At 46.2% G+C, this 57,671-nt stretch carries 49 protein-coding genes (2 of these 49 cut by a window edge); 33 read left to right on the top strand and 16 right to left on the bottom strand.

What is annotated here, in order from left to right:
* The 3 genes from EMM73_RS05830 to EMM73_RS05820 all read left to right on the top strand — a co-directional run.
* On the top strand, nt 1–393 hold the 3' portion of the coding sequence (locus EMM73_RS05830; protein WP_127685513.1) for a hypothetical protein. Its footprint begins 36 nt before the window's first position; 393 of the gene's 429 nt are visible here — the last part of the coding sequence; its start codon lies beyond the left edge, outside the window; it ends in the stop codon at nt 391–393.
* Between the two features lie 105 nt (nt 394–498).
* Complete coding sequence (locus EMM73_RS05825) at nt 499–1,104, top strand: rhomboid family intramembrane serine protease (protein ID WP_127685512.1); 606 nt, start codon at nt 499–501, stop codon at nt 1,102–1,104.
* A 153-nt stretch (nt 1,105–1,257) separates the two neighbouring features.
* A complete protein-coding gene (locus EMM73_RS05820; protein ID WP_127685511.1) occupies nt 1,258–2,442 on the top strand; it encodes an alpha/beta hydrolase in 1,185 nt (394 codons plus the stop codon).
* Between the two features lie 74 nt (nt 2,443–2,516).
* On the opposite strand, the gene EMM73_RS05815 is transcribed toward EMM73_RS05820, so the two are convergent.
* From EMM73_RS05815 to sbcB, 4 genes are all read right to left on the bottom strand, one after another.
* Complete coding sequence (locus EMM73_RS05815; RefSeq protein WP_127685510.1) at nt 2,517–2,834, bottom strand: CcdB family protein; 318 nt, start codon at nt 2,832–2,834, stop codon at nt 2,517–2,519.
* Nucleotides 2,834–3,079: a type II toxin-antitoxin system CcdA family antitoxin gene (locus EMM73_RS05810; protein WP_127685509.1), complete on the bottom strand. Its 246-nt coding sequence runs from the start codon at nt 3,077–3,079 to the stop codon at nt 2,834–2,836. The genes EMM73_RS05815 and EMM73_RS05810 overlap by 1 nt, the downstream gene beginning before the upstream one ends.
* 112 nt (nt 3,080–3,191) lie before the next feature.
* Nucleotides 3,192–4,208 (bottom strand): hypothetical protein, encoded by a 1,017-nt coding sequence (locus tag EMM73_RS05805; RefSeq protein WP_127685508.1) that lies wholly within the window; start codon nt 4,206–4,208, stop codon nt 3,192–3,194.
* 262 nt (nt 4,209–4,470) lie between these two features.
* Complete coding sequence (gene sbcB / locus EMM73_RS05800; RefSeq protein ID WP_261373336.1) at nt 4,471–5,931, bottom strand: exodeoxyribonuclease I; 1,461 nt, start codon at nt 5,929–5,931, stop codon at nt 4,471–4,473.
* 203 nt (nt 5,932–6,134) lie between these two features.
* On the opposite strand from sbcB, the gene EMM73_RS05795 reads away from it, so the two are divergent.
* From EMM73_RS05795 to EMM73_RS05785, 3 genes are read left to right on the top strand one after another with little or no spacing between them, the layout of a single operon-like run.
* The gene (locus tag EMM73_RS05795; protein WP_127685506.1) at nt 6,135–6,758 is read left to right on the top strand and encodes a response regulator transcription factor; all 624 of its coding nucleotides are present in this window, start codon (nt 6,135–6,137) and stop codon (nt 6,756–6,758) included.
* Nucleotides 6,755–9,985 carry a response regulator gene (locus EMM73_RS05790; RefSeq protein ID WP_127685505.1) on the top strand — a complete coding sequence of 1,077 codons (3,231 nt, stop codon included), beginning with the start codon at nt 6,755–6,757 and terminating at the stop codon, nt 9,983–9,985. The genes EMM73_RS05795 and EMM73_RS05790 overlap by 4 nt, the downstream gene beginning before the upstream one ends.
* The gene (locus tag EMM73_RS05785; protein WP_127685504.1) at nt 9,986–11,179 is read left to right on the top strand and encodes an EAL domain-containing response regulator; all 1,194 of its coding nucleotides are present in this window, start codon (nt 9,986–9,988) and stop codon (nt 11,177–11,179) included.
* Nucleotides 11,180–11,968: 789 nt separating this feature from the next.
* Here the strand turns inward: EMM73_RS05785 and EMM73_RS05780 are convergent.
* From EMM73_RS05780 to EMM73_RS05755, 6 genes are all read right to left on the bottom strand, one after another.
* Nucleotides 11,969–12,316, bottom strand: coding sequence for a hypothetical protein (locus tag EMM73_RS05780; RefSeq protein ID WP_127685503.1), 348 nt, complete (start codon nt 12,314–12,316; stop codon nt 11,969–11,971).
* Nucleotides 12,317–12,745: 429 nt separating this feature from the next.
* On the bottom strand, nt 12,746–13,255 hold the full coding sequence (locus EMM73_RS05775; protein ID WP_127685502.1) for a CS1 type fimbrial major subunit: 510 nt from the start codon (nt 13,253–13,255) through the stop codon (nt 12,746–12,748).
* Between the two features lie 145 nt (nt 13,256–13,400).
* On the bottom strand, nt 13,401–14,642 hold the full coding sequence (locus EMM73_RS05770) for a hypothetical protein (RefSeq protein ID WP_127685501.1): 1,242 nt from the start codon (nt 14,640–14,642) through the stop codon (nt 13,401–13,403).
* A gap of 10 nt (nt 14,643–14,652) precedes the next feature.
* Complete coding sequence (locus EMM73_RS05765) at nt 14,653–17,133, bottom strand: TcfC E-set like domain-containing protein (RefSeq protein ID WP_127685500.1); 2,481 nt, start codon at nt 17,131–17,133, stop codon at nt 14,653–14,655.
* Nucleotides 17,134–17,242: 109 nt separating this feature from the next.
* Entirely contained in the window at nt 17,243–17,734 is a 492-nt protein-coding gene (locus tag EMM73_RS05760) for a CS1 type fimbrial major subunit (protein ID WP_127685499.1), read from the bottom strand.
* A gap of 1 nt (nt 17,735) precedes the next feature.
* Complete coding sequence (locus EMM73_RS05755) at nt 17,736–18,491, bottom strand: hypothetical protein (RefSeq protein ID WP_222422603.1); 756 nt, start codon at nt 18,489–18,491, stop codon at nt 17,736–17,738.
* A gap of 233 nt (nt 18,492–18,724) precedes the next feature.
* On the opposite strand from EMM73_RS05755, the gene EMM73_RS05750 reads away from it, so the two are divergent.
* The 3 genes from EMM73_RS05750 to EMM73_RS05740 are packed head-to-tail and all read left to right on the top strand — an operon-like array spanning nt 18,725 to nt 21,224.
* Nucleotides 18,725–19,321, top strand: coding sequence for a nucleoside deaminase (locus EMM73_RS05750; protein WP_127685498.1), 597 nt, complete (start codon nt 18,725–18,727; stop codon nt 19,319–19,321).
* Nucleotides 19,322–19,348: 27 nt separating this feature from the next.
* Complete coding sequence (locus EMM73_RS05745) at nt 19,349–20,719, top strand: MATE family efflux transporter (RefSeq protein WP_127685497.1); 1,371 nt, start codon at nt 19,349–19,351, stop codon at nt 20,717–20,719.
* Nucleotides 20,720–20,729: 10 nt separating this feature from the next.
* Complete coding sequence (locus tag EMM73_RS05740; RefSeq protein ID WP_127685496.1) at nt 20,730–21,224, top strand: DUF1543 domain-containing protein; 495 nt, start codon at nt 20,730–20,732, stop codon at nt 21,222–21,224.
* A 5-nt stretch (nt 21,225–21,229) separates the two neighbouring features.
* Here the strand turns inward: EMM73_RS05740 and EMM73_RS05735 are convergent, their stop codons facing one another.
* On the bottom strand, nt 21,230–22,861 hold the full coding sequence (locus tag EMM73_RS05735; protein ID WP_127685495.1) for a response regulator: 1,632 nt from the start codon (nt 22,859–22,861) through the stop codon (nt 21,230–21,232).
* Nucleotides 22,862–23,202: 341 nt separating this feature from the next.
* Here EMM73_RS05735 and EMM73_RS05730 point away from each other — a divergent pair, with 341 nt between their 5' ends.
* From EMM73_RS05730 to EMM73_RS05655, 16 genes are all read left to right on the top strand, one after another.
* Nucleotides 23,203–24,165, top strand: coding sequence for an endonuclease (locus EMM73_RS05730; protein ID WP_127685494.1), 963 nt, complete (start codon nt 23,203–23,205; stop codon nt 24,163–24,165).
* 95 nt (nt 24,166–24,260) lie between these two features.
* Nucleotides 24,261–25,295 (top strand): isoaspartyl peptidase/L-asparaginase family protein, encoded by a 1,035-nt coding sequence (locus EMM73_RS05725; RefSeq protein WP_127685493.1) that lies wholly within the window; start codon nt 24,261–24,263, stop codon nt 25,293–25,295.
* Nucleotides 25,296–25,350: 55 nt separating this feature from the next.
* Nucleotides 25,351–25,770: a CBS domain-containing protein gene (locus EMM73_RS05720; protein ID WP_127685492.1), complete on the top strand. Its 420-nt coding sequence runs from the start codon at nt 25,351–25,353 to the stop codon at nt 25,768–25,770.
* 258 nt (nt 25,771–26,028) lie between these two features.
* Nucleotides 26,029–29,961: an ATP-dependent RNA helicase HrpA gene (gene hrpA / locus EMM73_RS05715; protein WP_222422605.1), complete on the top strand. Its 3,933-nt coding sequence runs from the start codon at nt 26,029–26,031 to the stop codon at nt 29,959–29,961.
* Between the two features lie 104 nt (nt 29,962–30,065).
* Nucleotides 30,066–30,452, top strand: coding sequence for a response regulator (locus EMM73_RS05710; RefSeq protein ID WP_261373335.1), 387 nt, complete (start codon nt 30,066–30,068; stop codon nt 30,450–30,452).
* 132 nt (nt 30,453–30,584) lie between these two features.
* The gene (locus tag EMM73_RS05705) at nt 30,585–30,884 is read left to right on the top strand and encodes a PilZ domain-containing protein (RefSeq protein WP_127685490.1); all 300 of its coding nucleotides are present in this window, start codon (nt 30,585–30,587) and stop codon (nt 30,882–30,884) included.
* A gap of 574 nt (nt 30,885–31,458) precedes the next feature.
* Complete coding sequence (locus tag EMM73_RS05700; RefSeq protein ID WP_127685489.1) at nt 31,459–33,372, top strand: methyl-accepting chemotaxis protein; 1,914 nt, start codon at nt 31,459–31,461, stop codon at nt 33,370–33,372.
* Nucleotides 33,373–33,380: 8 nt separating this feature from the next.
* Entirely contained in the window at nt 33,381–34,943 is a 1,563-nt protein-coding gene (locus EMM73_RS05695) for a chemotaxis protein CheW (RefSeq protein WP_127685488.1), read from the top strand.
* Between the two features lie 21 nt (nt 34,944–34,964).
* Nucleotides 34,965–36,113 (top strand): chemotaxis-specific protein-glutamate methyltransferase CheB, encoded by a 1,149-nt coding sequence (gene cheB / locus EMM73_RS05690; protein WP_127685487.1) that lies wholly within the window; start codon nt 34,965–34,967, stop codon nt 36,111–36,113.
* A gap of 8 nt (nt 36,114–36,121) precedes the next feature.
* Nucleotides 36,122–36,745: a HEAT repeat domain-containing protein gene (locus tag EMM73_RS05685; protein WP_127685486.1), complete on the top strand. Its 624-nt coding sequence runs from the start codon at nt 36,122–36,124 to the stop codon at nt 36,743–36,745.
* The gene (locus EMM73_RS05680; protein ID WP_127685485.1) at nt 36,746–37,588 is read left to right on the top strand and encodes a CheR family methyltransferase; all 843 of its coding nucleotides are present in this window, start codon (nt 36,746–36,748) and stop codon (nt 37,586–37,588) included.
* The gene (locus EMM73_RS05675; protein ID WP_127685484.1) at nt 37,585–37,965 is read left to right on the top strand and encodes a response regulator; all 381 of its coding nucleotides are present in this window, start codon (nt 37,585–37,587) and stop codon (nt 37,963–37,965) included. Before EMM73_RS05680 ends, EMM73_RS05675 begins: the two co-directional genes overlap by 4 nt.
* A 2-nt stretch (nt 37,966–37,967) precedes the next feature.
* Nucleotides 37,968–40,316, top strand: a complete 2,349-nt coding sequence (locus EMM73_RS05670) for a chemotaxis protein CheA (protein ID WP_127685483.1) — start codon at nt 37,968–37,970, stop codon at nt 40,314–40,316.
* The gene (locus EMM73_RS05665) at nt 40,316–40,573 is read left to right on the top strand and encodes a hypothetical protein (protein WP_127685482.1); all 258 of its coding nucleotides are present in this window, start codon (nt 40,316–40,318) and stop codon (nt 40,571–40,573) included. The genes EMM73_RS05670 and EMM73_RS05665 overlap by 1 nt, the downstream gene beginning before the upstream one ends.
* 1 nt (nt 40,574) lies before the next feature.
* Complete coding sequence (locus EMM73_RS05660; RefSeq protein ID WP_127685481.1) at nt 40,575–40,943, top strand: response regulator; 369 nt, start codon at nt 40,575–40,577, stop codon at nt 40,941–40,943.
* Nucleotides 40,944–40,951: 8 nt separating this feature from the next.
* Nucleotides 40,952–42,175, top strand: coding sequence for a methyl-accepting chemotaxis protein (locus EMM73_RS05655; RefSeq protein ID WP_127685480.1), 1,224 nt, complete (start codon nt 40,952–40,954; stop codon nt 42,173–42,175).
* A 129-nt stretch (nt 42,176–42,304) separates the two neighbouring features.
* On the opposite strand, the gene EMM73_RS05650 is transcribed toward EMM73_RS05655, so the two are convergent.
* A complete protein-coding gene (locus EMM73_RS05650; protein ID WP_127685479.1) occupies nt 42,305–42,892 on the bottom strand; it encodes a lysozyme inhibitor LprI family protein in 588 nt (195 codons plus the stop codon).
* A gap of 256 nt (nt 42,893–43,148) precedes the next feature.
* On the opposite strand from EMM73_RS05650, the gene EMM73_RS05645 reads away from it, so the two are divergent.
* Nucleotides 43,149–43,658 carry a hypothetical protein gene (locus EMM73_RS05645; protein WP_127685478.1) on the top strand — a complete coding sequence of 170 codons (510 nt, stop codon included), beginning with the start codon at nt 43,149–43,151 and terminating at the stop codon, nt 43,656–43,658.
* A gap of 111 nt (nt 43,659–43,769) precedes the next feature.
* Here the strand turns inward: EMM73_RS05645 and EMM73_RS05640 are convergent, their stop codons facing one another.
* The gene (locus EMM73_RS05640; RefSeq protein ID WP_127685477.1) at nt 43,770–44,345 is read right to left on the bottom strand and encodes a YceI family protein; all 576 of its coding nucleotides are present in this window, start codon (nt 44,343–44,345) and stop codon (nt 43,770–43,772) included.
* Between the two features lie 55 nt (nt 44,346–44,400).
* Nucleotides 44,401–45,591 (bottom strand): class I SAM-dependent rRNA methyltransferase, encoded by a 1,191-nt coding sequence (locus EMM73_RS05635; RefSeq protein ID WP_127685476.1) that lies wholly within the window; start codon nt 45,589–45,591, stop codon nt 44,401–44,403.
* A gap of 90 nt (nt 45,592–45,681) precedes the next feature.
* On the opposite strand from EMM73_RS05635, the gene EMM73_RS05630 reads away from it, so the two are divergent.
* Complete coding sequence (locus EMM73_RS05630) at nt 45,682–46,689, top strand: NAD(P)H-quinone oxidoreductase (RefSeq protein ID WP_127685475.1); 1,008 nt, start codon at nt 45,682–45,684, stop codon at nt 46,687–46,689.
* Between the two features lie 36 nt (nt 46,690–46,725).
* Here EMM73_RS05630 and EMM73_RS05625 read toward each other — a convergent pair whose 3' ends face one another.
* Together EMM73_RS05625 and metG are read right to left on the bottom strand one after the other, a co-directional pair.
* Entirely contained in the window at nt 46,726–48,123 is a 1,398-nt protein-coding gene (locus tag EMM73_RS05625) for an MFS transporter (protein ID WP_127685474.1), read from the bottom strand.
* A gap of 166 nt (nt 48,124–48,289) precedes the next feature.
* Entirely contained in the window at nt 48,290–50,356 is a 2,067-nt protein-coding gene (gene metG, locus EMM73_RS05620; RefSeq protein ID WP_127685473.1) for a methionine--tRNA ligase, read from the bottom strand.
* A 198-nt stretch (nt 50,357–50,554) separates the two neighbouring features.
* Here metG and apbC point away from each other — a divergent pair, with 198 nt between their 5' ends.
* The 6 genes from apbC to EMM73_RS05590 all read left to right on the top strand — a co-directional run.
* Nucleotides 50,555–51,592 carry an iron-sulfur cluster carrier protein ApbC gene (gene apbC / locus EMM73_RS05615; RefSeq protein ID WP_409994299.1) on the top strand — a complete coding sequence of 346 codons (1,038 nt, stop codon included), beginning with the start codon at nt 50,555–50,557 and terminating at the stop codon, nt 51,590–51,592.
* A gap of 2 nt (nt 51,593–51,594) precedes the next feature.
* Nucleotides 51,595–52,185, top strand: coding sequence for a dCTP deaminase (gene dcd, locus EMM73_RS05610; RefSeq protein ID WP_008897353.1), 591 nt, complete (start codon nt 51,595–51,597; stop codon nt 52,183–52,185).
* Between the two features lie 472 nt (nt 52,186–52,657).
* The gene (locus EMM73_RS05605) at nt 52,658–53,554 is read left to right on the top strand and encodes a DMT family transporter (RefSeq protein WP_127685471.1); all 897 of its coding nucleotides are present in this window, start codon (nt 52,658–52,660) and stop codon (nt 53,552–53,554) included.
* 170 nt (nt 53,555–53,724) lie between these two features.
* Nucleotides 53,725–56,010, top strand: a complete 2,286-nt coding sequence (locus tag EMM73_RS05600; RefSeq protein ID WP_186435137.1) for a DUF3300 domain-containing protein — start codon at nt 53,725–53,727, stop codon at nt 56,008–56,010.
* 148 nt (nt 56,011–56,158) lie between these two features.
* Nucleotides 56,159–57,085, top strand: a complete 927-nt coding sequence (bla, locus tag EMM73_RS05595) for a class A beta-lactamase, subclass A2 (protein ID WP_127685469.1) — start codon at nt 56,159–56,161, stop codon at nt 57,083–57,085.
* 73 nt (nt 57,086–57,158) lie between these two features.
* Nucleotides 57,159–57,671, top strand: the 5' portion of a protein-coding gene (locus EMM73_RS05590) for a glutathione S-transferase family protein (RefSeq protein ID WP_127685468.1). 63 nt of this gene lie beyond the right edge of the window; 513 of the gene's 576 nt are visible here — the first part of the coding sequence; it begins with the start codon at nt 57,159–57,161; the stop codon falls past the right edge of the window.

Here is a 57,671-nt window from a genome sequence, read left to right as displayed (position 1 = left end):
CTTTTCTGTAACAGCGCTTTAGCGAAAACAAGTCAGCTGTTTTTCCTGCAACAATTAGAGCCAGGCCACATTGTCTATGCATCCCTCATGTCCAATGGCGAATCTGCAATTGCTAATATTGCAGGAATGGGGGCATCGAATGTTAAAAAAGATATTGAGATTGACCAGGTCTTATTTAACAAATTATGGAACATTGTCTCTTCGAAGGAATTCTCTGGCTATTTATTTGAGAAAGGTAGTGTTGACGATTTAGCTAACCCAAATTTCTATACAATCAGTCTGCGCTCAGATAACTCTGGCAAAACTTATTTTAGAATACCAATAAATGATACTTCTGAGTCTGCAAGAATCCTGGTATCTACAATACAAGGACTAATTGGGTCAGGCAGCTAATAATTCAAGTAAGCGAGACAAGAGCATGTGGGCTACCGTCACTTCGTTCCGTATTGTAGTCCAGATGTTATTGCCCCTTCTTGGGGCGTTAATTCAGGACGAAGTATGAATTCTAATTACAAACCTTTTTTTACTATTGTTATATGCATTTTAACTGTGTGCGTTTCTTTTTTTGTGGCTTACCAAATATCAGGCTCAATACTTGGTAAATCCCGAATTATTTATCTTGCTGAGTATGGTGGTCTAACAGTAGAAAGTATCAAAGAATTTGAAATATGGAGATTTATCACTTCGCAGTTTGTTCATGTTTATCAGCAACATATGATGTATAACGTTTTATCTATGATGTTCTTAGGCGTTCTTCTGGAACGTAAGATTGGATTCAGATATACGCTATCCATTTGGCTGTTTGCCGGTGCTATCGGAACTCTATTTACAACACAATTTGGATCGCCTCCCTGGAATACCGGCACAGGTGCTTCGCAAGCAGCGCTGGGCTTTGCGGGTTTTGCGCTAGTATTTTATGTGGTTAAGTGTAGGCAGGAATATATACTGCTAGGTGCCATCCTTTTTGCTATTTTGCCTGCAGTGTATTTAGATATTAAAACCGCGGGGCACCCTAAACCCGGGCATTCATTAAGTTTCATTATTGGTTGCGTTATAGCCGTTTGGTATTTGTATAAACCGGAACAAAAAGACGCAGATCCTTAGTATGAGCTAAGTTTACAAGTTGCTTAATTTGGTTCCGGCTATCAACAGCTTGGTCTCCAGTGGGCCAACTAGGCTAAGCTGCGGCGTTCAGTGAGCAAAGTATTGAGTTCTGCTTTACAATTTTACCCATTCATTGACATAAGGAAGTGCTAGATGCGGAGTGTTGTGTTTGTTCTGTTCGCGGTCCTTGCTGCTTTTAATGCTAAAGCGAGTGAGATAAGTATTGGTAAAAAAGTAATTTTGTACTCGGATATTATTGGTGAAGACAGACCGATTTGGATCTATACGCCTGAGTATGAAGACAATGAGCGACTTCATGCGATTTATCTGTTGGATGGTGCAGAGCATTTTCATGCGGTCACAGGGGTGGTGAAATCGCTCACTGATTACAATTTGATGCCAAAAACTATGGTGGTAGGTATTGAAACTACCAATAGACCCAGAGATTATTTGCCAAAAGTTGTGGGGCAACCGCAAAATGAGCTTCAGGCCTTTATATCTACTAAGTGGCCAAACGCAGGTCAAACCGATAACTTTTTGAAGTTTATTCGCACTGAGCTTATTCCTTACGTCGATAAAGGTTATCCAACCTATCCACACCGTACACTGATAGGGCATTCAAATGCCGGCACTTTGGCGCTGTATAGTCTGTTTAATCAGCCAGATCTTTTTACTAACTACTTGGCCTTGAGTCCGCAAGGTTGGTGGAGTCAGGCTGAAACCCTGTCGAATGTAGAAAAACTAGCGGATGCAAAGCGGCCTTATCAGCATTTGTTTATCAGTGTTGGCGGTGAGGGCGGGCGTTTTTACTCCGGAACGCTGGAATTACTAGCGGCGATGGAGCAGAACAAACCATCTAAATTAGTCTGGACATTTCAGCAGTATCCAAATCGTGGCCATATGAGTAGTATCTTACCGGCCTTGTCAGAAGGACTAGAGTATTTATTCAGTCATTTGAATTTCGCCATTACGCCAGAAATAGCAAAGTACGCGGATGTTTCAGCCTTAACCGCGCACTATGCAGAGCTTTCCAAAAAAGTCGGATTTATCATGGCTGCGCCGGTGAACAGTTATGTTGAGTTCGCAGAAGCTCAAGCCGAGCAGCAACGCCATACTGCTGCAGTTACTACGTCTCAAACCTTGATTCAGGCATACCCTAATCTGCCTTACGCCCATATGGTGCTGGGCCAGCGACTGTTTGGGGCAGGGCAACCTAAAGAGGCCGTAGCGAGTTTTGATAAAGCAATTGCGCTTGGCAAAGCCCAAAAACTGGACGAGCAGGTGCTGGATGCTTTGATGGATATGCGTAAAAAGGCCGCCGAGAAAGCAAATCAGTAACATTAAATGGCATAAAAAACTTTGGGAGCGACTTCAGGAGCAGATAAAGAGTAACAAGGCTCGAAAACTGTCGTTTATATCCCTGTGATCAGGAAATCAACCGCGGCAATAATCTCATCTCTGAAAGCTTGTAAGTGGGTCACAGGGTTTATCAACAGTTTTGTTGGGAGGCTGGTCATCTGGTGAGTCAGAATTACAAAATCTCCTGTGTCTAAGTGAATTCTTGGGCATAGGTGCTGAGGAGCCTTTTTATCCAGGAGAGCCAATGGTGTCAGCGGCACAACAAGACGGGTATTCAGGGACTCAAGTAAATCACTTTGCACATCAACAAAATAAGGGTAGGTTTTGGCAGTGCTTGCATCATTGTTTTGGTAGAGCGTGAATTGCGACATTAAAATGCCCGAAATGAGTCAGAGAACAGGCCATGCTTTTCAGTTAGATCATTGCAGGCTGCAATAGCATCAGCATTTTGCGCAAGCCACTGTGCTTTCAATCGTTGACTCACTTCCAGTTCCAAAGCTTTTTCCATAGTCGCGGACAGATTGATATTCAGTCGTTTCGCTTCAGCCAACAATTCGCTGTTCAAGCTAAGGTTGGTTGCTTTTTTTGGGGCTTGTGAGCTGAACGTTGCTTTCATAAAATTACCTATGCGTATGTCGAATGCGCATTCAGTATAGGCTTAACCAAACTGCTGAACAAGTAATCAATATGTCTGAGTTTGGTTACTTTTCTTGAGTCACATAAAAACCTTAGTCCCCACCATCCTTTTTCTTCTCCGTCCCAGGCAAAGTGGTTTTTTGCTTCACTTCTTCTGTCAGCTCATTTAGTAAATCATCAGCCGGGGCGCGAGTTTCGTCTACTTTTTTATTGGCTTTATCTTTGGCCCACTGTTTGGCCTCTTTTTCCAAAGTGGCTTTGTCTTTTATCGCAGAGACAGGCTTCTTCTGGTTAGCGTCCGCTCTGGCTTTGGCTTCTTCGACGTATTTTTTTGCTGCTTTGAGTTCTTCTGCTGATTTGCCGGTAAACTGCTTTAGTACGTCATCTTCGGTGGGTACTGCTTCCTGAGTCATTTCTGTGAAGCGTTGTTTAGGTGCACTTAGCAACTCAGCTTTACCAGCTTCGACCTGTTGTTTGATTTCTTCTACCGGATCCATGGCTTTTTGCTTCAGGTTTTCTTCCAGCGCATTTTGCACTGAACCTCCTGCTAAACCTGTTTCAACAAAACCAGTTTGTTCTTCTGACAAACCCAACCCCTGGCCTATTTTACCTGCCGCTGCGGCCACAGCTTTTTGTTTTAATTTTTCAGGGCTGGTGTAGTCGAGCAGCTCTTTGGGCCAGCTTGGTATGATTTTTCCCGCAGCGCCTTCAACCACCTGATTGAATATTTCGGTTTTACCGCCCGACACCAGCAAAATAGCCATTTGGTTATGCTCTGAGTTCCAGACAAAGCCGGCTTTTTCGGCCAAGTGAGGCAAAGGCGAGTGTTCTGATACCACAAAAAACAGTGGGCCTTGTTGTTGAATGGCTGTTGCAGTGTTTAATAAAGTAACGGCGGTGCGGTAGTTATCTTCACCCATTAAAGCCACCATAGGGTCGCGGATCAGCGGGTTCTCAAACAGCTTTACATCCAATGGGTTAAAACCAACCAGGGGACGTAATAGTTCACCCAGAAGTTGGGCCTGCGAGGTCATTAATAAGGCTGGCGCTATACAACCTGTTAATAACAAACTACATAACATCACTTTGATTTTTGACCACAACTTCATCACAAACTCCGCACCCAAAAACAATATTGGTTAATTAATGCGCGCAGGCTAGCAGAAGTCTGATCTGAAACATAGATGGCTGACTGGCAACTGAATAAAAATTAATAAAAACCGTCGTGTTTGAAGTGAACCTAATAATGAAGGATAGACGGGCGGGTTGTAGGTGCCTTGGCTTGTCCGGGCCCGTCAATGGGCACCGCGGTATCATTAGACGGGCGGGTGCAAGACCCGCCCCTACAATTTTTTATCAACTAGCCTGAGTTTATAAACTTTGAGCATATTGAAATAACGCCTTGAGGATATTCATTTTTTTCACGTCATCACCAGCCTCGTGTGCCAGATTCTCCAACGCCAAACCAAATTCTTCAAAGGTTAAATTAGGTTTATCCAGGCCGTGAGTTAGTTTGTCGCTGCGATAGCGTTGCCAGCGTTGTTGCTCCTGATCGGTCAGGCTTTGTGGGTAGTTGCGGGCGCGGTATAAAAACAGCAGTTGGTTTAATCTGTCTTCGCTAAAAAGCACAGGGTTAGAGGCCAGTTGATCGGCGCTCATTAAATGCAGCTGTTCCATCCGCTGTTTATCTTCGTTGGAGACAAAACCGTTATAAAGCTGATAATCCGGATTAGTCTCCACACTGAAGTCTGTCGGCAACTGATACAGCTCCATCACCTTAGGCTGAATAGCAGAGCGGTTTTGGCGCAGCCAGTCCAGATGCTTAAGGCAGGCTGTTCTGTCTATGCCCAAATCGGCAGCGCGTTGCTCTGATAAAGTTTTAGCCGGAGATAACACTGGGCACTTGTTGAGATGGATCAGCTTTAAACCAAGCCGTTGCTGGTCTTCGTCTAAGTCAGCGGTTTTGGTATACAAAAGTTGCTGCAATGATGCTAAATCCAGCTCCAGCAAAGGTTTAGGATCGGCTTGCAGGTTGTAGCAAATCACGGCGTTTTTATTGGTTGGATGCGGCGCCAGAGGCACTATCCAGCTCACACAACCCTGAATAGCGGGGAAGCGACCCGACACATGCACCAGCGGCGTTAAATTGACCAAATCAAACAACTTACTGACTTCAGTTTTTTTGCGTAAATCCAGCAGGTACTGAAACAACTTCGGCTGTTTTTCTTTTACCAGTTTGGCAATGGCGATAGTGGCATATACATCAGACAAAGCGTCGTGTGCGCGTTGGTGCGACAAACCATTAGCTTTGGTTAAATCTTCTAATTTAAAGCTTGGGCTGCCATCGGCTTTTTCTGGCCAGACAATGCCTTCAGGGCGCAAGGCATAACAAGCGCGCACTATGTCGATTAAATCCCATCTGCTGTTGCCCTGTTGCCACTCACGGCCGTAAGGCTCATAAAAGTTACGGTACAAGCTGTAACGCGTGACTTCATCATCAAAACGTAAGCTGTTATACCCAAGCACGCAGGTATTAGGCTGGCTGAACTTTTCCAGAATACGGCGGCAAAATTCAGTTTCAGGTAAACCTTTTTGATTACATAACTGTGGCGTCAGGCCGGTGATCAATGCTGCCACCGGATGAGGCAAATAATCGTTCGCCAATTGGCAATACCACATGTCGGGTTCGCCAATAGGGTTTAAATCTAAATCGGTGCGAATACCACCAAACTGGGCCGGGCGATCTTTTTTTGGATCCGCGCCCCAAGTCTCATAGTCATAAAAATAAAAGCTGGCCTGTGGTGGTGCCAGTGGTGTCGATGGTTGGCTCAAATCAGTGGCATCCATAAATGCGAAAACAAAGAGTGGGCAGTGTAGCACTGGTAGCGAAAGGCGTCGATTGGGATGCTAAGACGTGACAAAAAATCAGATTAGTCCTATGGGCTTAATCAGCCTAACTGCTTAGGCTATTTGGTCGGTAATTGTCTATGCTGTGAAAAAAGTTGTATCCCTGAATTTATTGACTGGAGTAAAGCATGTTACCTATTTCTGTCGCTGTGGTAGACGATCATCCATTTTTACGTTTGGCGGTGAAGGCTGTGCTGGAGCGACATAACTTTGAGGTGTTGGCTGAAGCCGATAATGGCATAGACGCCATTCAGTTACTGAAAAACACACCATGTCAATTGATGGTCCTGGATTTGGATATTCCACAAATGAGTGGTTTGGAAGTGATACGCAGGGTTTGTCAGCGTTACCCTGAGACTCGCATTCTGGTGCTGACAGCGCAGGAGCCATCTGTCTATGCGGTGCGCTGCATTGAAGCCGGAGCTTATGGCATAGTTTCCAAGGCTCAGCCGCTGGACGAATTGGCAGAAGCGGCGCGTTTAGTGCTCAAAGGCAAAAAAGTATTCCCACAACCTGAGCTCTATGGCGAACAGCTGGCAAGCTCTGAGGCTGCTTTATTGGCCAGTTTAAGTAACAGAGAGCTGCAAATCGTTGAGCTTCTGTGTAAAGGCCATGCCAACAAAGATATTGCTGAAACTATGGCCATTAGCCATAAAACCGTCAGTACTCACAAAACCAATATTCTGGCCAAGCTGAACTTAGGCTCTGCTATGGAGCTGTTTGATTTTGCCAAGAGGCATAATTTGTCATGAAATTAATGGTGTGGACTTTTTTGCTGCTGATTCCAATGCTGTCTGCTGCGCAGCAATTGCAGCTGTTTTCCCGCAGCACTGCAACCATACAGGTCGAACAAACAGAGGCCGAGCAACAATGGCTGATGAAGAAAAAGCAATTGGTGTTTGGTGCACTCTATGATGAACATCCGCCTTTTGTACTTAAAACTAATGGCAAAGACTTTGAAGGAATAACGGCCGATTATCTGGGGTTAATCAGCTCTGCGTTGGCCTTGCCGGTGGACATTCGCAGTTTTGCTACTAAAGCTGATTTGATAGCCGCAGCGCGCGAAGGCACCATCGATTTTTACAGCTATGCCCGTATGAATGAGCTGGATGTCGCTGATATTGTCGCGACAGAGTCTTATGCTGATGATATTCCTGTGCTTGTGACCACCACTTATCAAAGGTCTGTGGAAAAAGAAAATACGCAACATGGCTCTCATCATAAACCCAAGTTAGCCTTTTCCAAGCACTATGTAAGCCTCGAACGACTTCAGCAAAGCTTTCCTGACGCAGATTTGGTGCCCTACGATAATTTAACTCAAGCGCTGGAAGCTGTGGCCTTAGGCCATGCCCAGTTGTATTTAGGCAATGTCATCAGCGCCCATTATTTAATTCATACAGGCCATTTTTCAGAGCTGAATATCAGTAACTTTACGCCTTTAAGCTCCGGACATTTTAATTTTTATACTTCACAACTACAGCCTGAGCTGCTGGCTTTATTGAATAAAGTCATAGCTGCTGTGCCTCATACAGAGCAGCAACAGATTTTGCAGCGCTGGAGTGCAGGCCGGGCGCTTTATATGTTGGCAGAGCGTATTGAATTGTCTCAAGCCGAGCAGAGTTTTATTGAACGTAACGAGCCAGTTCGTATTGTGCATCCACTGGGCGATACACCTTTTCTAATGGGATCCAAGGATTTAAGCCAAGGCGTTGGTATTTTAAAGTCATTAACTGAAGCCATTAGTGCCAAAACCGGGCTGGAGTTTGAGTGGGTGCCTGTACGGTCGCTAACCGAAATGCTGCAATTGCTAAAAGAGGGCAAGGCCGATTTGTCGGCTATTTTGTCGCCTAATGAAGAACGCGCGGAGTTTTTGAATTTTAGCCGGCCTTATCTGGTTACCTCCTATGCGGTAGTTACCCGTTCCGATTCCGCGACGCCACAACTGCGGATTGAGCAAATGGCAGGCAAAACCTTAGCCATTCAGGACAATCATGCGATCGTGTCTTATTTGAAAGCGACTTATCCTAAGCTGAAGTTTAAATTCGTTGAAAACCTGCAGAAAAGCGTGGAGGCAGTATTAGAAGGTCAGGCCGATGCTTTGGTGGAAAATCTGGTGATAACCAGGTTTTATGCAGAGCAGACCTATAAAAACCAGCTGCAAATCAGCTCTAGTTTTATGCCATCCGGTGCTCGTTTTACGTTAGCCGTGCCCAAACAGCAAAGCGAGCTTTACAGTATTCTGGACAAAACTCTGTTGAGTATTCCACCGGATCAATTGGCGTTGTTGTCGGACTGGTCTGTGAATACGGCTGCCCCCAACTTTTGGCAGACATATCGCCAGCAGCTTATACAGGCTGTAGCTGCTTTTGCAGTTATTGTGCTGGCATTCGTATTCTGGAATTTTTACTTACGCCGTCAGGTGCGCGAACGCCAGCTATTGCTGGAACAAGTGGAGCAAGCTAAAGAGCAGGCCCTTGAGGCGAGCAAAGCCAAAAGCTTTTTCCTCTCGACTATGAGCCATGAAATTCGCACTCCGCTGCACGCCATTATCGGTACGCTGGAGCTGGCGAAACGTCAGGCCGATGAAAAGCTTTGGGATTTCACCGCCATAGATATTGCCTACGATTCAGCCCAGGGTTTAAAAGAGCTGATTGGCGATATTCTGGATCTCGCGAAAATTGAAGCAGGCCAGTTGGAGCTCAAACCGCAGTGGCTGCTGTTACAGGATGAAACCAAAAGGCTTTATCAGGTGTTTGTTGGGATGGCCAAAAGTAAAGGTTTGTATCTGAATTACAAAATGGATCTGGCGTTAGAGCCATATCAGATAGAACTAGACCCTTTATTGTATAAGCAGCTGCTATCCAACCTGCTAAACAATGCCATCAAATTTACGCCGCGGGGTGGGGTGGACTTAAGTTTAACCTTGCTTAAGCTGCAGGAAGACCATCTGCTGGTGAAACTTTGTGTCAAAGATACAGGGGTTGGTTTGACTCATCAACAAAGCGCAAAAGTACTGAAACCCTTCGCACAATTGGCGAACTCAGAACAGGTTTCAGGTGAACGCGGTACAGGTTTAGGTTTAAGTATTTGCCAGACTATAGTGCAATTGATGCTGGGCAGCTTTTCTATTCAGAGTGAAGAAGATCAGGGCACCGAAATTCAAATAAAACTGCTGTTGCCTTATAGGGCTGCTGCGCTGAGTGAAGCTGACAAAAAACGATCAGCAGAAAACGCAGACGAAAACCAGCACTATCAGCCTTTAAAGCTACTGGTAGTGGACGATCATCAGGTGAATCGTCTGTTATTGCAGCGCCAATTGAGTTATTTAGGGCATCAGGTTTGGCAGGCGGCTGATGGTAGTGAGGCACTGCAGTTGTTAGCACAGCAGCAACTGGATTTAGTTCTGACCGACTGCAATATGCCACTGATGGATGGCTATCAGCTGGCCCAAGCTATCCGTGCTGACCAGGACTTACAGCATTTAGTGGTACTGGGGCTAACAGCCAGAGCACAGTCCGATGAAATTGCCCGCTGCATAGCAGCTGGTATGAATGACTGCTTATTTAAACCTATCAGTATCAATGAATTACAGCAAAGTATTCAGAAGTACGCCAAAGGCAAAGCCGCTTTCAATATCGACGCTTTATTTGTGTTGGCAGGGCCTGATCCAGCCTTTGCCCGCCAGATGCTGTCTACTTTGTGTCAAAGCAATAGTGAAGACATAGAACAGCTGAAACTACTGCTGCAACAATCGAATTGGCATGCGCTTAAACGACAGGCGCATAAAATCAAAGGTGCTGCTGTGCTGGTGCAAGCTGAGCAGTTAATCGACAGCTGTGAAACGCTGGAAAAAGCCACAGAGCAGCAGATCACCAGTGCCAGTTTACGTGTGCTGGCCGCCTTAAAAGTGTTTAATCGTGAAGCACAACTATGGTGCGATAACAGCCAGAAGGAGCTGGCCTCAGAGAAGGAAAACTAAGTGCAAAACCCCAATGTATTAGTGGTAGAAGATTGTGCGGCACAGCAACTGTATGCCGGGCAACTATTAAAACAGTTGAAGATCCAGCATATCAGTTACGCATCCGATGGTGAGCTGGCTCTTGAGCTGTTAAAGCAGCAACGCGCTGATCTGATGCTGATCGACCTGGACATGCCGCAGATGAATGGTGTGGAGTTATTACGATCCCTGGCAAAACAGCAATTATGTCAGGCCGTGATTATCACCAGCGCTAAAGATGCTTTGTTACTCCATAGTGTTGCCACTATGGCCGAAGCAGACGGTTTGCAGGTACTTGGCACTCTAGCGAAGCCGCTGAATAAAGAGCTGTTGAGTCTGTGTCTGAGCCGCCGTAAAGCCGAAGCTTGGTCTGTTGATTCTGAGATGAAAACTCCGCTGTTTGATCAAAAAATGTTGTGTAAAGCCATTAGTGAGCAGCAATTTTCGCTTTGTTATCAGCCGATAGCAGATATGAACTCAGGAGAGATCATCGCAGTAGAAGCCTTAGCACGTTGGAATCAACCAGAACTTGGCATGGTAAGGCCTGATCGTTTTATCAGAGCTGCCGAGCAGTGGGGTCTGATTAACGAATTAACTCTGCTGTTATTGGATCAAGCGTTAAAACAACTACAAAAGTGGTACGAGTTGAAGCTTGTAGTGCAGCTGTCTTTTAACCTATCGCCTTTGTCTTTGTCAGATACTGCTTTTATGCAGCAACTGCAGCACAAAGTGCAACAGTCTGGCATCAAACCACAATTAATCTGCTTTGAAGTGACTGAAACTCAGGATTTTAGTCAGCTTTCAGCCGCTATTGAAAGCCTGGCAAATTTACGTTTGGCAGGTTTTAGCATTGCCATAGACGACTACGGTACAGGCTTTGCCAACGCGCAGCAGTTATCCCGTATACCTGCCACCCGGTTAAAGTTGGATCGAAGTTTAATCGACGGCGTATCAGAGCGATCACAACAGCGGCTGGTATTGGAAAACACCATTCAATTGGCGCATAAGCTGGGTTTAACATTGATAGCCGAAGGCGTAGAGAGGCTGGCTGACGCTATGCTGATTAAACGATGTGGCATCGATTTGGTGCAGGGCTATTTGTACTATAAGCCTTTAACGGCAGAAGACTGTACTGCGGTACTTAGTAATAGCTTGGATCAACAGGCAGCGAGTTAAAACCGATAAACAGTCCTATGCATGGTCTTGTGATCGGCGGAAGAAGCGTAGGGGCAGGGTTTATCCCTGCCCGTTTTTTTATCTGAACGACAAGCAGCCAACAATGCAGCAGTTTCAAGTATGACGGGACACCTATTGCCGAAAGCAATAGTGAACAGCTTTTTAAACGAAACTTTAATAGAGCCAGACTGCACAGTTGTGCTTTGTCATAGTTCACAGCAACAGGTGGCGAGTTAAAACAGATAAACAGTCCTATGCATGGTTTTGTGATCGGCGGAGGAAGCGTAGGGGCAGGGTTTATCCCTGCCCGTTTTTTTATCTGAACGACAAGCAGCCAACAAGGCAGCAGTTTCAAGTACGACGGGACACCTATTGCCGAAAGCAATAGTGAACAGCTTTTTAAACGAAATTTTATAGAGCCAGACTGCACAGTTGTGCTTTGTCATAGTTCGCAGCAACAGGTGGCGAGTTAAAACCGATAAACAGTCCTATGCATGGTCTTGTGATCGGCGGAGGATGCGTAGGGGCAGGGTTTATCCCTGCCCGTTTTTTTATCTGAACGACAAGCAGCCAACAAGGCAGTAGTTTCAAGTACGACGGGAACAAAACATAGGGAGTGTTTTTGAACAGCTTTAGCTGGCCCTTTTTGGGTGAGCGCCATGGATGGCAGCGAATAAAAAAACATAGGGAATGTTTTTTAACATTGGAGCGCAGCGACGATGGCCCTTTTTGGGTGAGCGCCATGGATGGCAGCGAATACAAAAACATCGGGAATGTTTTTCACTCACATCATCCCTGACGTTCGCCTTTGGCAGCTGGCGCTGTGAAAAATGGCTGTCCTGCCATTTTTTGAACAGCTTTAGCTGGCCCTTTTGGGTGAGCGCCATGGATGGCAGCGAATACAAAAACATCGGGAATGTTTTTTAACATTGGAGCGCAGCGACGATGGCCCTTTTTGGGTGAGCGCCATGGATGGCAGCGAATACAAAAACATCGGGAATGTTTTTCACTCACATCATCCCTGACGTTCGCCTTTGGCAGCTGGCGCTGTGAAAAATGGCTGTCCTGCCATTTTTTGAACAGCTTTAGCTGGCCCTTTTGGGTGAGCGCCATGGATGGCAGCGAATACAAAAACATCGGGAGTGTTTTTTAACATTGGAGCGCAGCGACGATGGCCCTTTTTGGGTGAGCGCCATGGATGGCAGCGAATACAAAAACATCGGGAATGTTTTTCACTCACATCATCCCTGACGTTCGCCTTTGGCAGCTGGCGCTGTGAAAAATGGCTGTCCTGCCATTTTTTGAACAGCTTTAGCTGGCCCTTTTGGGTGAGCGCCATGGATGGCAGCGAATACAAAAACATCGGGAGTGTTTTTTAACATTGGAGCGCAGCGACGATGGCCCTTTTTGGGTGAGCGCCATGGATGGCAGCGAATACAAAAACATCGGGAATGTTTTTGAACAGCTTTAGCTGGCCCTTTTGGGTGAGCGCCATGGATGGCAGCGAATAAAAAAGGCAGGTAAAACATCTACCTGCCAAAGGCACCGGTTGGGGTTGACGAGGAATTATTCAGCTGGCGCTGGTTCTGCATTTGGCAGTGGAGTTTCAAAAGATAAGCTGACCACACCAGAATAGTTATCCGGGGTGTAGCTTGCGCCCGTTGCTGGCGCTATGGTCATATTCACCACCTGACCAGCAGCAGCCTGGGTCGCTCCCAGTACGTCGGCTGCAGTTGAATTTAAAGTGACGCCGTTAACAGCTACGGCCAGATCTATGGTATTGGCCAGCAGACTTCCGGTTAGAGTAGAACTAGTCACTGCCGCCTGAATAGCGCCTGTGGTACTGCCCATATGCAGCTGCTTTTGAATAGGTGTCAGTACGTTATTAAAAGTATTCCATTCCATACGTTGAGGTGCAGTAAATACGTCGTCCCCTGGTAATGCATTGACGAAAAAGCTAGTGGACGGCACTTCAGCAATAACAGTGATTTGTTTCTGTTCGGTTTGGGCGGCAAAGCCGGATGCTGACAGACTTAACAACATGGCTGAGGCAAGAACTGTGTTCAGATTTTTCATAGCTAAAAGCTCCTTAAATCAAAAAGTATGCAGCCCTTGTGGTACTGCGACATTGATGAGCAACTCATCATGATGTTTATGGTAGGCTGGTCCGATACAGCAGACTATCGGACTAATCTGATCTGATTTTATTATCTAACCTATGCTACAAACGAGGTTCGATCATCAATGCCACTGAACCGGAATATTCACCACCCGGATTACTGCCAAGGGCTGATGCTACATCTTTGGCATTGACTTCAAAGTGCACTATGCCTGTGCCGTTAGTGATCTTTTGGTCTGGTGTAAATTTAACCCTGCTTGGACTTGCGTATAGTCGTATTCGCTCAGCAGCTATGCCATAAGGTGCTTTCATGCCTTGTGGCATGGTGATCGTTGTCATCACCGTAATTCGGTGGCCATTACGGGCGTTTCTTAATCCGCAATAAGGCGCCATATCGACATTACATTGCAGATAAATACTCAGTGGCCCGGTGCTCCAGATTTGAAAAGGAATATCTGCTTTCACTGATTCTGTCATTTTCCCTGTGGCCAGATAGTCCTGCCAGCCTTTCGCTGGTTCCAACATAATTCTGCTGCTATTGGCCGGAAAGCGCAGCATGGTCTGATGTTCCACATTCAGGTTAATGTTGACGATAAGCTGAGGGTCGGCATAGTCGCCTTCGCCCATATCAAAATCGGCGCCGGTTCCAACACTGAATACCAGTCTGCCTTTGTATTGCCCGTTTTCCAGTTTCATCGGTGAATCGGTCAGCAGCTCATACACAAAGGCGATTTGGGTTTGTTCAAGACTAAAGCTTTGGGTGCTGGGTAAAGGGTCGGAGTTAGAAAACAATCTGTAGCAATTACCACCTATATTGTCGTAAGGGGAGTTGATGTCCCATAAAAAACTAGTGGTATTGCCACGAGATGTAGATCCGGCCAGAACCCTCGAACAATTGCCGTTGTTGATACCAGGCATAATGCCGATACCACCACTGCCAATCATCGAATACAGCGAGTTTATCCCGCCACGACTGACATAAGTTCCGCCTATGCGTTTGATTTTAAAGGTCACTTCAGTCTGGCGACCGCTTTCATGCTGTAACATGACCTTGCGGGCAGAGGGAAATTTGAGATATAAGTTATTTCTGGGATGCGTATTGTTCTTGATGAATCTGTGGTTGATAAAACTGTCGACAGTGATGGCTTTGTAGCGTGTGTAGTTCCAGATGTAAGTGCAGAATGGATCGTTACAAGGCGTTACATCGGTCAGGCGTTGTTGGCTTGAGGCTGAGCTGTCCGCTTTAAATTCGGCACTTACTGTGACTTCGGCAGCCAGCAATGGCTGGTGTTGTACTGAAAAATACAGGCAAAGCATCAGGCCAAAACTACGAACATAATTCATCAGGTGCTCCTTAATTTGGCGCAAAGGTTGTTGGTGTTTGTTGCTGTGGTTCAGCTTGACTGACGCGAGTGTCGCAGCGAAGATCGCCAACAAATAACAGATCTTGCTGCTTTTGTTCTAAGCTGGTATCCAGCTCAAAGTGGCAGATACTTTCCCCTTGCTGCAGTACATCCAAAGTCGGGCTGGACTGACGCATGGCTAGCGTGAAAAAGCCACTGGCTTCTGTCACAGTGCGACTGGAGTGATTCAGTACATGCTGCCCGGATAGTGGTTTTCCTTGCTGATCCACTAAACGACCCGCCACTGTTACTGTTTTAAAAGCAGAGAGTTTCATATAGTCCACACCGCCTTTATTCAGGTGATAACGTTTTACTGATTGCGACAAGCTGGCGTACTCCGAGCCTTGTTGTTCAATATCAAAACTGACAGTACCGGGGCTATAGGCTTTGACGGGGACCAGGTTCATTCCCGGCGCTAACATCACACTTTGGCCAGCTGAATCATGGGCGCGGAGTTTTAGCTGTTCCACGTCAGACTCCAGTTCGACGATAAGGCTTGCGCCTTCGTAACTACTATTGCTGCTGGCGGTCATACCTTCAGTTGAAGCAGCAATAGTGCTGCTCAGGTTGAGCCCAGAGCTGAATGTGCCGTCGTAAGAAGACCGTGTCATATAGACATCCCCATAAAGATACTGATTCTTCAGGCTGCTGTTCGCAGTCAGGCCGATGCCATAATTGTCTACGCTTGCGCTGGCGCCTATATGTTGGATACTGCTGTTTTCAACTTGAGTGCTCCAACCTGCTTCCGCTGTGTTTTCTTTGCTGCCATCCCGTGATGTTCTGTTGCCCAGTGCTGCGTAGTACTGTGAGGTGTTTTTGCCAAAGTTAATATTTAAACTCAGCTCCACTCCGGTATTTCGATAGGCGACCGTGCCTGACAATGCAGGGCGGTTAAAGGCAGTAAAACGCCAGCTGCTGTTGGTATCAAAATTTTGCTGATGGTATTGCCAGTTCAGGTCAACCCCAGTTCCCAAACCTTGTTGATGTGACAGGCGCACAGAGCCACTTTGGCTGGCACTAATGCGCTGATGCCAGCTTAGCGCTGAACTACGCTGTGTCCTTGCTAGTGATAGTGCAGTTGCTTTGGTTTTATTAAATTGCTGGCTAAGCATCAGGCTGCCGCTATCAAAACTGTAAATAAACTGACCGTCCAGGCCATAGCCTGAGTTTTGACTGTTATATAGATTGGCCAATAGTTTGCTGCGCTCGCCAAGGTTTAGATCCAAAGAAGTGCCTAGCGAAATAGCCTGATCACTGTACTGACCGGATAAACCCACTACAGTGTTAGGGTTGAGCAGGTAATTGAGTGCAGCCCCTACCGTAGCGCTGCCTTCAAAGGCCGACTCAGTGTTATTAAATAGCTGAGTCTGGCGACCAGCAAACAGGCTGTAACGTAGTGGTTCAGACGGGTCTTGCCACACAGTGGGTTTGTAGATCATTGCTTCGGATTCAGAGAGCAACTGACCATCCTGTACTACTCGTAATTGCACCGCATAAATACCTGTTGGTAACACTTTGGTGTCGATCGTTTGTAAACCAGCCTGAACTTGCTGGCTATTGATCAGCTGATTATTACGATGAATCTCAACGATAGCAGGACGGTCTGCAGTGACATAGACAGCAGTGGTGCTCGGGTAGTTGTGGTCGGCCACTAAGGTATCGGATGAACTCAGCATCAAACCCAGCATATTATCGCCACCAGCGCCGCGGCCCGGAGTCAGGTTCAGGCCCTGAGCTGTGCTGGCGAAATAACCAGCCCGCAAGGCTTTGCCTTCAAGTTCATACTGACTGTAGAGCTGGCTTAAACCATAGTAGGTGGACTCGTTGCCTAAACCGCTGCGGGAAACTTGTGTACCAGTGTAGTGGGTCCAGTTTCCTGTGCTGCCCATCAGTTCCATACTGTAATAACGTGAGCTGGAGGCACCTTCAACATTCATTAGATTCAATTGGTTGTGCATAATCAGGCCTGAGCTGCCAGCGTTTGGTAAGGCTTGATATTTTGTGGTTGCTGAGCCTTGTTCTGCATCTTTGGTGACGATAGACAATCGAGCGTCCTGCAGGCTGTATTCCAGAGCTAATAAGCCGCTTTTGCAGTTCAGGCATTGACCCAAAGCTGTTTTTTCTGTCAGTGCCGCAAGCCAAAACTCACGATCACTGTCGGTGTATGGGCTGTCGTACGCGTCACTGAAAGCGAGTAACTGGATCTGTTCGTCGAGAGTCAGCACCAGTAGCCCATCCCCCAAATAGTTGCCGTTCAGCTCTACGCGGATCGCAAGAGGCACATTAAACAAATGTGCGGCAAAATCCTCCGGCAGTTGCTCCGCCTGCTGTTTCAGGGTGCCGATTGTCTGTTGATGCTGAGCCAGAGCTGGAATGCTCAGGGCAGTGCAACTGATGAAAATGGCTAAAGATGTAACTGAACACGCAGACAATAGCAAAACCTCCCGCTTTAATTTGGGTTGGTGCCATGCTAAAGACGAAGGCGGGTAGAGACTATCGGACTAGTCTGAGTTTGTTGTTAGCCTGAGATCCTTGAAGTGGTTAAGGGACAGAAGTCTCCAGTAGCAGGGTGACTATCCCGGTGTAAGTACCTGGGAAATAAGGTCGACCATCGGCTCTGGGTTTTGTACTTATGCTTAGCTGAACCAGGTTTTGTTCTAAGGCTTCTGTTGCTGACAATACTGGACTGTTGCGTAAACCAAGCTCAACCTGATTTAACTTAACTTTGAGGCCAATGCTTTCAGCGCCGTTGCTAAGCTGAGGAGTGTTTAATAGTCTGGCGCTGACTGCTCCTACGGAGCTTTGGATCAACAGTTGCTTATGCAGTGGGTGGAACTGGCGCCTCGAGATATCCCACTCCATACGCTGAGGCTGACCCAACCAAGGGTCAGAATCTGGGGTTGTAACGATAAAGTTAGTGCGCGGCAGTTGCATCACCAGTACAAAGTCTTTTTTAAGCGTAATAGCCGCGTTTAGCGAACCACTGATCAGACTCAGCAACACTAGTACGTAGCCGCACATCCATTTGCGCATCTCAAAACTCCTGCATCTTTTTCATATTGCCTTCCTGCAACTCAAAGCGATAATGGCGGCCTGCGTCTTTGAGCAATGTTTTGGTTTTACCCGGCAGAATATGCTCCAGTATGGGCTTGTCACAGTTGGTATTACCGGTGTCACACTGAGTTAGCTTATCCAGCTTAATGGTGGTATTACCGTTATTGCGGATCACGACTTTGTCGTTGTAGGCTGTGATCTGGGTGTCATACAGCTCTTGCGCCGGATGCACAAAGACGATTGTGCCGTAACCTGCCAGCAGGTTAAAACCAGCCTGCAATGAGCTGTTGTAGTCGGCACTTTCTTCGGCGCTTAAGTTAAAGTTGTCGTTGACGTCCGGCAACACAGGAATATAACGCACCCGAAAGTAACGTTCTTTATCGCGTAGGCCAACAAACAATAAGCGAGCTGACTGAATGCCTGAAGCCGGAATAATCAAACGGGCAGGGCTAACAATTAAAGTATCGGCATTTTGGCTATCACCTAATATCTCGCCGGCTTCCACTTCTTTGGCGATACCTTTGTCGTCATAAACAATCTCATGCACTGTCACGCGAACAAAAGCTGTGGCGTCCCCAGCGTTATAAATACGTTTAAGTTCAGTGCTTTGTTTACCACTGATATAGTCGTGCAAAGTGCCGACGTTAATATTAGGAGCTGCGGCATAACTGGCTGAAGCCATCAGGCCACTAAGGACTGTGAGTGTTTTGAGCAGAGTGCATAGTCTGTGGCGCATTTCAGATCGCTCCTTAGGGTGAGTGTGCCTGGCGGAATACTAAAAATATTTACCAGCAGTAAGGCGCGTTAATCTAAAGCCTGACTGATGTGTTGTGGATCAGACTTGTCTGATTTTGCTCTGTCGAGGTTATTTCATAAAAATTTAGCAGCTAGTGATTTTTTACTTGTAGCCCAGCTGATATAAAGGTAAAAGGTCGGCCCAATTTTTTGTTACAAGCGACAGGAAAAATCATGAAAGAGCGTATTGGTTTTGTTCACCAGCCAGGCAGTGCTGTGACAGTAGAATTACCAGATTGGGTGGCATCTTTTGTCGACTGGCAAAAAACCTATCACAATGATGATGAAAAAATGGCTCTGGCCATTGAGTTATCAAAACAAAACGTTGAACGTGGCACTGGTGGTCCTTTTGGTACTGCTATTTTTGATCGCGCTTCAGGTCAGCTGTTAGGGGTAGGGGTAAACCGAGTGGTGCCTTTAACTAATTCCACCTTACATGGTGAAACTGTAGCTATTATGATGGCCGAAAAAGCGATCGGTACTTTTACTCTGGCAACAGACAGTGGTCGGGAGCTTTTTACCTCCTGTGAGCCATGCGCCATGTGTATGGGCGCAGTGCTCTGGAGCGGCGTTAACCGTATGGTCTGTGCTGGTGCTGCTGAAGATGCCAGAGCTATAGGTTTTGACGAAGGCCCGGTGTTTGAGCAGTCTTATCAGTATTTAGAGAATGCTGGCATAGACGTGGTGCGTCAGTTTAAGCGTAGTGACGCCAAAGCGGTGCTTGATGACTACAAAAACTCTGGTGGCCGGATCTACAACGGTCGGGATTAAACTTAGTGCTCAGGGATGAAACTTTAAGTGAAGGATTTAACGCGAGGCTCGGTCTACAGGCAAATCCTTAGTCAGGCTTTGCCTATGACCCTGGGGATGTTGGTGCAAACCCTGTATATTTTGGTTGACCTGTATTTCGTTGCGGGCCTAGGTACCCATGCTTTGGCTGCAGTTGTTAGCAGTGCCAACCTGATGTTTTTGGTGATAGCGCTCACCCAGGTACTCAGCGTCGGTTTAGTCGCGTTGATGGCCCCGGCTGTTGGCGCACAAAATCCGACTGAGGCTAATCGGATTTTCCATCAGGGCCTATGGCTGGGTTTGGCTGGCACCTGCGGGCTCTTCATGTTTGGGCCTTTTCTGGTTCAACCTTATGTGCGGGCGACTTCAACCTCAATAGAAGTGATTTTATTAAGCCAGCAGTATCTCAACTGGTTTCTGCCTGGTTTGGCATTGCAGTTTGTTTCTGTGGCGCTGGTTGCCGGCTTACGTGCCACTGGTAATGTAAAATCCACTATGAAAATTCAATTGCTGACAGTATTTTTAAATATTTTGCTGGCCCCTGTTCTTATCAATGGCTGGCTGACTGGATATGCCATGGGTGTGGCTGGAGCAGGTTTAGCTAGTACTTTGTCTGTAAGCGCAGGTTTGGTTTTATTGCTTTTTTATCTGCACAAACAAGAGCTATATTTGCATCTTCGCCAGATTAAAAAGCCAGATTTTAAAGTATTGCGCCGACTACTGGCCATTGGCTGTCCTGCTGGCGCTGAGTTTTTGCTGATGTTTGTGTTCAGTGCTTTGGTGTATGTCCTGATTAAAGATTTTGGCTCAGCGGCCCAAGCCGGTTTCGGTGCAGGGATGCGATTGGTCCAGGCTATTTCTTTACCAGCTGTGGCTATTGCCTTTTCATTACCAGCAGTTTTTGGTCAAAACCTTGGTGCAGGTCGGTCGGATCGCATTAGCGCAAGCTTTAATGCCGCTTTAAAAATGCAACTTGTGGCTATGGGGTTACTGTTTTTAGTTTGTCAGCTTGATCCTCTATGGTTGATAAGTTTTTTCAGCTCAGACCTTGATGTCAGGGCTGCAGGTAGCGATTTTATTCAGATTACTTCGTGGAGTTTATTTGCTTCGGCAGTAGTCTTGACTTGCTCTGGTTTGTTTCAAGGCTTAGGGAACACTTTGCCCGGTTTGCTAAGCTCGGTTACAAGATTTTTGGTTTTTGCGTTAGCGGCGATCTGCTTAAGTCAAAGTCCTGCTTTTTCGCTGCATAATTTATGGCTGATTTCAGCTGCTTCTGTGGTGGTGCAAGCGGTTTTTAGCTTTCTGCTTGCCAGACACCAACTGATGAACACAGGCCGCAGTGTTGAAACCCCACTGCGTAAAAAAAGTTTATCCTCATAAGGATTGTTGAATGTTATTTGTAGTGATGTTAGGTGGTAAACACCCAAAAGCAAAAATTGAAGTGCATGATGTTGTTTTTGTTACAGGCAGCTGCATTGAAGATTGTTACCCAGAGTTACGTCAGCAATGGTTTGGTACTTCGGAGGGGATGCATATTGACTCCTGGATGCAGGTGGATGGTATAGAGGGCTATCAGGTACGATTTTCTGAACAAGCGCCTGCGGCTGATGAATTGCGATTATTTTTCATCAACTTAGGTGGCTACACCCCAGGTACTTTTGGTGAAGATCACCATTACTTACTGGTCACCGCCAAAGACAAAGCACAAGCCAAACAAAAAGGTAAAATGCATCTACCGAAAAGTTGGGATAAACCTCACACCGATGCGGTAGTGGATGTTGACGACTGTATTGCGATTGATCAGATAGATGGTCGTTATGTGCGTTTGGTCCAGGGCCACTACAAAGAGACAGTGCATCGGTCTGACTATATTGTTTTGGCTTAAAAGCTTTACAGCTGAACCTGAGACAAACCTGGTTGAGTTTTCTTTAAGGTTGCCACATATTTTTCGAAACGTTCTTGCTCACTTTTACCTAATTGATTTTGTCTCAGTACCCTGGCTGCGTTACGGGCGTAATTAATAGCTTCGCCTGTGACACCAGCACTCTTGCTCATAGCTTGTAGTAAGTTCAGTGCTATCACCGGGTTGGTTGGCATAAAGTCGAAAGTTTCACAAAATAATGATACAGCCCGACCATACTGGCCCATGCGGTAGGCATCAGAGGCTTCGGTATTAATTTGTTTGATCTGCTGTTTTAGGTTTTCGTGTTTGTCCTGTTCAAGTTGCAACATGATGCGCTGAGTTTCGGTCAAGAAATCATCGTCATACAGCATGATTTTTAAACGATCGATACAAAGCTGGCTGGAATACAAATCTCCCAGTTCAAAAAACGCTTTGGCTGCGTCCATACAACTGTCGATACTCAGATCATCCAGAGAAAAACCCTGAATTTGCTGCATTAATTCGCGGCCTTCTTTGATGGCGCCGCGGCAACTGCTCATGCGGCTACGTAAAATCACAGTTTCGCGTTTGAGGATGTCTACGTTAAAACGCTTGTGCAAGGCATCCAACAACTTAGCTGCATTTTGTAAAATAACAGCTTTTTCCAGCGCAGATACACTTTTGGCCTGGTCAACCAGAGCACGGGCATGATTCAGATAATTATCAGCCGTATCGTCTATGGAATGGCGAGCGCCCTGAATGATTTTTCCGGCAATTCGAGCTGCTAAATCGGTATGGCCCAAAATAACACATAAGTTACTTAAGGTTTTTTGTCGACTGACGTTTTTTGGGGATAATGTGGCTGCTTTCGTCAGTGTATCAAAGGCTAATTGATAACGGCCATGGCGCACATACAAACGAGACAACCAGTCCAGGGCTTCAACTTTGGTGTCGCCAAACTGAGTCAAGTCTGCCAGCTCCAGCTCGGTATCTTCCCAGAGCTCCAAATAAAAGCAGCATAAGGCATGGCCTAAACGCGCCCAGCTGTAGGCTTTTTGTTGCAATACTTTTTGATAAAATACTTCTGCTTTATCGTACTCACCTAGCTTTAACAGTAATTCACCTTTGAGCCGCATGGCCTGCAAGGCGTAGTCTGGTTTAGTGCGCATGACAAGGTCACATTCGCGCGTAGCCTCTGAATAGTCGTGTTCAAACAGACGGAAAAATACTTTTCGAAGTTCTATGCGATGTTTAACGGCTCTGATGATCCGCTCTTCTAATGCTGAAGAAGTAAAGGGCTTTAATAAGTAGTCATCAGGTTGTAATTCAATGACTCCATGTACAATTTGGCTTTGGCTCTCAGCGCTAATCACAATAAAACAGCAGAGTGGGGCTAGTAGTTGTTGTTTTTTTAAGGCTTCAAAAAGCTGATAACCGTCTTTGCAGTCTCCCAAATTAAAGTCACATAAAATAAAGTCGAAAGGCATGTCTATGCATTTTTGCATAGCTTCGCCGGCATCTTTGGCCATATGAATAGCCTCAAACCCCATTTGTTGTAACATTCCTTTTACAGTGGCTCTGACGGGCGCACAGTCATCAATGACCAAGACTTTTTTTAGACGAAAAAATGACTGGTCCATAAAATTCTAACTCTTACTCTGCGTTTCGCTGACAACTCACAGCTGATACTTTTTTGCTAGCATACTAAATAGCTCTGCTTAGACTGTAAAGGATGTTTATAGCTGTGCACCTAGCCGTACTTCTATTGCAGTTTTCTGTTGAATGTTAAATATAGCAGAAATATCTTATGTTTCTTTATCTGTGTTTTGTACCCGCTAAAGAAATCAGTGTACTGCGCAAGAAAACGAGAAAAAAGCTTCTGGCCTGAGTCGCCGCTATCCTAAGTTTAATTGTTGATTCGCTTAGTTCACACTTATGGCATAATCAAATCGTTTCATGCGTAGTTTAAGGTTGTACCTCCTTGTTTAAATTCATATTTTCTGCTGTCTTTTTGTACTTTTTTGCCGTTTGGGGCTTAGCTGCCGCTCCAGTGGGCTTTGATTCTGCAAAGAAACTGGCAAGTCGTATTTATGCATCTGAAAAGCAAGAGTTTTACTGCGGTTGTCCAATTCGATGGCAGGCCGGTAAAGGCATCCCTGATCTTAGTGCCTGTGGTTATCAGGTACGAAAAAATGGGCCTCGCGCCAGCCGAATTGAATGGGAGCACATTATGCCAGCCCAGCAATTTGGTTCTGCTTTGTCCTGCTGGAAAAATGGCGGGCGTGAGCTTTGTGGGAAAACAGATAATTTGTTTAAACAAATGGAAGCTGATTTATTTAACCTCAAACCTGCGATAGGAGAAGTGAATGGTGACAGAGCACACTACCGATTTGCACTGTTACCACCTCAAGCACCACAATATGGTTCATGTGAGGTAAAAGTGGATTTTAAAAGTCGGCAAGTTGAACCAAGAGCACAGATCCGTGGCGACATAGCTCGTATTCATTTTTACATGGCCGACAAATACAACATTCCTTTGGCCAAAGCCCAGCAACAGCTGTTTATGGCCTGGCACCAGCAGGACCCTGTTGATGAAGCTGAACTTAAATTGCAGCAGCGTATTGCCCAGCATATGGGGCATGGCAACGACTTTGTAACAGGTCGGAAAGTCTGGCAACTGGGTTTTAAAGCCTCTGGTTTCGGCGTGAAGAAACCTGAGGTGACTCAAATTGCCGCTGTCACATCAATTCAGCCAGAGCTCGCTCCCGGTCAGGTGCTGGGCAATAAACGCAGCAAGTTGTATCATTTAAGTCATTGCGGTGGTTTTCGCCAGGTGTCAGAACGTAATCAGCAATGGTTTGAGACAGAACAGCAAGCCTTGGATGCAGGATTCAAAAGAGCTGGTAATTGTAGTGCGGAGACGTCCATAGGCGCTGGAGACTGAACCCCTATTCTGGCAAAACTAACCTGAGTAACTTGCATCTGTGAGGGAGTTCGCGGTACAACCTTGAGTACAAAGTTTATTGGCCGGGGATTTTTATGCGTCGCACTATTAGTTTTTTAGCCTGTTGCTGTTTTTCTGCTTTGGTTTCGGCTAACCAGGCTACAACTCCAATCGCTATAGTGCTCCATGGTGGTGCAGGCACCATCAACAAAAGCCAGCTTACAGAGGCACAAGAGCAAGCCTATCACGCGACTTTAAAGCATGCGGTTGAGTCGGGTTATGCTGTGCTGGAAAAAGGTGGCAGTAGTGTTGATGCCGTGACAGCAGCAGTGCTGGTGATGGAAGATTCGCCACTGTTCAATGCAGGCAAAGGCGCTGTTTACACCTACGATGAAGGCCATGAACTGGACGCCTCCATTATGCGGGGTGACAATCTGATGGCTGGCGCGGTTTCTGGCGTCACTACAGTGAAGAATCCAGTATTGTTGGCCCGAGCTGTGATGGAAAAGTCAGAGCATGTGATGCTTTCAGGTGCAGGTGCTGAGCAATTTGCCAAAGAGCAAGGACTGGACCTGGTAGAGAACTCTTATTTTGATACGGTATTTCGCTTTGAGGCCTTAAAAAAGGCTAAACAGACTATGCAAAAAGTACCACAGCAGGCGAAAAATTATCGATTAACGGCGCCGTGGCAACCAGAATGGAACATGGGTACAGTAGGTGCTGTGGCCATAGATCGCAGCGGATTGCTCTCTGCAGCTACCTCTACTGGCGGTATGACAGCGAAACGTTATGGTCGTATTGGGGATGCGCCTATTATCGGCGCTGGAAATTTTGCAGACAACACTAGTTGCGCAGTTTCTGCCACTGGTCATGGCGAGTTTTTTATTCGTTACCGGGTCGCCTCAGATATCTGTGCCAGAGTAAAGTACCAGGGTATCAGTGCCGATAAAGCGGCGGATCTGGTGATTCAACAGGAACTGGCTAACGTAGGTGGTTCAGGAGGTGTGATCCTGATTGACTATAAAGGTAAAGTCAGTTGGAGCTTTAATACCGAAGGCATGTACAGAGCGAAAAGACTTGAGGGTGAAGCTGCTGTCACTGAAATATTTAAACAGGGCCAGAGCAAATAACGTCCACTGGTCTAAGCTTAGAGTGTTGTGAAGATACGACATTGTTGAGGGGCTTATGGACTTATTAAAAATCGCAGATCACATGAATCGTCATCCTGTTACCTTTACCGAAGAGATGTCAGTTGAAGAAGCTGTCAATAAACTGATCCTCGCTGGGCAGTTAGGTGGCCCTGTGATCAATAAAGAAAAGAAAGTGATTGGTTTTGTCTCTGAACAGGATTGCCTGTCCAGAATGTTATCTGGTACTTATCATTTACAGCAGGCCGCTTCGGTCAAAGACGTGATGCGTACCGAAGTTCTGACGGTGAAATCTTACCACGGTATAGTAGATTTAGCTCAGACGATGCTGATGGCTAAACCTAAGGTTTATCCTGTGGTGGATGACGATGGCTATCTGCAGGGCGTGATTAGCAGAACTGATGTATTGCGTGCCATCGACTTGGAATTGCATTCGCATTACAAAGCTGTGAGCTAATCGATTTTAAGCTGAGCGGGGCGGGTGCAATACCCCGTAGAGTTCAGTTTAGAATTTGAGACGGGCGGGTGCAGGGGTCGCGGCTTGTCCCGGACATTCGATGGGTTCCGCTGTTTCGTGTTGACGGGCGGGTACAAGACCCGCCCCTACGGGTATTAATATTAAATGTGCAGTAAAAGCACCGTTTTAAGCGGTGCTTTTACTGGATCTGAAGCCCCTGAACTTGGTAGCATGTCGCCCCTATTTATTGAGGGCCTTGTGTTGACCGACTCTACTGCTAAACCTGCTGTTGCTTCCAATCCGGTTAGTCCGGACGCTGAAATTTCTGTTGCCGCGCTGACCAAGGCCATTACTAATTCTTTATCCAAAGATCAGCATCGTTTCCGTCAGTCCTTACAGAACATTAAAAAGCAGCAAGATGCGGGCAAACAACAGCAGTTAATGCAGCAGTTGTCGGCAAAAATTGCCACTTCTATGCAACTACGTGCTCAGCGTCTTGCCGCAATGCCCACTATTGAATACCCGGCTGAGCTGCCTGTTGTCGGCAAAAAAGACGATATTAAAGCCGCTATAGCCAAACATCAGGTGGTGATTATTGCCGGTGAAACAGGCTCGGGTAAAACCACCCAAATTCCAAAAATCTGTTTAGAGTTAGGCCGTGGTGTTGCAGGCATGATAGGCCACACTCAGCCTCGGCGTTTAGCTGCGCGTAGTGTGTCTGCGCGTTTAGCCGAAGAGCTAAAATGCCCTGTAGGTCAACAGGTGGGTTATAAAATCCGTTTTGGCGACCATACAGCGCCTACTACTTTAGTCAAACTGATGACAGACGGTGTGCTGCTGGCAGAAATCCAGCAGGACAGGTTTTTAAATCAATACGACACCATCATCATCGATGAAGCACATGAACGCAGTTTAAATATCGACTTTTTATTGGGTTACTTAAAGCAGCTGTTGCCGCGCCGCCCTGATTTAAAAGTCATTATTACCTCGGCCACCATAGATCCGGAGCGTTTTTCCAAGCACTTTTTTGACGCGCCTATTATTGAAGTCTCGGGCCGTACTTATCCGGTGGAAACCCGTTACCGGCCCGTGGCAGAAAACGACGACAAAGATGCCGATCAACTGCAGTCAATTTTTGATGCAGTGGAAGAGCTGTACCGCGAGCCACCAGGCGATATTCTGATTTTTTTAAACGGTGAGCGCGAGATACGTGATACTGCAGATGCGCTGGAAAAGCTCAAACTGCCTCATACCGAAATACTGCCGCTCTATGCCCGTTTAAGTGCAGCCGAGCAAAACCGGATATTTCAGACCAGTGTGGGTCGCAGAATAGTGCTGTCAACCAACGTGGCTGAAACCTCGTTAACAGTGCCTGGTATCCGTTATGTGATAGACCCGGGCACAGTGCGGATTTCGCGTTACAGCTACAGGTCCAAAGTGCAACAGCTGCCCATTGAAGCCGTCAGTCAAGCCAGCGCCAATCAGCGTAAAGGCCGTTGTGGTCGTGTCGCTGCTGGTATCTGTATTCGGTTATACAGTGAAGAAGATTTTAATGGCAGACCCGAATTTACCGATCCGGAAATTCTGCGCACCAACTTAGCCTCTGTTATTTTGCAAATGCTGGCCTTGGGGTTAGGGGATATTCAGGCCTTTCCGTTTTTAGAGCGGCCAGATAGCCGTTTTATTAACGACGGTATTAAGCTGTTGGAAGAGCTGGGGGCTGTGAAACCTCAGTCCAATAGCCACAGTCTGCAAATGACCGACTTAGGCCGTCAAATCAGCCGTTTACCTGTTGATCCTCGTTTAGCCCGTATGGTGTTTGCGGCGACAAAACACAGCTGCTTGCAGGAAGTGCTGGTGATAGTCTCAGCTTTGTCTATTCAGGACCCACGTGAGCGTCCTTTGGATAAACAGCAAAAAGCCGATGAATTGCATGGCCGTTTTGCTGATCCGGATTCAGATTTCAGCGCCTGGCTTAAGCTCTGGGCTTATCTGCAAGAGAAACAGGACGAGCTGACCAATAACCAGTTCCGCCGTTTATGTAAACAAGAGCTGTTGAACTACCTGCGGGTGCGTGAATGGCAGGACTTATTTGGCCAGTTGTGCCAAATCTGCAGCGAGCAGCAGTGGAGCCTGAATTCGCAGGTGGCATCCTACGAGCAAATCCACAGTGCTTTACTGACAGGTTTATTAGGCCAGATTGGGAGCCGCGACAGCGATGCCGATTATATGGGCCCACGCCAAAGCCGGTTTTTTGTTTTCCCAGGTAGCAGCTTATTTAAACGAAAACCTAAGTGGGTGATGGCCGCTGAGCTGGTGGAAACCTCCAAGCTGTATGCCCGCGCCGTGGCGAAAATAGAGCCTGAATGGGTTGAACCTGCGGCTATGCATTTAGTCACCCGTAGTTACAGCGAGCCGCACTGGGAGAAGAAAAAAGGCGCGGTAGTGGCTTATGAACAGGTGTCTTTGTATGGCCTGATCATAGTCGGCAAACGCCCTGTGCTGTACAGCAAAATAGACCCGGCCACTTGTCACAGTATTTTTATCCGCAGTGCTTTGGTGGAACAGGATTTAGGCCTGAACGAAAGCTTTTTAGCTCATAACCAAAAGCTGATCGAGCAAGTGACAGAGCTGGAAGAAAAAGCCCGCCGCCGCGATATATTGGTGGATGAAGATACCTTAGCCGCATTTTATGCTGAAAAAATTCCGGTCTGGGCCAATAACAGAGTCGATTTTGCCAAATGGTGGAAAGAAGCCAAGGCCAAAGATGCGAAGTTATTAAATCTGGATTTAGAACAGCTGTATAAGCGTGATGCCTCTGAAGTCACAGCTGATAAATTCCCAGAGTTCTGGCGTCAGGGTAATTTAACCTTACCGCTGGATTATCATTTTTCACCTGGGGCGCCTGATGATGGCGTCAGTCTTGTTGTACCTTTATCCTTGTTAAACCAGCTGGAAGAAACAGGCTTTGACTGGTTGATACCAGGGTTACGGCATGATTTGCTGGTGGCGCTGATTAAATGCCTGCCGAAACAATACAGACGCAACTTTGTGCCAGCACCAAATTACGCCGATGCCTTATTGCAAAGTATTCAGCCTGAAGATGGCCCTTTGCTGGATGTGGTCAGTAACAGATTAAAACGTATGTCGGGTGTAACCATTCCGGATGATGCCTGGGAGCTTTCCGGTATTGAAACTCATCTGAAGTTTAACTTTAAGGTAGTGGATGAAAAGGGGACTACGTTAAAACAAGGTCGCTCTTTGGCCCTTCTAAAACAAGAGCTGCAAGGCAAAGTCCAACAGAACTTAAGTCAGGTGGCAGAGCGGGGCATAGAGCAAGAGCAACTGACACAATGGACCTTTGGCCAGCTACCGCGTGAATACATCAAAATGCAGGCCGGTTATCAAATCAAAGCCTATCCGGCTTTGGTGGACAATAAAAATTCGGTGTCTATTAAGTTACTGGATAACGCAGAACAGGCGGCTGAACACAGCAAGCTGGGGTTGCGTCGTTTGGTCTTGCTGAACGTGCCTTCACCTGTGAAATACCTGCAGGAGTCCTTGCCCAATAAAGCCAAACTGGGTTTGTATTTTAATCCTTTTGGCAAGGTACTGGAGTTGATTGACGATTGTATTGCTGCTGGTGTTGATCAGCTAATCAGTGAGCAAGCCTGGCCGGAAACTGAAGCTGATTTTACCGCTGTTAAGGAGAAAATCCGCGCTGAGCTGGGTGAAACCGTACTTCGTATTGCGCTGAAAGTAGAGCAGATTTTAACCCTTGGACATGAAATTCAGAAAAAGCTAAAAGGTAAAGTTGAGTTAAAACATGTGCAAGGACAGGGAGAAATCAAGCAACATCTTGATTCTTTGCTGTTTAAAGGCTTTGTCAGTACTCATGGATCTGCGCGCTTAGATGCCATCTTGCGTTATTTACAGGCGCTACAAAAACGTCAGGAAAAATTGCCTGTGGATCCAAATCGGGATCGTCTGATGTCGCAGGAGTACCAAAAAGCGCAAGATGCTTATCAAAGCTTGCTCGGCAAATACGCAGGCCGTACTATCCCACAGCCAGTGTTGGATATTCGCTGGATGCTGGAGGAACTTAAGGTATCCTTACATGCTCAAACCTTAGGCACCCCTTATCCGGTATCTGTAAAACGTATTTTGCTTGCAGTCAGCGAGTTAAAGTAGTCAGCCAGCAAGTTTTTCGTAGTTTTTTGGCAAATTGCCAAATAAGCCATACACTTATACTAAACGCATCGATGCGTGGGAACGGAGACACAAGGATGCAGGCAATGGAATTGAAGCAAAAAAAAGTCATGATAGTGGATGATGAAGACTTTATGTATCGTCTGCTTGAGTTGGCTTTGGCACCTTTTTACCAATTGTCTTACGCCAAAAGTGGGGTTGAAGCCTTACAACTGGTACTACAATACCAGCCTGACTTGGTGATGATGGATATCTGTATGCCGGGTCTCGACGGATTGGACACTTGTCGTTTGTTAAAAAATACGCCTGAAACTGGTCATATCCCTATTCTGATGATGTCGGGCCTGGATACTCCCCGTGATGAAGTGATAGCGCTTGATGCCGGAGCAGATGCTTTTGTCAGTAAACCTATTAGTGTTAAACATATTCAAACGTTGGTCGATGATTTACTCTGTAGTCATTTGCAGAAGTAAGCTGAATAAAAGTCTTTACACTGGTCAGTTGGCGATCTATAAAAGACATTCATCCAAACCACAGACCCAAAGTGAATGGAGTTACAGCAAAGTTGCTGCAGTTTCAGCAGTGCGGGAGGGCAGTAGAAGCTTATGTTAGGCCACAGCGATAAACGTAATTATTACCGTATGATGGTAAACACTCAGGTTCAGTTAATGATTAACGATCCTGAATCAGGCAGAATGATCAATGCGATTTGTCGCGATTTAAGCGCCACAGGAATGTCGCTGGAGATAGACGAACCTTTGGAAATGGGCGTTATGCTCTATATCAAAATGGAAAGTTCCAACCCCAGTATACCGCCTTTGTCTGCCCACGCTAAGGTGATGCGCTGCGCTCAGGAGCAGGAAGACTGTTATCAGTTGGGTGTGCAAATCATAGAGTTGAATTAAATCAGATGTATTTTTGCTTGTTTCAACTGCTACTTTTTTTGGGGCGAATTTAAAGTTACCAAGTTTTACAGGTACAGGTTACAAGCCGTACATTTTTGAATTTTCTTAAAAATAACCAGTGGTTATGTGACTCAACCACAAGTCAAAGCATACCGAATTTAGTCAATATCTCCGGCATATTCTCGCTTTCCTCATCATCATTTTTACCAGACTTCTTGTTGCCAATTTTTGCAGGTTAATCCTTATGTGCCCCTATCTTGTTGCACATCTGCATCTTTTTGGTGCGTTCCTTAAATGGGGTTAACTGCTGTGGGTAAACCTTTTTGCACTTTTATCGTGATTAAAATCAATGCTTTACTCATTTACCCTAGGTTCTGACTTTATCTTTTTGTACCTAATATAGGCTTTAAATAATAAAAGTGTACAAAAATGAAAAAAAAATTGGCAGAAGACAAAAGAGATCCTATCTTTAAATCAACTCATCATTTGTAGACAAAGTTGTTAGTTGTGAGAGCTATATTGTTCATAGGTACTCACAATCGCACACTCCAATTTGAAAACCGGAGGCATCCAGGTGGCACTAGTCAAAAGAAACGGTAGTAACAGCGGCGCTGTTGAGACAGCCAAACCAGCTGCAGCGGCATCCCGCGAAGCCGAGGCACAGCGCAGAAGAGCAAGAACTCTGGCAAAGCAGCAACAGGCTGCAGAGCGGATTGCAGCGGCTACTGCGCAGCTTTCGTCCGGTATAACCGAAGCTTCCGCCGCCTCCGAAGAGTTAAGGCGAGCATCAGATTTAATTGCAGCAGGCGCAGAAGAATCAGCAGGCGCTGCGCAGGAGTCACTGCAGGCTTTTAAACAAGTCGTTCAGGCTATCAACACGCAATTGGATAGCGCCAATTTAAGTCAAACTAAAAGCGAAATAGTACAACAACTCGTGCTGAGAACAGCAGATGATATTAGCCGTCTGATTGAGAATGTAGGTGTAGCCGCTGTGCGTCAGGAAGGCTCGGTTCGTCAGGTGGTTGAGCTGGAAAAGCAAGCTGCCAACATAGGTGATATTGTCAAAGCTGTAGTACGAATTGCTGATCAGACCAACCTGCTTGCATTAAATGCGGCAATAGAAGCTGCACGGGCAGGAAAACACGGTAAGGGCTTTGCTGTGGTTGCTGATGAGGTGAGAACTCTCGCTGAAACTTCAGAGAAAAGCGCAAAACAAATTCAGGACTTGGTAGGCCAAATCCAGTCTGAAGTCAAAGGTATAGCTCAAGGCATTAATCAGTCCGCGAGTAGTATCAGCGCTGAGGTTGAAAAAGGCAAAGAGATCAGTCAGGTGCTTGGTCAAATTCGATCTGACGTAGGTGAAGTTGTCAGAGGAATGCAGGAGATCGCTGTGGGTGCACAGCAATCCAATGAAGCGTCAAATCAGGCGTTGCGCGGAGCAGAAGAAATAGCGGCAGCTGCTGAGCAGCAATCAGCAGCTGCCGAAGAAACAGCAAAAACCGTTAACGAACAAACCCAAGCACTGTCTGAGAGTGAAAAAGCGGCTCAGGATTTATCTGATATAGCAGATGATTTAAAAAATTCGACCAATGTAGCAAAAAGCGCTGAAGACGTAGCCTCCAGTGCTGAGGAGTTGTCCTCTGCTGTGCAGGAGTTGAACAGAGCCGCAGCCCAAATCATGACTGCTATCGAACAAATACGCCGAGGATCTCAGACCTCTGCTGCAGCAACTGAGGAGTCTGTCGCTGCAGTAACCCAGATCAAACGTGGATTAGAAGTCGCTTTAGACCGCGCTCGTTCGGGCGCTGATAAAGTGCGTACTGTTTCGGTGTTATTGGCCCAAAATAAAGCGGCTGTCGATCAGTTAATTAAGGGCATCGAAAATTCTGTTGTTGCGACTCAGAGCAGCATCAAGCAAGTAAAAGATCTGGAACAGGTATCGAGGCGCATCGACAAAATTGTCGAAGCTATCACTACTGTTTCCATACAAACTAATATGTTGGCTGTAAATGGTTCAATTGAAGCGGCCAGGGCTGGTGAATTTGGCAAAGGTTTTGTTGTTGTTTCCACCGACATTCGAAATCTAGCTCGGGATTCAGCTGAAAATGCAGACCGGATAAAAGACTTAGTCAAAGGGGTTCAGGACCAAATTAGCCTGGTGAGTTCTGACTTGGATGAAATAGTTAAATCTGCTGTCTCTGAGACTGAACAAGCAAAAATTGCCACAGCCAATTTACAAGCCATAGAAGTTGATATCACCGACATAGAGCGCTGTACCGCTGAAATTCTGGATGCTGCAACAGAGATAGCCGCAGCTATAAGCCAGGCACAAAAAGGGATTGAGCAAATTTCGTCGGCGGCGCAAGAAGCAGAGCGCGCAGCAACAGAAGCAGCCGGAGCTGCACATCAGCAATCTCAGGGCGCGGAAGAATTAGCTGCTGCTATAGAGGAAATTGCCTCGCTAGCCGATGAACTGCAAAGTCTCTGAGGTGTACTATGACTGCAGATTTTGAGCTGCCAGATGTAACAACTGTCTCTGAAGATCCACAGCAAAGGGATCTGAGCCAACAGTTCGTTACTTTTATACTGAATGGTGAGCAGTTTGCTGTTGAAATGGCGCCTGTGCAGGAAATAATCAGAGTACCTCTGACAGTACGTGTTCCATTGGCTCCTACTGCGTTATTCGGTTTGGCAAATTTGCGTGGCAAGGTACTGCCCATTATTTCATTGCGCCGAGTGTTTCAGTTTATGGAATTGAACCATGACGACTCTACCCGGGCTTTGGTGATAGATTTAGGTCAGCCTCTAGGCTTTGTTGTCGATAAGGTTGCTAGTGTGATCAGCGTCGAACCGAGCCAGATAGAAAGTGTGGACGGTATTCGCAGCAGTATCGATAGCAATTTGTTATCAGGAGTGCTGCGGATAGCGGGTCAAAAAAACATGATTATGGTGCTTAATTTTAAGCAACTGATCGCCGACGAATTCCGTGAAATCAGCGAGTTATCTCAAGATCCTTTGCTACAAAAAGCTGTTCACAGTGTGTCACAAGCTGAGGATGTCGCAGCTGATGAAGATAGTTCTGATGAGCGCCAGTTAGTGAGCTTCAGTGTTGCCTCACAGGAATACGCTGTTGACATTATTGATGTACAGGAAATAGTGCAAATACCTGATGACGTGGCACAGATACCCAAAGTGCAGGGCCATGTACTCGGCATTATGACGTTACGTGAACGTCTCTTGCCTTTGGTTAGTTTGCGACAAATGTTTCGGTTACCAGAAAAGCCTATGGATGATCGCAGTCGCGTGGTTGTCGTTGCTGTGCAAGGCAATGCCATAGGCGTGGTTACTGACGCTGTATCTGAGGTACTGCGGGTTCCCCATAACCTGATAGACCCTATGCCAGCACTCTTAACGCAAGAGTCTGATCTATCGGAGATCAGTCAAATTTGTCGACTTAACCAGGGAAAAAGGTTGGTGTCCGTAATAGATGTTGAGAGTCTGTTTAAGGTCAGTAGCATTAAGCAAGCACTTGAAGAGGTTCAGGAGATGCAGCAGCAAGAGCAGAGCGACTGTGACGATATTGACACAAACGAAGAAGACGAAGAGCAGGTTGTTGTATTTCACCTGGCGAATGGGGAGTTTGGTGTACCTATAGAGAGTGTGCAGGAGATTGTCAGAATTCCGGAAGAGTTAACTGCAGTGCCTAAGGCTCCCGCATTTATCGAAGGCATTATTAATTTACGTGGTTTGGTTTTGCCGGTAATAGACCAGCGCAAACGTCTGGGCCTTGATTCGATAGCACGTCATGATCGGCAGCGCATTATGGTGTTTGTACTTGGAGGAGTGCGAACAGGTTTTATAGTGGATGCGGTTACTGAAGTACTGAAGATCCCGAAAAAATTGATTGAACCTGCTCCCCGACTTTCTGCGGAGCAAGCAAGGCTGCTGGGGCGAGTTGCTAATTTGGAGCAACAAAAACGTATGATCCAGCTGATAGAACCCGATCATCTTATGGATAACGACGAGCAGCAAAAGCTAGGGGCTTTGTTGACCGTGTAGACGTCAGGGTAGGTTACTGTGATGGCGATTAAAGTTCTTGTAGTGGATGATTCCGCCTTAATGCGCAAAAAAATTAGCGCTTTGTTGGCAGACACCGGCGATTTTGCGGTGCAAAGCGCGAAAAATGGTATCGAAGCCATAGCAATGAACCAAGAGTTTCAGCCTGATGTGATGACTTTGGATATCAACATGCCTGAAATGGACGGGTTGACTGCTTTAGCAGAAATCATGCTGCAGCGTCCTGTACCGGTGGTGATGCTGTCATCTTTAACTGCTCAGGGAGCTCTGGCCACCTTAGAAGCGCTAGCGCTCGGTGCAGTTGATTATGTTGCCAAACCAGATGGCACTATTTCATTGGCACTGGACCAGATAGAGCGAGAATTACTTACTAAAGTACGTGCCGCTGCTAAAGCCAGATTACGTGGTGGCGCTAAAGTAAAGCCAGTTTCAGAACCATTATCGCTAAGGGGGCGTCCTGGATCCAGCAGCTCACCTCATTCTGGGTCGGTTGAATCTGAAGCAAAGTGGAATAAGCTAACTACGCCAGTGATCCCAAGACACAAGCGGCAAGTGAAGCCAGGAGCAGAAGGAGAGCTCGAAGGATTAGTGTTGATTGGCGTCTCTACAGGTGGGCCTGGCACTTTAGAGCAGATCATACGATTGTTGCCCTATGACTTTCCCTACCCTGTAGTGATAGCACAGCATATGCCAGCTGCTTTTACAGGCCCCTTTGCCAGCAGGCTCAATTTATTATGTGCATTGGAAGTGGTGGAGGTTGGGCAATTATTAGCTGTGGAGCGCGGTAAGGTATACATAGCCAGAGGCAGTGCAGATCTGGTGTTTACCAACCGCTGCGGTGTTCTGTACTTACAACCTAAACCAGAAGATCCGCAGTTCAGGTGGCATCCATCTGTTGAGTTGTTGGGACGTTCCGCTTTGGAATGTTGTAATGCAGAGGGCTTAATTGCAGTTTTATTGACTGGGATGGGAGATGACGGTGCTGAGGCTTTTAGTCGCATTCATGCCAATGGCGGCAGGACTATCGCTGAATCCGAAGAGTCTGCAGTGGTTTTTGGTATGCCAAAAGAACTGATCGAACGACGTGGCGCGACCTTAGTCTTGCCGGTTCATAAAATAGCTCAGCAATTACTGCACTGGGCGTGCAGATAGGAACTGCTATGGGATTTGTAAAAAGTGATCAACACGACTTTTCTGGCGATGACCAACGCAAATCTAGCCGGGACATGCCTGGTCTGCTGCGCACGCTATCAACTGGCAATGTTGCAGAGCGGCGCTGGGCAGCGAGAGACCTGGCGCAATATCCTCAAGCAATAACTGAGTTGTTGGCCCAGTTGCGGCTGGAACAGGACCGAACTGTTCGTGAGGCTCTGTTTGTGGCATTAACACAATCTGGTTGTCCTGAAGCTGTGGAAGGACTTATTTCCTGTTTACGCAGTGAGGAAGCAAATGTTCGGAACGACGCTATCGAAGCGATGAAATTGATGCCTGATGCTGTTGCATCCGTCATGCACAGTCTCTTGCATGATCCGGACCCGGATATCAGAATTTTTGCCGTTAACATTCTGGAATCCTTACGTCACCCTATGGTGGAGTCCTGGTTACTGGATGTGATTGAACATGAGGAGCACGTTAATGTATGTGCGACAGCTGTTGACTTATTGACTGAAGTTGGCAGCTCAGCTGCAGAATTGCCATTACAGGCATTAAGGCGCAAGTTTCCTGATGAGCCTTTTATGCATTTCGCCATTGAGGTGGCGCTCACGAGGATCCAAGGTGGCTAAGTGGCAACTATTGAGATAAGTCTTGAAGAATTCCAAAAATTCCGGGAGTTTTTTTATCGGAAGACGGGGATCCAGTTTGACGACAACAAAAGATATTTTGTTGACAAAAGGTTGGTCGAACGAATTGAGGTGACACAATCAGACTCATTCCGTAATTATTTTAATACCTTAAGGTTTCAGGCCTCAGGTGATGAGCTACAAAAGTTGACTAATCTGATGACGGTCAATGAAACCTATTTTTTCCGTGAAGACTACCAATTTAAATGTCTGGTTGAATCTATGTTGCCTGCCGTTTGTGCCCTTAAAAAACCAGGGTCGCGGATACGTATTTGGTCTGTGCCTTCGTCTTCAGGTGAAGAACCTTATTCGATAGCCATTTATTTATTAGAGCACTGGCCACAAATAGCAAATTGGGATGTCGAGCTGATATCGTCAGATATAGACACCGACATTCTGCAAAAAGCACGATTAGGCTGTTATTCACCTCGCTCAGTACAGCATGTTCAGCCTGCGGTATTAGACCGTTATTTTGTTCGCAAGAAAAATGGCGATTTTCAAATTTGTGACGATTTAAGGGACTCTGTCGAGTTTACCAGAGTCAATCTGTCTGAAATCGCTGACACCAGAGCTTATCGAAATTTTGATGTGATTTTCTGCCGTAATTTATTGATTTATTTCGATGATTTATCAAGGCGTAAAGCTGCTGAAGTATTTTTTGATGCGCTTAATCCCGGAGGTTTTGTTTGCCTCGGGCATTCTGAATCTATGAGTCGTATTACGTCATTGTTTACAGTCAAAAAATACCCTGAAGCAATTGTGTATCAAAAGCCGGAGCAAAAATGAACGCAGGCAGCAAACGCATTCTGGTAGTTGATGATGCCGCAACGGTCAGAATGTATCACCGACAAATTCTCCAGCAGGCAGGTTTCCTGGTCGATGAAGCGGTCAATGGGATCGAGGCCCTGGAGAAGGCGCTGAATTCGCCCTATGACCTCTACTTGGTCGATATCAATATGCCACTGCTAAATGGTTATGAATTTTTGGTGGATTTACGAAGTAGAGACATCAAACAAGCTCCCGCTATCATGATTTCGACTGAGGCTGAGCAGCACGACAGAGCGAGGGCTTTTGAATCTGGTGCAAATTTTTACATGCTCAAACCTATTAAACCCGCAGACCTGTTGAAATATTCATCGCTTTTGCTGGGTGTCGGGGGATAGTTATGAATGAATTACTGCAGCAGTTTATCAGTGAGGCAAGGGATTGCTTGCAGTCTGTTAGTGAGCTTTTGCTGAAACTAGAGCAAGCACCTCAAGATCGTCAATTGGTGGTAGAGCTTTTTAGATTAGTCCACACCCTCAAGGGTAATAGTGGTTTGTTTGAATTCAGTGCTATGAGTCAGGTATTGCATGCAGCTGAGGATTTGATGGATGCGGTTCGGGATGAGCGTTTAACCTTTACCCCAGCTCTGGCCGATCCGCTGTTAGACACTATGGATTTTGTCAGCTATCTGGTGGATCAAATCGCTGCTGATACATACCGGAACGATGCTTTTATTGATCAGGCAATGTCACAGTCCTTGCTATTACGTGACTTAATGGCTGCTGCAGTACCTGTGTCAGCTTTAGAGGTTGAAGATCAGTCTATTGCTAAACACTGTACTGTTATCTCTGAACAGCCACAGCCCAATGCTACAGATCAATGGGTCAAGGATTTACCCGAAGTAGTACTGCAACAAATGAGTGTTTTGGCTGATGCTAGTTATATAGTTTGTTACGAGCCTGAAGCGGGCTGTTTTTTCAAAGGGGAAGACCCGTTTTACTTAGTACAGCAACTTCCTGAGTTGATTTGGGGAGCGGCGGTCAGCAAGTCTCAGGCGTCTCCCTATGACTGTTATCAGTCTCAGCTGCAGTACATTGCTTTTTGCAGCGCAACAGAGCAACAAATCGCACAGCACTTTCGATATGTACCAGAGCAAGTTTCCTGGTTTAGTGTGAGTGAGTGCAGCGCTTTGAAGTCTGTAACTGTAGATATTGACCCAGCGCTCGTTGAAGTGTTGCGGATCCAATTGCAAATTTTAACGCTACAAGCAGAACCCGCTGCGCCAAGAGGCATGTTAGCTGCAGTGTTTAGCACACTAAGCGCCATTTCAAACCAGCTACCTGCTGGCCTGGCTCCGTTGCCTCCCTTAAGTGACCATAGCTCATCAAAGCAGTTCTGTGAGTGGATAGAGCGTATTTTGTCAGCAGAGCATAGCGAAGCTGAAGCTGTAAAAATGATCGACAACACCGAGGTTGCTTCTGACCCGCCAGTCGCGCCCATTCAACAGGGCGCTGAGATCTTAGCCGAAAATAACAGCGACAGCAGATTTGGCAGAAGAGCAGAAGACTCCGTACTAGGTAAGGTCCTGAAAGTTGAACAAAGTAAAATTGATAGGTTGATGGATCTTATCGGCGAGATTGTAGTGGCTAAGAACGGTTTGCCTTATCTGGCAAATAAAGCAGAAATTCACTATGGCAACCGTGAGATATCGAGAGATATAAAAACTCAATATGCAGTGATCAATCGAATAGTCGAGGAAATGCAGGACGCCATTATGCAGGTTCGTATGATGCCTGTGTCCGCTATTTTTCAGCGTTTTCCACGCTTAGTTCGGGATATTGCCCGTAAACTAGGTAAAGAAGTCGATTTACAGATACAGGGTGAACAGACTGAGGCTGATAAAACCATTATTGAGTCTTTAGCCGATCCGCTTATTCATATTTTGCGAAATAGCCTTGACCATGGTTTAGAGACGACTGAAGAGCGAGTGTCGCAGGGGAAATCACCTACAGGTGTTCTCAGAATTCAGGCGAGTCAGGAATCGGATCGGGTCATTATTCTGATTGAAGACGATGGTCGCGGCATAGATCCGGTTGTAATCAAACGCAAAGCTTGGGAAAAGCAGCTGATTAGTGAAGAGCAACTGGAAAAATTAACCGACCATGAGGCCATTCAATTAATTTTTGCAGCAGGATTTTCAACTGCAACACAAGTGACTGATTTGTCTGGTCGAGGTGTCGGGATGGACGTTGTAAAGAACGCTGTGATGCGGGTTGGTGGTGCGGTCCAGTTGTCTAGTGAAGTGGGCAAAGGAACCCGGCTAACTTTGTCCTTACCTCTGTCTATGGCGGTTACCAATGTGATGGTGATAGGCTCAGACCAGCAAACTTTTGGTATTCCAATGGATTTGATTGTAGAAACTGTGCGGCTTCCAGTTACTGCTGTTCAATACATAAAGCAGACGATGACAACAGTTTTACGGGGCAAACTGATCCCGCTGCGATCACTCAATCAACTTTTGTCCATCGACAAAGCTCAACTCCTCAACGATGAGCAAGAATATGCACTGCTTGTGGTTCGCTGCCAGGGAGAAGTTCTGGGATTGCTGGTTGATGATTTTTATGAAGTCATTGATATTATTCTCAAACCATTGCCAGGAGAGCTCGGTAATATGGCACTGTACGCAGGATCAGCCCTGCTAGGCGATGGGTCAGTGCTACTGATCCTCAATCCTAAGGAGTTTCAGTAATGTCGATTACCCGTAGGGGAAAAATTCTCAAACTCAGTGGCGCAATAGGCGTCGAAGACGCTGAAATCATCTATGCTCAATACGAGCAGCAGCTTTTTACCAAAGTCGACCTTCAACAGTGCGATCATCTGCACAGCACTGTTTTTCAATTGCTGGTTGTATTTCAAATTCCGATCTATAAATACCCGCAGAAGCCTGAATTAGCTTCGTGGTTCGTTCATTCTGCGTCTGTCTATACGAGCCAACAGGAGGCTTAAGATGTCAAAAACCGTATTTGTCGTTGATGATTCGGCAACAATGTTAATGAGCGTAAAGCAAACGCTAGAAATGTCTGGTTTGAAGGTTGACACCGCTAAAGATGGCTTAGAGGCATTTAATAAGTTAAAAGCTGGTTTAAAGCCGGATTTGATCATTACGGATATAAATATGCCAAATATGAATGGCATTGAATTTATAAAAAACGCCCGTGCATTATTACGTTTTACACCTATTCTCGCTCTGACGACAGAGAGTCAGGCAGCTAAAAGAGATGAAGCTAAACAAAATGGCGCAACCGGCTGGATGGTGAAACCAATTAGTGGTCCTGATTTATTAAAAATAGTCCGTCAGGTTTTGCCCGGAGTTTGAGGTGTGATATGACCCAAAGCAATTTTTTTGTTGCAGCTAAGTCAGCTTTTTGCGCTGCATTTTTAGTCGCCGTTTTTTTACACGCCACTGGTTATATAGTGCCTGAGGATAGGGGCGTTCTGACGTTTTTTGTTGAGTTTTTGGTCATAGGTTCTGGTTTTATCGCCTACTCTTATTTTCATTTGGCGAGACAATTTTTACGCAGCGCTGAATCTGGTTCTCAATCAAGTTCTGCTTCAGTCACTGAAAATCAACGTTTTTTACATAAGGATTTAAGTTATTTGCCGTTATTCGGCGAAGTAATGGCGAAACATATCGAGTCTGCCAACACTGAAACTGAGCGAGGTTCACTGAAAATTATGCAAGTGCTGGACGCTTTGTATAAGTTAAGTGGCAGTTTATTGGAGCGGCTAAACAAAAATGTGCAAGAAGCTCAATCTATAAAAGAAATTCAGGCAGAAAGACTCTTTGCTGATCAGGAACTGCTACGGCAAATGTCGGAATACATTGCAGCTAAGTCAGCTCAGGTCCACAAGGATCATGATCGGATTGAAGAAGTACTGCAACAAGTGAAAGGTTTAACTGGGCTAACTGGCTTAATCCGTAATATTGCTAAACAAACCAATTTGTTGGCACTAAACGCCTCTATTGAAGCAGCAAGAGCCGGGGATGCTGGTCGCGGTTTCGCAGTGGTTGCAGATGAGGTTCGCACCCTATCTCAAGAAACAGAATCTGCTACCGCAGCTATAGATAGGGCTATTATTGCTGTCAGTGATACGGTTTCAAATAATCTTGTCTCTGTACTTGCAGGCGATCACACTCAGGATGAAATGCAAAAAGTTACTGAAGTATCGACTAGCCTACAAGCGATTTTGCAGGATTTCAGCGAGCTGAACAATTATGTAGAGTTGCTAAGCCAGGAAAGTAAAGAAGCAATGACCTTCATTCATAATGGCATAGTGGAAGCTCTGGGAAATATGCAATTTCAAGACATCAGCCGTCAGCAGCTGGAAAGTGTGCAACATTTATTCGATGAGTTAATTGTGCATTTTCGCCAACTGTCTGAACAGTTGAATGACTCGCCTGGAGAGCCCATTGTGCTTGAGCCTTTAGAGGTGTTGCTGGAGTCTCACCGGGAAAAATATGTGATGCGGCAGCAGCAAGAAAATCATAATGGAGTTGTCGGAAAACCGACAAACAAAGATGAGCAACCAGCTATTGAGTTGTTTTAAGAACTATTTTAGGAAGACAAACCTCTTGTAACTTTGAGACATTGATTGGGCGTTAACCCCTTTAGCAATGCATCATAGTAGTGGCATACTGAATGACTCCCTCAGCGAGTGGAACCAAAGCTGCTCCACTTACCTGATAGTAGGTTGTCTGCATTCTATTGAGGGGACATTGTAGCCCCACTGTAGGGTGAAAACACCGTTTCGCTCTGATAGCTTTTCGTTGCGTCCGACATAACTCTGATCGGCCTGTAGGTACATTAAAGAGACCTGATCGCCGTAATCCGCAATTAAAGTAGCAGGTGTAGTCGGGTAATAACGCAGTGATACTTCATTAGCCGGATTGTTTTCGCAGCGAAGAGCTAGTTTTTTGCTGATCGGTAGCAGTTCATACCGTGCCTGTAACTCAGCAATACGCTGTGTGTAAAGCGTTGAAGCGCAAGTGTTTTTATCATTTTCTTTCCAGCAATCGGCTTTACCTTTTATCCAACCGCGCTGCTCAGCTTTTAACAAAAGTGGCTTTTCATTGGCGGCTTTAGCCAAAGCTTGTTGATACACCTGTGCCAGTTGCTGATCTTGTTTGAGGAGATCTTGGTCTGAACAAATCAATTGATCAACAGTTCCTAAGTCTTTGGCCTGACAGTTGATTTGAAAGTCTGTTGTAGCTGCCTGAAGTGGGGTTGAGGCGAGCAGGGTGCTTATGATAAGTAAAAGTTTCATATTCCTATCCTTTTGAATTTGCTGTGTTAACAGTGTCAGGGAATGGGGGTAATTTCAAGGTGAGCTAATAGTAATTATGCTGTTGCTAAACGAATAGTTTACCTTCTGCAAAAATTCTGGTCATTCAGCTTTACATAGTTGCTTTTGACCTTGTATTTTGGATTACTTAGTAAAGTTATTCAGTAAGTTAAGAACAATCAGAAGTTTGTTTTGTTAGCCAGTTCAGTAATACATTTGTATGCGGGAAGGAAGAAAAATGTCTAAGGCTATATCCCATAAAACAGACTTGTTTCTGACCTTGCTGATCCTCGTACTGTTTATAGCCAGTGACCTAGCGTGTTTCTATTACTTTGTACCGGATGAAAGTTATTCCCGCGCTTTTACTATTAAAATACTAATTTTAATATCAGTGATGTCCCTTGATAAATTGCACTCGACGGACAGTAATAATCCCAATGATGATGCCTATTTTTACCAAATTCCTGTGTTTGCATTTTGTGTTTGGATCATTATTGTTTCAATTTTAATTGCTGGTCAGCTAAGTATCTGGCTTTTCCTCGTGGCCTTAGTTTCCTTATTATTTCTATTTTTTATTTTTTTATCTTTGGACAAGGATTTTCAGGTTATCAGCAAAAGTTACTCACACTGTTACTTCAGGTTAATCAAACTTGCAATCAGAGCAATGTTTTATGCATTGCTGTGTTTTGTGTTGTACTTGATATTTAATTTTGGTGGTGATTGGCCATTAAAGTTTATGTTGTTTTGACCCCGCTAGATTCGGTTCATGCCAAATAAAACTCATGCAATGAACAATAGAGATCAAAACAGCCACCAAAAAGGTGGCTGTTTAATTAGTCAATCAAACTAAACCAAAAACTTACTTCACCAACACCAGACTAAAAGTGGTTGGTACCAGTGGGCTGATGCTGTTCAGGCCTGCCAGTTCACGTAATTTTTCTACGCCAGCGTTTAATTCAAACTTGTTTAGGTCCAGCATAATTGGCGTAACTGTGGTGACTACCAATTGGCTGTCTGACACTTTGGTCACTTTCACTTTGGCCATCAGGCTTTGGCTTTGAGTGAGCAAGGTCAAATCTAAGGCTTGATCCACAACGATGCTGTCACCGGTTTTTAAGCCAGTTAACACTTTACTGTCGACTTTGCCTTTGGCGTTGATAGTGGCGTATTGTTTGGCCGCTAACACATGCTCCAGAATACGTTCGTTACGAATTGGAATGATGGTGTCTATGCTCATAACAGGGATTGCCACTGAGAATTCGCCTGCCGACGTCAGCTTGCCTGTTAACTCCTTAAAGCTGTGAGTTTCGGCCACAACATCATTTTTCACTGAGACAAAATTCAGGCTGGATTGTTGGCTGTTCACAGACCAGTCGGCTGCAGCGGAAAAACTCAGGGCTGCCGCCACTACTAAAGCTAACTTTTTCATCGTCATCGAACACTCCTTTTTGGATGATCCCGGAACAAAATCCCGGGATGAGACTAGGTTGTTAAAATACCTTACACACTAAACCTTTCAGATAATGACCTTCAGGGTAGAAGCTGGCAATAGGGTGGTCGCTGGACTGACTGAGTTTCTCGATAAACAAACAATCTCTGTTCGCATCCAGTGCAGCGTCGGCTACGATTTTCTGAAACAGCATTTCTTCCATTAAGCCTGAGCAGCTGAAGGTCAGTAGTAAACCACCTGGTTTAACTAATTGCATGGCTACGCGGTTGATGTCTTTGTAACCACGGGCCGCTTGCATCAGTTGGGCTTTGCTGTCGGCAAATTTTGGTGGGTCTAAAATCACCATATCAAACAACTTGCCTTGCTCTTTGTATTCACGCAGCAGCTTGAATACGTCCAGTTTGACGTTGCTGGACTTGTCCAGTTCCATGTTATTTAACACTAAATTACGTTCAGCGGTTTTTAAGGCTAAATCCGACATATCGACGTTAGTGACATGAGCCGCTCCACCTTTTAAACACGACAATGCAAAAGTGCCGGTGTAGCTGAAACAGTTCAGTACGGTTTTACCTTTAGCCAGACGGCCAGCAGCAGCGCGTGAATCACGTTGATCCAGATAAAAACCTGTTTTGTGGCCGTTGATCACATCGACCAGAATTTTCATGCCGTTTTCCAGAATCACCACTTCGCCGCTTTCGCGAGGCAAATGCAACCAGCCAGTCACTGGTTTTAAACCTTCTTTTTTACGTACATCTACGTCTGAACGCTCGTAAATGCTGACATTCGGGAAAGTTTGCTTTAATGCTGCAACAATAAATTCACGGTTTGCGTCGGCACCAGCAGATAACAACTGACAAACCAGCACATCAGCGTATAAATCGATAGTCACGCCTGGTAAACCGTCAGATTCAGCAGCTACTATACGTAAACCGTTGGTTTGGTTTAAATCGTACATATCTTTGCGCACAGACCAGGCGCGCTGAATACGGCTGGTGAAAAAGGCCTGATCAATCTGTTCTTTTTCATTAAAAGTCCAGGCGCGCACGCGAATTTGCGAGTCGGCTGAGTAAGCGCCACGGCATAACCATTTACCATCGTGGGTGAGCACATCTACAGTTTCGCCCGATTCTGGTTTACCTTTAACTTGCAATACCGCTTTAGAAAATACCCAAGGGTGGCGGCGTCTTAAGGATTTTTCGCGTTCGGGTTGTAAAATGATACTGTGAGACATAGGTCAACTCTGTAGATGGGCAAGGGGCGCTATTTTAGTGAAGAGCGCGCAAAAGCTAAAGCAAAACTATGAAAAGGACTCGCTAAATTGATGCAAAACCATGTTATACCCAGTCAGATGACAGCTATTGAGGTGATTAATCCCGGCACTCAAAGCCAATTGCTGCAGGTGACAGTGGCTGTGCCTGAACTAAAAGCAGGACAAGTGCTGGTTAAAGTGGCTGCTGCTGGAGTTAATAGGGCTGATTTGTTGCAGCGCACTGGCTTATATCCACCACCTCCAGGTGAATCGGATACTTTGGGTTTGGAAGTCGCTGGCACTGTGGTGGCCGTGGCTGATGATGTTGCAAAGGACTGGCTGGGTGAGGCGGTATTTGGCTTAGTGCCAGGCGGTGGTTATGCCCAGTATGTGGCTATGCACTCTGAGCATCTAATTAAAAAACCAGCTGCTTTAGGCATGGCCGAAGCGGCCGCCTGTGCCGAAGTATTTTTAACTGCCTTTCAGGCCATGCGTGTTGTCGGGCACTTGCCGGATCAAGGGGCTTTATTGGTGCATGCTGGTGCCAGCGGTGTTGGCACTGCAGCCATACAATTGGGCAAAGCTTCAGGTTGTTTTGTTGCTGTCACTGTGGGTTCAGATGAAAAAGCCAAAGCCTGTTTAGCCTTAGGGGCTGATTTGGCGGTGAACTATAAAACTCATGATTTTTCTGTGGAGTTAAAAGCCGCGCGGCCACAAGGTTTTGATTTGATTATCGACCCTGTCGCAGGCGATTACATAGTGGAAGATATTCAGCTTCTGGCACTGGATGGTCAGATCATTGTGCTTTCAATGCTTGGCGGCCGTATGACGCCAGAGCTGGATTTAGGCCTGATGCTGAAAAAGCGTGGCCAGCTGCTGTGTTCAACCCTTAGAAACCGGACTGACGGCTACAAAGCGGCATTGATCAGCGATTTTAATCAGCAGTTTGGTAAAGCGTTAGCTGAAGGTAAAATTAAGCCTGTGCTGGCGCAAAGTATGGACTGGTCGGAAGCGGACAAAGCGCATCAGTTGTTGGCCTCGAACGCTGTGGTAGGCAAACTGGTACTGACGCTGTTTTAATTCTGTAGGTGTAGACTTTAAAAACAACAAACCGGCTTAAGCCGGTTTGTTGTTTTCTGGTGTTTCGGTTTCGTCTACAGCTTCAACAGTTTCTGTGTCTGCAGCAGCTTCGGTTTCATTCTCCATACTGCTTAATTCCTGATCCGCAGTCGGTAAGTCGGCTTCATGCAGGTGAGGTTGTACCATTTGCTCCTGCACCATTTGCTCGTCAACCCGTGGATCTAAAGCGGCAGCTAAAGGTGAAGAAACTAAATCGCCGGAGGCCATCACATAATCTTGCGACACTTCGGTATTCTGTTGTTTCTGCTGATAATTGACATGAGTTAAACGTAAAAATAGCAGCAATGTACAAAGCGCCATAAAACCATACAACATGCTGTTACCCACCAGTTGCATAAAGGTGGATGCTATTAAAGGTCCGATACAAGCCCCCATACCAAAGGTCAGCAAGATAGTGGCTGACAACGCCACCCTATGTTCTTGTTCCACATTCTGATTGGCCAAAGCTGTTGCCAATGGATACAAGGTAAAGGCCAGAATACCAAAGGCAAAAGTGAAGATAAGCTGCAAAATACCGCTTAACGGCAATATCGCAATACAAAGCACCACAGCCCCTAACAGCACCGTATTGGTACGGATTAAACGGCTGCGTTTGATTTTGTCTGATAAACGCCCCATAGGCCACTGAGCGACTAAACCGGCAATAACTGTAGTTGCCATATAAGCTGCGACTTGTTCTGTACTGGCGCCACTGTGCGCGATATACGCAGGCGCTAAACCGTAAAAGGAACCCACAATCACACCAGCCATAGCAATAGTAGTCAGCGACTGCGGTACTTTTTGCCAGAATAGTTTTATTTTCAGCGGCGCTGGCTGTAAAGGTGCTGGGTGAATACGGCGTGTTAATGCCAAAGGCACAATACAAAGCGCAAAGCACATAGCCACAATAAGCAAAGGTTTCAGTGTCAGTTCCGGGTTTAAGCTAATGGCCAGTTGGCCCAGCACTAAACCTAAATAAGAGACAATCATATAACTGGCAAAGACGGTGCCGCGATTTTTGCTGTCGGCTTGCTCATTTAGCCAGCTCTCGAGCACCATATACATGCACATCATACCCATACCGACCATCAGGCGCAGCACCAGCCAAATAGCTAAATCGTCTATTAAGGCATGACCCAAAGCGCTTGCCGTAGTAATACCGGCACTGGCGACAAAAGCACGGATATGACCGACTCGGGCTATTAACTTATGACCAACTTTAGAGCCCGCCACCAGGCCCAGATAATAAGCCGACATCATGCCGCCTATCCAGATTTGTGCTGCCGAGTCGGCGGCTAGGCGTAGACCCAGGTAGGTGGTTAGTACCCCAGAGGCGAGTACCATCAATAAAGTGGCAAAATACAACGAAGAAAATGAACGCAGAATGTTAGACATGCTTTTCCTTGTCACAAAAAAGTAGGGTAGACCACTTGCTACCCTAAGTAATTGGAGTTGCAGCGCGACGACAAGCGACCGAGGCCCCAGGAGCATAGTTCACCTATGTGACTGGGGGGAGGACGCGTAGTCAACAAAGCTGCAGCTTCAAGGACGACGGGTAGCTTTATTTCACGCGCATTCCTGGCGTAGCGCCATCATCCGGGGTAAGTAAGAAAATATCACTGCCACCAGGGCCAGCCGCCATCACCATACCTTCGGATAGACCAAAACGCATTTTACGTGGCGCTAAGTTGGCTACCATCACCGTCAGACGACCTATGAGTTGCTTTGGCTGGTAAGCGGATTTAATGCCAGCAAAGACCTGACGTTGCTCGTTGCCTAAATCCAGTTGCAGTTTCACCAGCTTGTCAGCGCCTTCGACGTGTTCAGCATTGATAATACGGGCGACACGTAAATCCAGCTTAGCAAAGTCATCAATATTGATGGTTTCGCCAATAGGTTCAATGGTGCTTTCAGCAGAATCTGCAGCAGGAGCTGCTTTTGTTTCTGCTACCGCAGCTTTAGCCACTGGCGCCGTAGCTGTAGGCTGTAAGTTTTCTTTTGAGCCTTCGACCATAGCTTCTACCTTTGTCATTTCCACACGTTGCATCAGAGGCTTAAATACACTGATGCTGTGGTTGGTTAAAGCGGTCTGATAAGTTGACCAGCTTAATTCGTCGTTTAAAAACAGTTCCACTTCTTTGGCCATAGCCGGCAGCACTGGTTTTAAGTAATGCATCAGTACGCGGAACAGGTTAATACCCATAGAGCAGACCAAATGCGCTTCGGTTAAGGTCGCTTCATTTTTTGCCAGCACCCAAGGGGCTTTGGCGTCTATGTACTGGTTGGCTTTATCGGCCAGCGCCATAATTTCGCGGATAGCACGGGCGAATTCACGTTTCTCAAAGCTCTCGGCAATGGTTTCGCCTGCAGCTGTGAACTCAGCTAATAAAGCGGGTTCTGCAATTTCTGCTGTTAACTTGCCATCGAATTTCTTGCTGATAAAGCTGGCGCAGCGACTGGCGATATTCACCACTTTACCTACTAAATCGGCATTCACTTTTTGGGCAAAATCTTCCAGATTTAAATCTAAATCAGTGATATTGCTGGTCAGCTTAGATGCGAAGTAATAACGCAGATACTCTGGGTTTAAATGCTCCAGATAAGTACGGGCTTTGATAAAGGTGCCACGTGACTTAGACATTTTTGCGCCGTTGACAGTAACAAAACCGTGCGCGTAGACAGAAGTAGGTTTACGGTAACCGGCACCATCTAACATAGCTGGCCAGAACAGGCTGTGGAAATAAATAATGTCTTTGCCGATAAAGTGATAAATCTCAGCCTCTGAGTCTTTTTGCCAGAACTGGTCAAAGTTGACGCCGGTTTTATCACAGTAGTTTTTAAAGCTGGCTAAGTAGCCAATAGGAGCGTCTAACCAGACATAAAAAAACTTGCCTGGCGCGCCTGGGATTTCAAAACCAAAATATGGCGCGTCGCGACTGATATCCCATTGCTGCAGGCCTTCAGTAAACCATTCCTGCAGTTTGTTCGCCATTTCGTCTTGCAATGAACCGCTGCGGGTCCAGTCTTTCAGCATTTGCTCAAAAGCAGGCAAGTCGAAGAAATAGTGTTCGCTGTCTTTTAAAACTGGTGTTGCACCTGAGACTACGGAACGTGGGTTTTTCAGCTCAGTCGGGCTGTAAGTTGCACCGCAGGAATCACAGCTGTCGCCGTTTTGATCCAAAGCACCACATTTAGGGCAGTCGCCCTTTACAAAACGGTCCGGCAGGAACATTTGTTTTTCCGGGTCAAACAACTGGCTGATGGTTTTGCGTTTGATATAACCACCCTGGTCCAGCTTGGTGTAGATATCGCTGGCAAACTGCTTGTTTTCTTCGCTGTGGGTGCTGTGATAGTTATCAAAACCTATTAAAAACTCTGCAAAGTCAGCCTGATGCTCTTGTGAGGTTTGCGCAATCATCTGCTCAGGGCTCATACCCAGCTGCTGAGCTTTGAGCATAATAGGAGTGCCATGAGCATCATCGGCACAGACGTAATAACACTGATGACCACGGGCTTTTTGGAAACGGGACCAGATATCGGTCTGAATATATTCCAGCATATGGCCTAAGTGAATGGGGCCATTGGCATAAGGTAAAGCACTGGTGATAAGAATTTTGCGTTGTGTCATCGATAACTCATAGATATATCACTGAAAAAAGTGGCTTAATGATACAATAGCGCGCGTTAAAGCGCACCAGTTCAACAGCAGCAAAGCGCTGGATCGGTAGCAAAAAACCGAGTTTTTACCCTGTACAGCAGATTGAGTGACACGATGTGGTTTAAATGGTTTAAAAAATCAGCAGAGCAGCAGCCGTCAAGTGATGGCATGCCAGAAGCATTAGCCAAGACTTTGGCTGAATTTCAAAGTAACGAATTTCCTATGCCGCTGGATAGCTTGATCCAGCAGGCCAGTTTTAACGCCAAACAAAACAGCCTGAGCTTAACGCTGAAATTCCCATGGGCCTCTTTGGCTGACGAGTTATTGCCGGTGCTTCAACTGGTGCAGCCAGATCTGAAGCTTGAATTAAGCAGCGAAAACAGTGCAGAGCCTGCCTATCGCACTATCAAGCAAGTGATTTTGGTGGCATCGGGCAAAGGTGGTGTAGGTAAAAGCACCACTGCGGTGAATTTGGCTGTGGCTTTAGGTTTAGAAGGCGCCAAAGTAGGGCTGTTGGATGCAGATATTTATGGTCCTTCCATTCCGACCATGTTGGGTTTAAAAGACGCCAAAGCGGAGTCACCTGACGATAAGCATCTATTGCCTAAACAAGCCGCTGGTATTTATTTGCAGTCGATTGGCTTTTTAGTTGACCCGGAAAAAGCCTCGGTTTGGCGTGGCCCTATGGCCAGTCAGGCATTGCTTCAGCTATTGAACGAAACCTTGTGGCCGGATTTAGATTATTTAATTGTCGATATGCCACCTGGCACAGGTGATATTCAACTGACTATGTCGCAAAAACTACCGGTGACCGGAGCTTTAATAGTCACGACACCGCAGGATGTGGCTTTAGCGGATGCACAAAAAGCCATTTCTATGTTTCGCAGCGTCAATATTACTGTGCTTGGATTGGTGGAGAACATGAGTTTTTACCAGTGCAGTCACTGCGGTGACATCGACGATATTTTTGGTACCAACGGCGGCTTAGAACTGGCTGAACGTTATCAGGTGCCTGTGCTGGGTCAGTTACCCTTACAAAAACAAATACGCCAGTCCTGTGATGCCGGAACGCCTTTAGTGCTGAACCCAGCCGAAAGCGCTACTGGTTTTTACCGGGCTATAGCACGACAACTGAGCTTTGCTTTATATTGGAACTCTCAACATCAGCAAGCGCAGCAACCCGACATTATTTTTACGGATGATTAACCATGAGATTGTGTGACCGCGACATTGAAGCCTATTTAGACGAAGGCAAGATCCAAATTACGCCACGGCCAACACCAGATATGATCAGCGGTGTCAGTGTGGATATTCGCTTAGGCCATAAGTTCCGTACTTTCCGTGCTTATGCTGCTGCATTTATTGATTTAAGTGGCCCACGTGAAGAAGTGGATCATGCGTTAAATTCAGTCATGAGTGATGAAATTGTCTTAACAGACGACGAAGCCTTTTTCCTGCACCCGGGCGAGCTGGCTTTGGCTATTACGCTCGAATCTGTTACTTTGCCTGCTGACATAGTAGGTTGGTTAGATGGCCGTTCTTCCTTAGCCCGTTTGGGTTTAATGGTGCATGTCACGGCACACCGCATTGATCCGGGCTGGTCAGGCAATATAGTGCTGGAGTTTTACAACAGTGGTCGTTTACCGCTGGCGCTTAGACCTAATATGAAAATTGGAGCACTGAATTTTGAAACTATGACAGGTGAAGCTGCCCGTCCGTACAACAAAAGACTGGATGCGAAGTATCAGCAACAGACGGGCGCTGTTGCCAGTCGTATCAGCCAGGACGACCAGAGTTAAAAAACTCCTGCGTATTTGAAGCTGTGGCGTTGTTGACTGCGCGTCTCGCCCCAGTCACATAGTGCACTATGCTCCTGGTGTCTCGCTGGCTTGTCGCCTAGCCACAACATCAACTACTTTGGAGTTTGTCGTATTTGAAGCTGCGGCGTTGTTGACTGCGTCTCTCGCCTCAATCCATTGGCACATAGCAGGACTAAGCCCCTGGGGGCTGGTTGGTTTGTCGCCTAGCCACAACATCAACTACTTTGGAGTTGATGTTTTAGGTGGGTGAGGTGATAGGCCCAGAAATGAAAAAGCCCATACAAAAATGGTATGGGCTGAAGCAATAAAGCAAAAATGAAGCGGGTTAATTATGCATTATATCTGCATAGCTTCGCAACCCAGCTTTTCTAGATTTTTTCGTTGCAGCAGCATATTTAAGTAAAAAAACCAGCGGAAAAATTCAACCCCTCATAGTTTACAGGAGTTACTAATGCAGCCGGCCAGCTTTATCCGTTTATTAAGTTTGGCTGCTATTTGGGGCGCTTCGTTTTTATTTATGCGTATTGCAGTAGGAACTTTAGGGCCAGCCGCCTTGATGACCGGCAGAGTGCTGCTTGCTGCGCTGTTTTTAGGCTTGATGGGCTGCTTGCTTAAAAAAAATCAGTTGGATTTAAAAAACAACTGGCAACATTTTTTTGTGCTTGGTTTTTTTAACTCGGCTTTACCTTTCTTACTTTTTGCTTATGCTGCTCAAAGTTTAACGGCGTCAGTTCTCTCTGTGCTTAATGCTACAGCTCCTATCTGGGGCGCATTGATTGCTATAGTGATTTTCCGGCAAGCTCTAACTCTGCGTATAGCGACTGGCTTAGTTCTTGGGATCAGCGGTGTCGCTATTTTAGTGGGTTTTGATCCTGTGGTGCTGGAACCTGGTGCTTTAGTTGCTGTGTTTTGTGCCGCGGGCGCTGCCTTTTGTTATGGCATTGCCACTCATTACACCCGGTTGGCGAAAACTGTGGCTCCGTACACCAATGCACATGGCAGCATGTGGAGTTCCACTTTAATGCTGGCTCCGGTCATGCTTTTGGTTCCTGTACAAGCGGATATGAGTATTAATGTAGCTTTGGCTGTGCTGGCACTTGGGGTGATTTGTACTGGTGTGGCTTATTTATTGTATTTCCGTTTAGTACAGGATGAAGGTGCCACTTCGGCCTTAACTGTCACCTTTTTAATCCCGGTTTTTGGCGTAATCTGGGGCCATGTATTTTTAAATGAAGCGTTAGGCTGGCATACTTTTGTTGGAGTATCCATTGCGATTATAGGTACGTCACTGGTCACAGGTTTCAAACCTTCAGCACTTTTTCAAGTCAAAGCCCAGAGCACAGAATAAACAAAGTTACATTCAGAGAATGTTCAGACAGCTGTTGTTATAACTTGATGCAAGCTGGTGATAAATACATCAGTCAAAGAAATTGTAGAGTGTTGCGTCGGATCTCGCGGCACTTGTATCCTTAGATCCGGATTCTGGCAGCCATGGCCTCACAATGGCAGGAGCGAACAATGCGTGCCTTGATGAAATGCTTACCTTTGCTTTCCGTGGCTTTATTTCCAGTCTTGTTCGTTGCCCCTGCGGCCGCGCAACAAAACGTCAGTGCAGGCAGCTCTGTGCAAAGCTTTAGCCAGGCTGAGTTGGACGCTATGCTGGCACCTATTGCTTTGTATCCGGATACAGTGTTGTCGCATCTACTCATAGCGTCGACTTACCCTTTGGAGATTATTAAAGCGCATCGTTGGGTGCAAGAGCACCCTGGTTACAGTGCAGAAAAAGCTCTGGACGAGGTGGAAAACATGGATTGGGATCCCAGCGTCAAAGCTTTAGTACCTTTCCCGCAGTTACTTGCTCGTATGAGCAATGATATCGATTGGACTCAGCGCTTGGGCGATGCCTTTTTAGGTCAGGAAGCCCAACTGATGACGAGTATCCAGACTTTGCGTAACAAAGCTTATGCTGCAGGTAATCTGGATAAACAGCAGCATATTAAAGTAGTGCGTGAAGAAAAAACCATCATTATTGAATCCGCTTCACCCCAAGTGGTTTATTTACCCTATTACGATCCACAAATAGTCTATGGTCCCTGGTGGTGGCGCAGTTATCCGCCAGTATATTGGCATGTGCCTGTAGGTTATGCAGTTCACCGGGGGTTCTCCTGGGGTGTAGGCATTCAGATAGCCCCTGGTTTTTATTTCAGCAGCTTCCATTGGCCACGTCGTCAAATTGTGGTGATCGATCATCACCATCACTGGCGCGACCCTTATTACTATCGTAGCCATCAAATAGTACATCATAAAAAATCACATCACTGGCGTCACAATCCGCATCACAGACGTGGGGTGAGCTATCAGGCTGGCTATCAGCCCACCCGTGAGTTTAGTGGTAATCGAAGTTACAAAAACAGAGATGAGCAGCGCGAATGGGCGGCTCAAACCCGCGAGAATAAAGGGTATGCTGCAGAACGTAGCTTTCATAGTGACAAAGCTCAGCGTTTTGAGGAAAAAGAACGTCAGTTTGCCACAGAGCGCTCTACAAACCAGTCTTTCCATAAAGACAGAAATAAAACAACGCCTGTTGACCATGAGCAGAATAGACGTATGGAACTTATGCGGGACAAAACGGCAGAGCCTGTTTTTAATGCAGAGAAAAGAGCGCAGCGGCAAGAAGTTCAGCCCAGGGTTGATAGGTTGCATATTGATGAGCTTTCACAGCGACCTGAGCCGGCAGTCATTCGAGAGCGTATTCGAGATCAGTCTACTCAACAGGTAACAGTAAGATCAGAGAGAAAGGATCAACCACTTCCAGCTGAGCAACCCAGACTTGAACGCAATTATCAGGTGCCTCGTGCTGAGCAACCCAGAGTTGAACGCAATTATCAGACGCCTCGTGCTGAGCAACCCAGAGTTGAACGCAATTATCAGCTGCCTCGTGCTGAGCAACCCGGAGCTGAACGAAGTTTTCAGACGCCTCGTGCTGAGCAACCCGGAGCTGAACGAAGTTTTCAGACGCCTCGTGCTGAGCAACCCAGAGTTGAACGAAGTTTTCAGACGCCTCGTGCTGAGCAACCCAGAGTTGAACGCAATTATCAGGTGCCTCGTGCTGAGCAACCCGGAGCTGAACGAAGTTTTCAGACGCCTCGTGCTGAGCAACCCGGAGCTGAACGAAGTTTTCAGACGCCTCGTGCTGAGCAACCCAGAGTTGAACGAAGTTTTCAGACGCCTCGTGCTGAGCAACCCAGAGTTGAACGCAATTATCAGGTGCCTCGTGCTGAGCAACCCGGAGCTGAACGAAGTTTTCAGACGCCTCGTGCTGAGCAACCCGGAGCTGAACGAAGTTTTCAGACGCCTCGTGCTGAGCAACCCAGAGTTGAACGAAGTTTTCAGACGCCTCGTGCTGAGCAACCCAGAGTTGAACGCAATTATCAGGTGCCTCGTGCTGAGCAACCCGGAGCTGAACGAAGTTTTCAGACGCCTCGTGCTGAGCAACCCGGAGCTGAACGAAGTTTTCAGACGCCTCGTGCTGAGCAACCCAGAGTTGAACGAAGTTTTCAGACGCCTCGTGCTGAGCAACCCAGAGTTGAACGCAATTATCAGGTGCCTCGTGCTGAGCAACCCGGAGCTGAACGAAGTTTTCAGACGCCTCGTGCTGAGCAACCCGGAGCTGAACGAAGTTTTCAGACGCCTCGTGCTGAGCAACCCAGAGTTGAACGAAGTTATCAGGTGCCTCGTGCTGAGCAACCCAGAGTTCAGGTTCGCGAGGCCCATAGTTCTGAAGGTCGCAGACAAATTGAATAATGACCCGACAGGCAGAATACAAAGGTAGCCGCCGCTGCCTTTTTCTACATGGTGCGCCAAGCACAGCAGGGCGCTATTAGCCAGTGTTAGGACTGAGGAAATGCTGTTGTTTGTAATTCGATAACATAAAACAGCTAAGGATAGACTGATGACCTTTATTACAAAATCTATGTTGCAGCTGACAGTGATGCTGCTGTTTAGCCCTATTGCGTTGCTGGTTTATGCACAGTCCCCGCAGTTAAAAGAACAAATAGAGAGCATAGTGGCGAATAAAAGCGCTACTGTGGGCGTGGCGGTATGGGGACCAAATGATCTTGAACCTTTGCTGCTGAGTCCCTTCGAAAAGTTTCCGATGCAAAGTGTATTTAAACTGCACTTAGCTTTACTGGTCCTTGAACAGATAGACGCAGGCAAGTTAGCATTGAACCAGTCTGTGGCTGTAAAACGAAAAGAGGTGTTACAAAATACCTGGGCGCCCATGATGAAAGAACATCAAGGCGACGAATTTACAGTAACGGTAGAGCAACTGCTGCGGTATTCAGTCTCTCATAGTGATAATGTAGCTTGTGATTTGTTATTTGAACTAGTAGGAGGGCCGCAGGCTTTGCAGGCATACGTGCACTCCTTAGGCATTCGTGAGGTTGCTATTGTTGCCAATGAAGCAGAAATGCATGCAGATGATCAGATACAGTATCAAAACTGGACGTCGATGAAAGCTGCAGCCTTGGTACTAAAGCAGGTCGAGCAAAAACAATTGTTGTCCCCCACAGCACAGGCTTTGCTGTGGAAATGGATGGTAGAAACGACCACAGGGCCACAACGTTTAAAAGGCTTATTGCCAGTTGACACTGAGGTAGCCCATAAAACCGGATATTCTGGTATCAGAGCAGGCAAAACTGCAGCGACTAATGATGTAGGCATTATTGTGCTTCCGGACGGCAGACCTCTGCTGGTCGCGGTTTTTGTAAAAGATTCCAGTGAATCAACCAAAACTAATGAAGCTATTATTGCGCAGATAGCGCAGGCTGCTTATCAGTTTGAACTGAAAAAACTTACAGCAGTGATGCCCAATTAAGCGATACAAAGGACTATCGAACCCCCTCCGTCCAGGTATACACTAAGGTTAGGATCTGGAAATGGAGTAGGTTATGCAGTTATTGGGCTCGATGGCTTCACCTTTTGTGCGTCGGTTACGTTTAGTTCTTGCTGGCCAACCTTATCAGTTTGTCGCTTTGAATATTTTTGAATCTGAAGGACGCTCAGTCCTGGTAAAACATAATCCTGCCCGCAAAGTACCAGTGTTGGTTGATGGTGAGTTGGTGATTTTTGATTCTGGTGTGATCTATCGCTACATAGCACAGAAATTAAATCTTAAGCCATTAGGTTGGGAGCAAGAAAATAGTTTGACGACAATCAATGCCTGTACAGATTCATTGGTTGAACTTTTGCTTTGCTCCCGTTCAGGTTTTGACGTCAACGAAGACAAACTATTTTTTAATCTGCAGCATGAGCGTATTCAGGCCACGCTGGAAGCGCTGGAGCAGCAAATCAAAGCTGGTCAGTTTGGACAGTGGGACTACACAGCTATTAGCTTGTATAGCCTGATCGACTGGATACTGTTCAGGGATTTAGTAGATTTAAAACCTTTCCCGGTGTTACTG

This window comes from Rheinheimera sediminis (assembly GCF_004005375.1).
Lineage (GTDB): Bacteria > Pseudomonadota > Gammaproteobacteria > Enterobacterales > Alteromonadaceae > Pararheinheimera.
Note: the sequence above shows the minus strand (reverse complement) of the source record. Positions and strands in the feature narration are given on the sequence as shown.

What these genes read in the sequence shown, in the direction of transcription:
- EMM73_RS05825 (WP_127685512.1), top strand. Translation starts at nt 499, where the DNA reads ATGAATTCTAATTACAAACCTTTTTTTACTATTGTTATATGCATTTTA.
- EMM73_RS05820 (WP_127685511.1), top strand. Translation starts at nt 1,258, where the DNA reads ATGCGGAGTGTTGTGTTTGTTCTGTTCGCGGTCCTTGCTGCTTTTAAT.
- EMM73_RS05815 (WP_127685510.1), bottom strand. Translation starts at nt 2,834, where the DNA reads ATGTCGCAATTCACGCTCTACCAAAACAATGATGCAAGCACTGCCAAA.
- EMM73_RS05810 (WP_127685509.1), bottom strand. Translation starts at nt 3,079, where the DNA reads ATGAAAGCAACGTTCAGCTCACAAGCCCCAAAAAAAGCAACCAACCTT.
- EMM73_RS05805 (WP_127685508.1), bottom strand. Translation starts at nt 4,208, where the DNA reads ATGAAGTTGTGGTCAAAAATCAAAGTGATGTTATGTAGTTTGTTATTA.
- EMM73_RS05795 (WP_127685506.1), top strand. Translation starts at nt 6,135, where the DNA reads ATGTTACCTATTTCTGTCGCTGTGGTAGACGATCATCCATTTTTACGT.
- EMM73_RS05790 (WP_127685505.1), top strand. Translation starts at nt 6,755, where the DNA reads ATGAAATTAATGGTGTGGACTTTTTTGCTGCTGATTCCAATGCTGTCT.
- EMM73_RS05780 (WP_127685503.1), bottom strand. Translation starts at nt 12,316, where the DNA reads ATGTTTTTGTATTCGCTGCCATCCATGGCGCTCACCCAAAAGGGCCAG.
- EMM73_RS05775 (WP_127685502.1), bottom strand. Translation starts at nt 13,255, where the DNA reads ATGAAAAATCTGAACACAGTTCTTGCCTCAGCCATGTTGTTAAGTCTG.
- EMM73_RS05770 (WP_127685501.1), bottom strand. Translation starts at nt 14,642, where the DNA reads ATGAATTATGTTCGTAGTTTTGGCCTGATGCTTTGCCTGTATTTTTCA.
- EMM73_RS05760 (WP_127685499.1), bottom strand. Translation starts at nt 17,734, where the DNA reads ATGCGCAAATGGATGTGCGGCTACGTACTAGTGTTGCTGAGTCTGATC.
- EMM73_RS05755 (WP_222422603.1), bottom strand. Translation starts at nt 18,491, where the DNA reads ATGCGCCACAGACTATGCACTCTGCTCAAAACACTCACAGTCCTTAGT.
- EMM73_RS05750 (WP_127685498.1), top strand. Translation starts at nt 18,725, where the DNA reads ATGAAAGAGCGTATTGGTTTTGTTCACCAGCCAGGCAGTGCTGTGACA.
- EMM73_RS05740 (WP_127685496.1), top strand. Translation starts at nt 20,730, where the DNA reads ATGTTATTTGTAGTGATGTTAGGTGGTAAACACCCAAAAGCAAAAATT.
- EMM73_RS05735 (WP_127685495.1), bottom strand. Translation starts at nt 22,861, where the DNA reads ATGGACCAGTCATTTTTTCGTCTAAAAAAAGTCTTGGTCATTGATGAC.
- EMM73_RS05725 (WP_127685493.1), top strand. Translation starts at nt 24,261, where the DNA reads ATGCGTCGCACTATTAGTTTTTTAGCCTGTTGCTGTTTTTCTGCTTTG.
- EMM73_RS05720 (WP_127685492.1), top strand. Translation starts at nt 25,351, where the DNA reads ATGGACTTATTAAAAATCGCAGATCACATGAATCGTCATCCTGTTACC.
- EMM73_RS05710 (WP_261373335.1), top strand. Translation starts at nt 30,066, where the DNA reads ATGGAATTGAAGCAAAAAAAAGTCATGATAGTGGATGATGAAGACTTT.
- EMM73_RS05705 (WP_127685490.1), top strand. Translation starts at nt 30,585, where the DNA reads ATGTTAGGCCACAGCGATAAACGTAATTATTACCGTATGATGGTAAAC.
- EMM73_RS05695 (WP_127685488.1), top strand. Translation starts at nt 33,381, where the DNA reads ATGACTGCAGATTTTGAGCTGCCAGATGTAACAACTGTCTCTGAAGAT.
- cheB (WP_127685487.1), top strand. Translation starts at nt 34,965, where the DNA reads ATGGCGATTAAAGTTCTTGTAGTGGATGATTCCGCCTTAATGCGCAAA.
- EMM73_RS05685 (WP_127685486.1), top strand. Translation starts at nt 36,122, where the DNA reads ATGGGATTTGTAAAAAGTGATCAACACGACTTTTCTGGCGATGACCAA.
- EMM73_RS05675 (WP_127685484.1), top strand. Translation starts at nt 37,585, where the DNA reads ATGAACGCAGGCAGCAAACGCATTCTGGTAGTTGATGATGCCGCAACG.
- EMM73_RS05670 (WP_127685483.1), top strand. Translation starts at nt 37,968, where the DNA reads ATGAATGAATTACTGCAGCAGTTTATCAGTGAGGCAAGGGATTGCTTG.
- EMM73_RS05665 (WP_127685482.1), top strand. Translation starts at nt 40,316, where the DNA reads ATGTCGATTACCCGTAGGGGAAAAATTCTCAAACTCAGTGGCGCAATA.
- EMM73_RS05660 (WP_127685481.1), top strand. Translation starts at nt 40,575, where the DNA reads ATGTCAAAAACCGTATTTGTCGTTGATGATTCGGCAACAATGTTAATG.
- EMM73_RS05655 (WP_127685480.1), top strand. Translation starts at nt 40,952, where the DNA reads ATGACCCAAAGCAATTTTTTTGTTGCAGCTAAGTCAGCTTTTTGCGCT.
- EMM73_RS05650 (WP_127685479.1), bottom strand. Translation starts at nt 42,892, where the DNA reads ATGAAACTTTTACTTATCATAAGCACCCTGCTCGCCTCAACCCCACTT.
- EMM73_RS05645 (WP_127685478.1), top strand. Translation starts at nt 43,149, where the DNA reads ATGTCTAAGGCTATATCCCATAAAACAGACTTGTTTCTGACCTTGCTG.
- EMM73_RS05640 (WP_127685477.1), bottom strand. Translation starts at nt 44,345, where the DNA reads ATGACGATGAAAAAGTTAGCTTTAGTAGTGGCGGCAGCCCTGAGTTTT.
- EMM73_RS05635 (WP_127685476.1), bottom strand. Translation starts at nt 45,591, where the DNA reads ATGTCTCACAGTATCATTTTACAACCCGAACGCGAAAAATCCTTAAGA.
- EMM73_RS05630 (WP_127685475.1), top strand. Translation starts at nt 45,682, where the DNA reads ATGCAAAACCATGTTATACCCAGTCAGATGACAGCTATTGAGGTGATT.
- EMM73_RS05625 (WP_127685474.1), bottom strand. Translation starts at nt 48,123, where the DNA reads ATGTCTAACATTCTGCGTTCATTTTCTTCGTTGTATTTTGCCACTTTA.
- metG (WP_127685473.1), bottom strand. Translation starts at nt 50,356, where the DNA reads ATGACACAACGCAAAATTCTTATCACCAGTGCTTTACCTTATGCCAAT.
- apbC (WP_409994299.1), top strand. Translation starts at nt 50,555, where the DNA reads ATGCCAGAAGCATTAGCCAAGACTTTGGCTGAATTTCAAAGTAACGAA.
- dcd (WP_008897353.1), top strand. Translation starts at nt 51,595, where the DNA reads ATGAGATTGTGTGACCGCGACATTGAAGCCTATTTAGACGAAGGCAAG.
- EMM73_RS05605 (WP_127685471.1), top strand. Translation starts at nt 52,658, where the DNA reads ATGCAGCCGGCCAGCTTTATCCGTTTATTAAGTTTGGCTGCTATTTGG.
- EMM73_RS05600 (WP_186435137.1), top strand. Translation starts at nt 53,725, where the DNA reads ATGCGTGCCTTGATGAAATGCTTACCTTTGCTTTCCGTGGCTTTATTT.
- bla (WP_127685469.1), top strand. Translation starts at nt 56,159, where the DNA reads ATGACCTTTATTACAAAATCTATGTTGCAGCTGACAGTGATGCTGCTG.